The 57208-nt window shown below is 69.3% G+C and carries 47 protein-coding genes and 1 other RNA gene (2 of these 48 only partly in view); 20 read left to right on the plus strand and 28 right to left on the minus strand.

All coding sequences use genetic code 11. The features are described from left to right. Positions 1-1274 carry the 3' portion of an ATP-dependent helicase gene (locus H0B54_RS02680; RefSeq protein WP_188259114.1) on the plus strand. It extends 1078 nt beyond the left edge of the window, so 1274 of the gene's 2352 nt are visible here — the last part of the coding sequence; its start codon lies beyond the left edge, outside the window; the stop codon is at positions 1272-1274. Positions 1275-1410: 136 nt separating this feature from the next. Next, the gene (locus H0B54_RS02685; protein ID WP_188259115.1) at positions 1411-2607 is read left to right on the plus strand and encodes a hypothetical protein; all 1197 of its coding nucleotides are present in this window, start codon (positions 1411-1413) and stop codon (positions 2605-2607) included. 16 nt (positions 2608-2623) lie between these two features. On the opposite strand, the gene H0B54_RS02690 is transcribed toward H0B54_RS02685, so the two are convergent. Then, positions 2624-3700 carry a S1C family serine protease gene (locus H0B54_RS02690; protein WP_188259116.1) on the minus strand — a complete coding sequence of 359 codons (1077 nt, stop codon included), beginning with the start codon at positions 3698-3700 and terminating at the stop codon, positions 2624-2626. A gap of 319 nt (positions 3701-4019) precedes the next feature. Between H0B54_RS02690 and H0B54_RS02695 the strand changes: the two genes are divergently transcribed. The 10 genes from H0B54_RS02695 to H0B54_RS02740 all read left to right on the plus strand — a co-directional run bounded on the left by H0B54_RS02695 (position 4020) and on the right by H0B54_RS02740 (position 15853). Then, positions 4020-4934, plus strand: a complete 915-nt coding sequence (locus H0B54_RS02695; RefSeq protein ID WP_188259117.1) for a 50S ribosomal protein L11 methyltransferase — start codon at positions 4020-4022, stop codon at positions 4932-4934. Positions 4935-5001: 67 nt separating this feature from the next. After that, positions 5002-5463, plus strand: coding sequence for a tellurite resistance TerB family protein (locus tag H0B54_RS02700; RefSeq protein WP_188259118.1), 462 nt, complete (start codon positions 5002-5004; stop codon positions 5461-5463). Between the two features lie 104 nt (positions 5464-5567). Continuing rightward, on the plus strand, positions 5568-7598 hold the full coding sequence (locus tag H0B54_RS02705) for a M24 family metallopeptidase (protein ID WP_188259119.1): 2031 nt from the start codon (positions 5568-5570) through the stop codon (positions 7596-7598). 369 nt (positions 7599-7967) lie between these two features. Continuing rightward, positions 7968-8333, plus strand: a complete 366-nt coding sequence (locus tag H0B54_RS02710) for a chemotaxis response regulator CheY (RefSeq protein WP_014241240.1) — start codon at positions 7968-7970, stop codon at positions 8331-8333. Between the two features lie 3 nt (positions 8334-8336). Beyond that, the gene (locus H0B54_RS02715; RefSeq protein WP_188259120.1) at positions 8337-9446 is read left to right on the plus strand and encodes a protein phosphatase CheZ; all 1110 of its coding nucleotides are present in this window, start codon (positions 8337-8339) and stop codon (positions 9444-9446) included. Positions 9447-9646: 200 nt separating this feature from the next. After that, positions 9647-10384, plus strand: coding sequence for a protein phosphatase CheZ (locus H0B54_RS02720; protein ID WP_188259121.1), 738 nt, complete (start codon positions 9647-9649; stop codon positions 10382-10384). A 166-nt stretch (positions 10385-10550) separates the two neighbouring features. Then, positions 10551-11369 carry an outer membrane protein assembly factor BamD gene (locus tag H0B54_RS02725; protein WP_094301953.1) on the plus strand — a complete coding sequence of 273 codons (819 nt, stop codon included), beginning with the start codon at positions 10551-10553 and terminating at the stop codon, positions 11367-11369. A gap of 8 nt (positions 11370-11377) precedes the next feature. Then, positions 11378-13048 (plus strand): DNA repair protein RecN, encoded by a 1671-nt coding sequence (gene recN / locus H0B54_RS02730; protein ID WP_188259122.1) that lies wholly within the window; start codon positions 11378-11380, stop codon positions 13046-13048. A gap of 169 nt (positions 13049-13217) precedes the next feature. Further along, positions 13218-15056 carry a carbohydrate-binding domain-containing protein gene (locus tag H0B54_RS29620; RefSeq protein WP_246472237.1) on the plus strand — a complete coding sequence of 613 codons (1839 nt, stop codon included), beginning with the start codon at positions 13218-13220 and terminating at the stop codon, positions 15054-15056. A 122-nt stretch (positions 15057-15178) separates the two neighbouring features. Next, positions 15179-15853, plus strand: coding sequence for a hypothetical protein (locus H0B54_RS02740; RefSeq protein WP_188259123.1), 675 nt, complete (start codon positions 15179-15181; stop codon positions 15851-15853). 76 nt (positions 15854-15929) lie between these two features. On the opposite strand, the gene H0B54_RS02745 is transcribed toward H0B54_RS02740, so the two are convergent. Then, complete coding sequence (locus H0B54_RS02745; RefSeq protein WP_188259124.1) at positions 15930-17231, minus strand: protoglobin domain-containing protein; 1302 nt, start codon at positions 17229-17231, stop codon at positions 15930-15932. On the opposite strand from H0B54_RS02745, the gene H0B54_RS30380 reads away from it, so the two are divergent. Next, on the plus strand, positions 17136-17357 hold the full coding sequence (locus H0B54_RS30380; protein WP_188259203.1) for a hypothetical protein: 222 nt from the start codon (positions 17136-17138) through the stop codon (positions 17355-17357). The two genes, H0B54_RS02745 and H0B54_RS30380, sit on opposite strands and share 96 nt — an antisense overlap. Before the next feature lie 311 nt (positions 17358-17668). On the opposite strand, the gene H0B54_RS02755 is transcribed toward H0B54_RS30380, so the two are convergent. Beyond that, a complete protein-coding gene (locus H0B54_RS02755) occupies positions 17669-18196 on the minus strand; it encodes a hypothetical protein (RefSeq protein ID WP_188259125.1) in 528 nt (175 codons plus the stop codon). Between the two features lie 219 nt (positions 18197-18415). Between H0B54_RS02755 and ligA the strand changes: the two genes are divergently transcribed. Next, positions 18416-20803: an NAD-dependent DNA ligase LigA gene (gene ligA / locus H0B54_RS02760; protein WP_188259126.1), complete on the plus strand. Its 2388-nt coding sequence runs from the start codon at positions 18416-18418 to the stop codon at positions 20801-20803. Between the two features lie 110 nt (positions 20804-20913). Further along, positions 20914-21312: a bacteriohemerythrin gene (locus H0B54_RS02765; protein ID WP_188259127.1), complete on the plus strand. Its 399-nt coding sequence runs from the start codon at positions 20914-20916 to the stop codon at positions 21310-21312. Positions 21313-21702: 390 nt separating this feature from the next. On the opposite strand, the gene lpxC is transcribed toward H0B54_RS02765, so the two are convergent. The 23 genes from lpxC to H0B54_RS02880 form a co-directional block, all read right to left on the minus strand. Beyond that, positions 21703-22647 carry a UDP-3-O-acyl-N-acetylglucosamine deacetylase gene (gene lpxC / locus H0B54_RS02770; protein ID WP_188259128.1) on the minus strand — a complete coding sequence of 315 codons (945 nt, stop codon included), beginning with the start codon at positions 22645-22647 and terminating at the stop codon, positions 21703-21705. 359 nt (positions 22648-23006) lie between these two features. After that, positions 23007-24788, minus strand: coding sequence for a cell division protein FtsZ (gene ftsZ, locus H0B54_RS02775; RefSeq protein WP_188259129.1), 1782 nt, complete (start codon positions 24786-24788; stop codon positions 23007-23009). Positions 24789-24912: 124 nt separating this feature from the next. Next, positions 24913-26175, minus strand: a complete 1263-nt coding sequence (gene ftsA / locus H0B54_RS02780) for a cell division protein FtsA (protein WP_188259130.1) — start codon at positions 26173-26175, stop codon at positions 24913-24915. A gap of 82 nt (positions 26176-26257) precedes the next feature. Then, positions 26258-27220, minus strand: a complete 963-nt coding sequence (locus tag H0B54_RS02785; RefSeq protein ID WP_094301962.1) for a cell division protein FtsQ/DivIB — start codon at positions 27218-27220, stop codon at positions 26258-26260. Further along, positions 27205-28155, minus strand: coding sequence for a D-alanine--D-alanine ligase (locus H0B54_RS02790; RefSeq protein WP_188259131.1), 951 nt, complete (start codon positions 28153-28155; stop codon positions 27205-27207). Before H0B54_RS02790 ends, H0B54_RS02785 begins: the two co-directional genes overlap by 16 nt. Next, entirely contained in the window at positions 28152-29078 is a 927-nt protein-coding gene (gene murB / locus H0B54_RS02795) for a UDP-N-acetylmuramate dehydrogenase (RefSeq protein WP_188259132.1), read from the minus strand. The genes H0B54_RS02790 and murB overlap by 4 nt, the downstream gene beginning before the upstream one ends. An 11-nt stretch (positions 29079-29089) precedes the next feature. Continuing rightward, positions 29090-30505 carry a UDP-N-acetylmuramate--L-alanine ligase gene (gene murC / locus H0B54_RS02800; protein ID WP_188259133.1) on the minus strand — a complete coding sequence of 472 codons (1416 nt, stop codon included), beginning with the start codon at positions 30503-30505 and terminating at the stop codon, positions 29090-29092. Positions 30506-30512: 7 nt separating this feature from the next. Beyond that, on the minus strand, positions 30513-30779 hold the full coding sequence (locus tag H0B54_RS02805) for a hypothetical protein (protein ID WP_188259134.1): 267 nt from the start codon (positions 30777-30779) through the stop codon (positions 30513-30515). Next, the gene (murG, locus tag H0B54_RS02810) at positions 30776-31915 is read right to left on the minus strand and encodes an undecaprenyldiphospho-muramoylpentapeptide beta-N-acetylglucosaminyltransferase (RefSeq protein ID WP_188259135.1); all 1140 of its coding nucleotides are present in this window, start codon (positions 31913-31915) and stop codon (positions 30776-30778) included. The genes H0B54_RS02805 and murG overlap by 4 nt, the downstream gene beginning before the upstream one ends. A gap of 5 nt (positions 31916-31920) precedes the next feature. Beyond that, the gene (gene ftsW, locus H0B54_RS02815; RefSeq protein WP_172428329.1) at positions 31921-33042 is read right to left on the minus strand and encodes a putative lipid II flippase FtsW; all 1122 of its coding nucleotides are present in this window, start codon (positions 33040-33042) and stop codon (positions 31921-31923) included. Further along, on the minus strand, positions 33042-34445 hold the full coding sequence (gene murD, locus H0B54_RS02820) for a UDP-N-acetylmuramoyl-L-alanine--D-glutamate ligase (protein ID WP_188259136.1): 1404 nt from the start codon (positions 34443-34445) through the stop codon (positions 33042-33044). Before murD ends, ftsW begins: the two co-directional genes overlap by 1 nt. 13 nt (positions 34446-34458) lie before the next feature. Continuing rightward, entirely contained in the window at positions 34459-35544 is a 1086-nt protein-coding gene (gene mraY, locus H0B54_RS02825; RefSeq protein ID WP_014241218.1) for a phospho-N-acetylmuramoyl-pentapeptide-transferase, read from the minus strand. 10 nt (positions 35545-35554) lie between these two features. Next, entirely contained in the window at positions 35555-37039 is a 1485-nt protein-coding gene (locus H0B54_RS02830) for a UDP-N-acetylmuramoylalanyl-D-glutamyl-2,6-diaminopimelate--D-alanyl-D-alanine ligase (RefSeq protein WP_188259137.1), read from the minus strand. After that, positions 37036-38505 (minus strand): UDP-N-acetylmuramoyl-L-alanyl-D-glutamate--2,6-diaminopimelate ligase, encoded by a 1470-nt coding sequence (locus H0B54_RS02835; protein WP_188259200.1) that lies wholly within the window; start codon positions 38503-38505, stop codon positions 37036-37038. Before H0B54_RS02835 ends, H0B54_RS02830 begins: the two co-directional genes overlap by 4 nt. Then, positions 38486-40291 carry a peptidoglycan D,D-transpeptidase FtsI family protein gene (locus tag H0B54_RS02840; protein ID WP_188259138.1) on the minus strand — a complete coding sequence of 602 codons (1806 nt, stop codon included), beginning with the start codon at positions 40289-40291 and terminating at the stop codon, positions 38486-38488. Before H0B54_RS02840 ends, H0B54_RS02835 begins: the two co-directional genes overlap by 20 nt. Then, on the minus strand, positions 40288-41001 hold the full coding sequence (ftsL, locus tag H0B54_RS02845; RefSeq protein ID WP_188259139.1) for a cell division protein FtsL: 714 nt from the start codon (positions 40999-41001) through the stop codon (positions 40288-40290). The genes H0B54_RS02840 and ftsL overlap by 4 nt, the downstream gene beginning before the upstream one ends. After that, a complete protein-coding gene (gene rsmH, locus H0B54_RS02850) occupies positions 40998-42002 on the minus strand; it encodes a 16S rRNA (cytosine(1402)-N(4))-methyltransferase RsmH (RefSeq protein WP_188259140.1) in 1005 nt (334 codons plus the stop codon). Before rsmH ends, ftsL begins: the two co-directional genes overlap by 4 nt. Then, positions 41999-42496, minus strand: a complete 498-nt coding sequence (locus H0B54_RS02855; protein WP_038526524.1) for a division/cell wall cluster transcriptional repressor MraZ — start codon at positions 42494-42496, stop codon at positions 41999-42001. The genes rsmH and H0B54_RS02855 overlap by 4 nt, the downstream gene beginning before the upstream one ends. Before the next feature lie 554 nt (positions 42497-43050). Then, positions 43051-43453, minus strand: an RNA gene (rnpB, locus tag H0B54_RS02860) — RNase P RNA component class A. A gap of 62 nt (positions 43454-43515) precedes the next feature. Beyond that, positions 43516-44214, minus strand: coding sequence for an N-acetylmuramoyl-L-alanine amidase (locus H0B54_RS02865; RefSeq protein WP_188259141.1), 699 nt, complete (start codon positions 44212-44214; stop codon positions 43516-43518). A 22-nt stretch (positions 44215-44236) separates the two neighbouring features. Next, positions 44237-45115, minus strand: a complete 879-nt coding sequence (locus tag H0B54_RS02870; RefSeq protein WP_188259142.1) for a DMT family transporter — start codon at positions 45113-45115, stop codon at positions 44237-44239. Continuing rightward, positions 45112-46938 (minus strand): ATP-binding cassette domain-containing protein, encoded by a 1827-nt coding sequence (locus tag H0B54_RS02875; RefSeq protein WP_188259143.1) that lies wholly within the window; start codon positions 46936-46938, stop codon positions 45112-45114. The genes H0B54_RS02870 and H0B54_RS02875 overlap by 4 nt, the downstream gene beginning before the upstream one ends. 119 nt (positions 46939-47057) lie before the next feature. Continuing rightward, positions 47058-47795 carry a TerB family tellurite resistance protein gene (locus H0B54_RS02880; protein WP_188259144.1) on the minus strand — a complete coding sequence of 246 codons (738 nt, stop codon included), beginning with the start codon at positions 47793-47795 and terminating at the stop codon, positions 47058-47060. 323 nt (positions 47796-48118) lie between these two features. On the opposite strand from H0B54_RS02880, the gene H0B54_RS02885 reads away from it, so the two are divergent. From H0B54_RS02885 to H0B54_RS02895, 3 genes are all read left to right on the plus strand, one after another. Beyond that, positions 48119-48673 (plus strand): GNAT family N-acetyltransferase, encoded by a 555-nt coding sequence (locus tag H0B54_RS02885; RefSeq protein WP_188259145.1) that lies wholly within the window; start codon positions 48119-48121, stop codon positions 48671-48673. Positions 48674-48783: 110 nt separating this feature from the next. Further along, entirely contained in the window at positions 48784-52392 is a 3609-nt protein-coding gene (locus H0B54_RS02890; protein WP_188259146.1) for a hydantoinase B/oxoprolinase family protein, read from the plus strand. 264 nt (positions 52393-52656) lie between these two features. After that, positions 52657-54060: an FAD-linked oxidase C-terminal domain-containing protein gene (locus tag H0B54_RS02895; protein WP_188259147.1), complete on the plus strand. Its 1404-nt coding sequence runs from the start codon at positions 52657-52659 to the stop codon at positions 54058-54060. Between the two features lie 44 nt (positions 54061-54104). Here H0B54_RS02895 and H0B54_RS02900 read toward each other — a convergent pair whose 3' ends face one another. After that, positions 54105-54986, minus strand: coding sequence for an NAD(P)-dependent oxidoreductase (locus H0B54_RS02900; RefSeq protein ID WP_188259148.1), 882 nt, complete (start codon positions 54984-54986; stop codon positions 54105-54107). 366 nt (positions 54987-55352) lie between these two features. On the opposite strand from H0B54_RS02900, the gene H0B54_RS02905 reads away from it, so the two are divergent. Continuing rightward, on the plus strand, positions 55353-55583 hold the full coding sequence (locus tag H0B54_RS02905) for an SMc00767 family acetate metabolism repressor (RefSeq protein ID WP_094301980.1): 231 nt from the start codon (positions 55353-55355) through the stop codon (positions 55581-55583). 163 nt (positions 55584-55746) lie between these two features. After that, on the plus strand, positions 55747-55923 hold the full coding sequence (locus H0B54_RS02910) for a hypothetical protein (RefSeq protein WP_172428330.1): 177 nt from the start codon (positions 55747-55749) through the stop codon (positions 55921-55923). Between the two features lie 16 nt (positions 55924-55939). Here the strand turns inward: H0B54_RS02910 and H0B54_RS02915 are convergent, their stop codons facing one another. Continuing rightward, positions 55940-57208: the 3' portion of a hybrid sensor histidine kinase/response regulator gene (locus H0B54_RS02915; protein WP_188259149.1), read on the minus strand. The gene runs 822 nt beyond the window's last position; the window shows 1269 of its 2091 coding nt (coding positions 823-2091); its start codon lies beyond the right edge, outside the window; its stop codon occupies positions 55940-55942.

A 57208-nucleotide genomic window follows, 5' to 3' on the forward strand; every position in this document is an offset into this window, starting at 1 on the left:
GGGTCGGCGACGAGATCGAGGCGCTGCAGCGCCAGGGCGTCTCGCTCGCCCAGATCGCCGTCCTGGTCCGCGCCGGCTTCCAGACCCGCGAGTTCGAAGAGCGCTTCATCACGTTGGGCCTTCCTTACCGGGTGATCGGCGGCCCGCGCTTCTACGAGCGGCAGGAGATTCGCGACGCGATGGCCTATCTGCGCGTCGTCAACTCGCCCGACGACGATCTCGCCTTCGAGCGCATCGTCAACGTGCCCAAGCGCGGCGTCGGCCCGGCGGCCCTGCAATGCCTCTATCAGGCGGCGCGCTCGCGCGGGATGCCGCTGACCGAGGCCGGCTGGGCGCTGACCGAGACGGACGAGCTGAAGCCCAAGGTGCGCGGCGTGATGCGCAACCTGCTTCAGGACTTCTTCCGCTGGCGCACCCTGTCGGCGACCATGCCGCACACCGAACTGGCGCGCATGGTGCTGGACGAGTCCGGCTACACCCGCATGTGGCAGGAGGACAAGACGCCCGAGGCGCCGGGCCGGCTGGAGAACCTCAAGGAACTCATCACCGCCATGGCGGAGTTCGAGAACCTGTCGGGCTTCCTGGAGCATGTCGCGCTGGTCATGGAGAACGCCGAGGCCGCCGGAGTCGATCAAGTCACGGTGATGACCCTGCACGGCGCCAAGGGGCTGGAGTTCGACATGGTCTTCCTGCCCGGCTGGGAGGAGGGGGTGTTCCCCAACCAGCGCGCGCTGGACGAGACCGGCATCGCCGGGCTGGAGGAGGAGCGTCGCCTCGCCTATGTCGGGCTGACCCGGGCGCGCAAGCGGGCCTACATCAGCCACGCCGCCAACCGGCGGCTCTACGGCAATTGGGTCAGCGCCATCCCCTCCCGCTTCGTCGACGAGATCCCCGGCGGCGACGTCGAGGCGGAGGCGGCGAGCGGCCTCTACCCCGGCGGCAACGCCGGCAATGGTTTCGGCGGCGGCTTCGGCGGGGGAGGGAGCTTCCGCGACTCGTCGAGCTATGCCGCCTTCCGCGCCGGCCAGCAGGCGGCGGGCCGCCAGCAGCCCCCGTCGCCGCGCACCATCACGCTGGACAGTGGCTCCTATCAGGTCGCCCCGCGCGCCCGTCCAAACGCGCCCTTCCCGAAGGGGGCGCGGGTGTTCCACCAGAAGTTCGGCTACGGCACCGTCACGGCGGTCGACCAGGACAAGCTGGAGATCGACTTCGATCAGGCCGGCAGCAAGAAGGTGATGGACAGCTTCGTGGTGCCGGCCGAGAAGGCGGGCTGAGGATGGTGGATTGCTGAAGGCAGGGTGACCGATTGCCGCAGCGCCCCGTTGCGGTGACGATCGTCACAGGCCGGGCGGCGGCGTTCGGCTACTGGTGGGGTCCAGACAGCGCGCCCACAGCCAGGGAACCCGCCCAGTGTTCGGCAAGAGCAGCACCGAGTTCGAGGTCCAGATCCGCCGCGAGGGCCGCTGGACCATCGAGGGGACCTACGACGACGAGCGCCGGGCCCTGGCCTCCGCCCGCAGTTGGCTGGCGGTCAGCGGGGTGGAGGAGGTCAAGGCCATCAAGTTCCGCTCGCTGGCCGGGCTGTCGCTGGAGACGGTGATCTTCCAGAAGGCCGTTCCGGTGGTGAAGGACAAGCCCATGGCGCTGGGCGGCACCGCGGAGGGCGCGCCCTACTGCACGGCCCCCGGCGATCTCTACGGGTTCGAGTCGCGGGTGGTCACCGGCCGGCTGCTGCGCCCCTTCCTCGACAAGTTCCGCATCACCCCGACCGAGCTTCTCCATTCCTGGACCTACCTGCGCAAGCTGGACGAGCAGGGCCTGCTGCTCGGCGCCGCGCTCCAGGCGGTGGCCCGCCACCACGCGGACCGCCATGGCGTCGCCGTGCCGGCGCGGGCGCGCGAATTGCGGGCCTTCGCCGACGTCGTAATGGCGCGCGCCCGCGACTTCCAAACGGAGCGCAAGGCCCTGCCGGCCTTCGATCCCGCCGACCTGTCCTGGTCCAGCCGCGCCCTCGCCGCCGCGGTGGGGGAGGAGGGGCACGACTTCGCCTTCCTCAGTCAGCTCACCGTTCATCTGGCCGACCGCAACGCGCTGGCCGGCAAGCTGGAGATGCTGCTCGACCTGATCGGGCCGGACGTGGAGCCGCGGCACCTCGCCCTGCTGGACGGGGTGATGGCCGACGCGCTGGGCTCCGCCGAACTGGTGAAGGAGCTTCTCGGCGCGCAGCCGAACCTCGCCCTCGGGCTGTGCGCTCTGGCCGACCTGATCCTGGGCCGCGACCCGCAGCCGAAGAGCGAGCCGGTCAGCCCGCTGCTGGCCCATGTCGGCGCGCTGATCGTCCAAGGACGTGCGCCGTGCTGCCGGTCCGTCCTGCTGGAGCGCATCCAGCACTCGCTGAACGGCACCCAGCCGCTCGACCGCCGCGACCCGAGGAAGGAGGCGCTGCTGGCCGACCACCTCGCCACCCACCTGCGCGATCCGCAGGGGCGCCTGCTCGGCGGCGCCGAGGTGGAGAAGGCGCTGGCCCGCCGCCTCATCCGCCACCGTCAGGCGATCCTGCGTGAGCAGGGGATGCACGACATCGCGGACCGGCTGTCGGGGCGGTGACTCCGCCGGCCTTGCCTCACGACGCCGGCGGCGACCAAGCCAGTTCGGTCAACGGCTTGTCCCGCCGCAGCGATTCGTAGACCGCCGTACCCTTCTCGCGTTCCGTCTCGCACAGCATCATCAGCACGTCGGAATCGGCGCTGGCCGATGTGCAGACCTTCGAATCCCGGCTGCAGGTCGGTCGCGGGTGCGGCGCCCGCCAGTATCCGGGTTGAGCCTTCCGCGCCGCCTCCAAAAAGGCCGTCGCCAGCTTGGCGCTTTCCGCCTCGCTGCCGTCGTTGCGCACCGTGAACAGCGGCGAGTGCACCCCGCTCGCGAACAGGCCTGAACCGGTCACCTGGGCCACGCAGAAGCGCTCGCGCACCGGCGCCGCCGGCAGGACAGGCGCATCGGCATACACCGCGTCCGGCGGCAGCGCCGGGGTGGTGCTGGTGATCGGGCCGACGATCAGCTCGCGCAGCTCGCGGGCGCGCCACAGCTTCACCAGCACGCTCTGCCCGCTGGGCACCGCGCCCAGCGCGCGGCGCATCTGCACCGCGTCGTCCACCGCAACGCCGCGCACCTCCAGGATCACGTCGCCCGCCCGTATGCCCGACCGTTCGGCCGCCTTGCCCGGCATCAGTGCCGTCACCACCAGACCGCGCGGCGATTCCAGCCCCACCGCCTGCGCCACTTGGGCGGTCAACGGGACCACCGCCGCCCCCATCGCCCCCTGCGGTTCGCGCGTCGCTGCCGGTGCCGCAGCGGAACCGGCCGTGCCGGGCCCGGCGGTGTCCGCCGCCGGGCAGCGCTGTTCCGCCATGAGTTGCCGCACCGCGGTGATATGGATCAACTGCGCTTGGCGTTCCCTGCCACCCAACGTGGGCAGCGGGTCGTTGTAGGCTTTCAGCAGCGCCTCCAGCGTCGGGCAGTTCGTGCCCCGATAGGCGGCAGCGACATCGGCCGTCATCGACGCCTCCGATCCGGACGCCGAACTCGCCGCCCCGACCGCCAGCCCGACCGGATCAAGCGCGCAGCCCGACAGCATCGCCGCTCCCGAAACCGCCACCAGCGCCGCCATCCATGCCCTGGCCGCTTTGCAAACGCGCTGCATCAAGCCCGTCTCCCCATGTGCCCACAAAGCAGCTCTTGCGGACCCCTCGGTCCGCTTATCTCCAGGTGCAGTGTGCACGCTCAAAAGTGGTAAGAAAAGCGGCGGCAAGCCTGTGCCGCGCATTCGTCGGTCAAAACGTCGCACGCTGCGGTCGATCCAGCCCGGCCAGCCCGTTTCCGAATGCGGCATCCCTGTGCGGCGGCGGGGACATGTGTCCGGTTGCGGGAAATCCTGGCTGCAGGAAATCTTTGTGTCTCGGCGTCTCTGTGGTTAAGTCTCCCACCAGACAACGACCACCCCATCATCGGCGACCTTTCCCATGTCCTCCTCCAAGCTCTGGCGCATCGCGCTCGTCATTCCCGAAGCCCACGCCCCCGCGTTCGCCGAGGCGATTGGCGATCATGCCGACGCGGTGTCCACCTTCGAATTGGAGGAGCACGGCGACTGGCTGGTCGAGGCGACGGTCTACGGGCAGCCGGACGAGCCGCGGCTGAACGCCCGCGTCGCCGTTCTGGCCGAGGCCATGGGCATCCCCGAACCCAAGCTGATCGTCGAGGAACTGCCCCTCATCGACTGGGTGTCGCACAGCTACCAGGGCTTTCCGCCGATCCAGGCCGGGCGCTTCTTCGTCCACGGCTCCCACCATGAGGGCATCGTCCCGGCGGGCAGCATCCCGCTGCTGGTCGACGCCGCCACCGCCTTCGGCACGGGCGAGCATGGCTCCACCAAAGGTTGCCTGATGGCCCTGGACCGGCTGGCCCGCCGGATGAGCCTGCCGCGTGCCGGCCGGGGCGGGGCGCTCGACATGGGGTGTGGCTCGGGCATCCTGGCGCTGGCGGTGACCAAGCGCTGGCGGGTGCCCGTCACCGCCGTGGACATCGACCCGGAGGCGGTGCGCGTCACCCGCGTCAACGCCGCCCTCAACGGGGTGAAGGCCCGCATCCGCTCGCAGGGCGGCGACGGCTACCACACCGCCATCGTGGGCAAGCACAAGCCTTACCGCCTGATCACCGCCAACATCCTGGCCCGTCCGCTGGCCCGCATGGCCCCGCAGCTCAAGCGTCATCTGCAGCGCGGCGGCGTGGCCGTCCTGGCCGGCCTGCTGAACCGGCAGGAGCGCCACGTCATCCAGGCGCACCGCACGCAGGGCCTGCATCTGGTCTCGCGCATCCCGGTCGGCGAATGGACCACCCTTGTGGTGAAGCGCCCGAAGCGGAAGGCCGTAAAGGGCTGACGCCTCTGGATTTCGGTCCTCCCGTCGCCATCTCCTTTCGGACAGATGGACGACCCGTGGAGGACCGATGCTGAACCGGATCAGGGCGCTGTTCCAGGAGAACGACCCCGGCGACGACCGCCACAGGCTGGAGGCCGCCGCCGCCGCCCTTCTGGTCGAGGCCGCACGCACCGACAACACCATTTCCCCGGCGGAGCGCGAGCGCATCCTCGACGTCACCCGCCGCCACTTCCATCTGAGCGAGGAAGAGGCGCAGGACCTGCTGTCCGCCGCCGTGTTCGACACGGATGGCGCCTCGCCCTACTACCGCTACGTGACGGTGATCAACGACCACTGCCCGCCGGACAAGCGGCTGTGGATCATCGAGATGCTGTGGGAGGTCGCCTACGCCGACGGCGAGCTGAACGACCTGGAGGCCAACCTGCTGCGCCGCATCGGCGGCCTGCTGCATGTGCCCGACGTTGATCGCGGCCTCGCGCGCAAGCGTGTCCTGGAGCGGCTGGGCCTGCCCGACGATTCGGGGCTGTAGAGGGTTCGGTCTTTCACGCGGCTATGCCCTTTCCCGCGCTTGCGCGGTGCATCGTCCCTGCCTAGCCTGTCGCGGTCGGCTTCACCGGATGAGGATCAGCCCCCGTGTCCAGCGCTTACCGCGGCGACGAAACCCTGGCGCAGCTTCTGGCCCAAGCGGGCCTGCCCCAAACCCCCGCGGAAATCCGCAGCCTCGTCGCCGGGGTGCTCGCCGCGCCGGAGGGCGAGGACCCCGACGGCTGGATGGTCCTGGTCGGGGCGCGGCTCCCGGAGGACCTCGCCGGGCAGCTCCGCGCCCTGAAGGCCGAGTTGGCGGAACGCCTGCCCACCGCGGCACCGGATTACGCCGCCCGCATCGCCGCCCTGCGCGGCGTCCTGGCGCGCGCCGAGCTGGACGGCTTCATCGTGCCGCGCGGCGACGAGCACCAGGGCGAGTATGTGCCGCCGCGCGCCCAGCGCCTCGCCTGGCTGACCGGCTTCACCGGATCGGCGGGCCACGCCATCGTGGGGCGGCAGCGCGCCGCCATCTTCGTGGACGGGCGCTACACCCTGCAGGTCCAGGCGGAGGTGTCGGGCGACCTCTACGAATACCGGCATCTGGTGGACGACCCGCTGACCGAGTGGGCGGGGGACGCGCTGCCGCGCGGCGGACGGCTCGGCTACGATCCATGGCTGCACACCGCCGGCTGGGTGGAGCGCACCCGCCAGCAGTTGGAGCGCATCGGCCTGTCGCTGGTGCCCTGCCCGGACAACCCGGTGGACCGCGTGTGGACGGACCAGCCGCCGGCCCCGCTGGCTCCGGTGGTCGCTCAGGACCACGTCTTCGCCGGGGACAGCGCCGCCGACAAGCGCGCCCGCATCGCCGGCGACCTGACGCGCAACGGCATCGGCGCCGTGGTGCTGACCCAGCCCGATTCCATCGCGTGGCTGCTCAACCTGCGCGGCGCGGACGTGCCCTGCACACCGCTGCCGCTGTCCTTCGCGATCCTGAAGGACGACGCGCAGGTGGACCTGTTCATCGACCGCCGCAAGCTGGCGCCGGGCGTGGAAGCGCATCTCGGCAACCAAGTCGCCGTGCGCGCGCCGGAGGAGCTGGGCGCCGCGCTCGACGGGCTGGGACGCGAGGGGCGCAAGGTGATGGCCGACCCGGCGAGCACCTCGGCCTGGATCTTCGACCGGCTGCACATGGCCGGCGCCAAGCTGGAGCGCGACCCCGACCCCTGCGCCCTGCCCAAGGCCTGCAAGAACGAGGCGGAGCTGGCCGGCACCCGCGCCGCCCACATCCGCGACGGCGCGGCGCTCGTCCGCTTCCTGCATTGGCTGTCGCAGGAGGCGCCGTCGGGCACCGTGACGGAGATCGCCGCGGCGGACCGGCTGCTGGCCTTCCGCCGCGCCAACGACCGCTTCCGCGGCCTCAGCTTCGACACGATCTCCGGGGCGGGGCCGAACGGCGCCATCGTCCATTACCGGGTGTCGGAGGAGACCGACCGCCGGCTGGAGCCGGGCAGCCTGTTCCTGCTGGACAGCGGCGCCCAGTATCAGGACGGCACCACCGACGTGACGCGCACCATCGCCATCGGCGCGCCGACCCCGGAAATGCGCGAGCGCTTCACGCTGGTCCTCAAGGGCCACATCGCGGTCAGCACGGCGCGCTTCCCGCGCGGCACCACCGGGTCGCAGCTCGACACGCTGGCCCGCCTGCCGCTGTGGTCGGTGGGGCTCGACTACGACCACGGCACCGGCCACGGGGTGGGCAGCTACCTGTCGGTGCATGAGGGGCCGCAGCGGATCTCCAAGGTGCCGAACAGCGTGGCGCTGCAGCCCGGCATGATCCTCTCCAACGAGCCCGGCTACTACAAGACCGGCGCCTACGGCATCCGCATCGAGAACCTGATCGTCGTGCAGCCGCTCGACCTGCCCATGGCGGAGCGGCCCATGCTGGGGTTCGAGGTGCTGACCCTGGCGCCCATCGACCGCAATCTCGTCGAGCCGGCGCTGCTGACCCAGGCGGAGATCGCCTGGCTGAACGCCTACCACACCCAGGTGCGCGAGACGCTGGAGCCGCGGCTCGCGGGCGGGGCGGACGCCGCCGTGGCCCACTGGTTGAGGCAGGCGACCTCCCCGATCATCGATTGATGGGAAATGGGCCGGGATGTACCTTTGTCGGCGGCTGGACGGCGCATGAGGCGAGAATCAGCCCGTGCGTTCGCCTGTGAATTCTGGCAAGGTCCCCACCCGGCGCAGGGGTATGTCTGTTCGGACCGCCGCCGGACGCGCGTCCATGCCTTCGAGCGATGCCCCATCGCGTCGGGGCGCGGCGGAAATTCGGCGGTCTTGGTAACCCGATATTTACGGGCGTACGTCACTGTGGCCGTGAGGGATGACTTTTCGGCAGACTTAAGGCATCACAGTCGGACCAGACCGACCTCGGCGCACGCCACGCAGCGCCGGGCGGGCTGAACGCCGGGCCGGGGCCTAGCAACGGAAGAATGCGGAGACGCGTAGATGAAGATCCTTGTCGTCGATGACTACGCCACCATGCGGCGCATCGTGCGGAACCTCCTGACCCAGATCGGCTACACGGACATCGACGAGGCCGGCGACGGCGTCTCGGCCCTGCAGAAGCTGCGCGAGAGCAAGTTCGGCCTCATCATTTCCGACTGGAACATGGAGCCGATGACCGGCCTGCAGCTCCTCAAGGAGATCCGCGCCGATGCCAAGCTCGCCTCGACCCCGTTCATCATGGTCACCGCCGAAAGCAAGACCGAGAACGTGATCGCCGCCAAGCAGGCCGGTGTGAACAACTACATCGTCAAGCCTTTCAACGCCGACACCCTGAAGCAGAAGATCCAGGCCGTCATCGGCGGGTAAGGAGTGGTTGGGTTGGATCAGCTTCCGCAGCTTTCCGAGGAAGAGTTCGACCAGATCGAGGAAGCGATCGCCCGCACCACAAAGGGGCGAGCCTTCCTGCGCCGCTTCCACCGCCGGGCCCATGGGGCCGCGGCGGAGGAGGTGCGCAAGATGCTGCTGGAGTTCCGCAGCTCCTGGCATCAGCAGAGCGAGGTGGTGGAAGCCTCCAAGCACGTCGAGGTGCTGCGGCGCGAGCTGATGGAGATGGCTGCCTCCATCGAGCAGGCACGGCGCGAGGTCGCGGCCCTGCGTCCGCCCGACGCCGGCGGCGACAAGATCACGTCGGCGACCAACGAGCTGGACGCCATCGTCATCTCCACCGAACGTGCGTCCTTCGAGATCCTGAACGCCGCCGAGCGGCTGATGGACCTGTCGGGCAAGCTGAAGGCGGAGGGCGCCGACCCCGGCCTGTGCGCCGAGATCGAGGGGGAGGTGACGAACATCTTCACCGCCTGCTCGTTCCAGGACCTGACCGGCCAGCGCACCAGCAAGGTGGTCAACGCGCTCCGCTACATCGAGCAGCGCGTCAACGCGATGATCAACATCTGGGGCGTCGAGAAGCTCGCCGGCATCCAGATCTCCCATGAGAACACGGACACACGGCCGGACGCCCATCTGCTGAACGGCCCCCAGCTCGACGGCCTCGGCGTCAGCCAGGCCGACGTGGACAGCATGTTCGACAGCCCGGCGATGGCGGCACCGCCTCCGCCGCCGGCTTCCGAACCGCCGCCCGCTCCGCCTCCGGCCTCCGCCCCGGCGGCCCAAACGGGAGCCAAGGCGAGCCAAGCCGACATCGACAGTCTGTTCGACAGCCCGGCCCCGGCTCCGGCCGCTCCGGCGAAGGCGAGCCAGGCGGACATCGACAGCCTGTTCGACAGTCCGGCTCCCGCCGCGCCGGCTCCCACCCCGGCTCCCGCTGCGGCCCCCGCCGCCAAGAAGCCGGTGCCGAAGCCCGCCTCGGCGGCCAAGCCCGCCCCGAAGCCGGTTGCCAAGCCGGCGGCCGCCCCGCCGCCCGCGGCGGACGAGCCTCCGGCGCCGCTGGATCAGGCGGCCATCGACGCCCTGTTCGGCTGACCTCACGGTCAACGAGACGGTTCGGCGTCGGATTTGTGAAGAGTTGCCGCCGCTCCAATCGGCTGGCGAATTGGGACGTGAAGTTTGTTATGACGATCGTCGCCCGCCGGGCCGATGCCGGCCTTGGCGGGCAGTCCTGACCAGACGGGCCGGCGAGCGCGGATGCCCCGGCCGTCCACTCGGAAAGAGGCGCAGCCCGCATGAGGAATCTATCGAAACCCTTCATGGCGGAGCTTCAGAAGGCCCGTCGGACCGGCAACCCCTATCAGGCGGTGGTGGATGACGCCGCCGCCCTGGCGCCGGCGCTGGCGTCGCTGCCGTCCGGCCCGGTCACCGTGGACAACAGCGACGTCATCCGAGCCATCAGCGACCTCGGCGCGAAGCTCGATCGCTTCCTGACGATGGACGCCCAGCAGATCGACCAGATCCAGGTCGAGATCGCCGACATCTCGGGCCGGATCAAGGCCACCAAGGTCGAAATGGCGGCGATCCGCCACCCGCTGGCCGGCGACGACAAGTTCCAGCAGGCGTCGCAGGAGCTGAGCGCCGTCGTCTCGGCGACGGAGGCCGCAACCAACACCATCATGGCCTGCGCCGAGGAGCTGGAGGAGGTCGTTCACGAGCTGAAGTCGTCGCTGCCGGAGGGCTATCACGCCGATCGCGTCAACGACATGAACGACGTGATCGTCCGCATCTACGAGGCCTGCAACTTTCAGGACCTGACCGGTCAGCGCATCACCAAGGTCGTTCGCGCCCTGTCCTTCATCGAAGAGCGCGTCGACGCGATGATGAGCCACTGGAACAAGCGCGAGTTCGAGGCGATGCCCCTGCCGCCCACCGTCACCAAGATGGATGAGACGCTGGAACTGCACGGCCCCGCCGACCATCAGGAGATGGGCAACATCAGCCAGGCCGACATCGACGCGCTGTTCGGCTGAGCGGTTTCCTGCTCCGGCCCCCGTTCCGGCCCTCGTTCCGGCCCCTGTCCCGGAGCGTCCGGCCGCGTCACGGCGGCGAGGTTCGAAATTTGTTCGCCGAAGCGGCTTGCCGCCCCCGCGCCCCGCCGTGCTATATAGGGCCAACTTCGAAAGCATTGCGACGACCATGCCCCGCCGTTTCTCCCGTCTGCCGCTTGCGGCCCTCCTCCTGGCTTCCGCCCTGACCGCCTGCTCCTCGACCAAAACCGAGGACCAGTATGTCGAGCGTCCGGCCGAGCAGATCTACCAAGAGGCCGACGCCGCCATGCGGGAGGAGCGGTTCAAGGTGGCCGCCAAGCTCTATGACGAGGTGGAGCGCCAGCACCCCTATTCCGAATGGGCGGGCAAGGCGCAGATCATGGCGGCCTACGCCCATTACCAGGATCTGAAGTACGACGACGCGATCCTGGCGCTCGACCGCTACATCCAGCTTCATCCGGGCAGCCCCGACGTCTCCTACGCCTACTACATGCGGGCGCTGTCCTATTACGAGCAGATCACCGACGTCCGCCGCGACCAGCGCATGACCCGTCTGGCGCTGGACGCGCTGTCGGAGGTCGTGCGCCGCTTCCCGGACAGCCAGTACGCCCGCGATGCCAAGATCAAGATCGACCTGACCAACGACCATCTCGCCGGCAAGGAGATGGAGGTCGGGCGCTTCTATCTGAATCAGGGTCAGTACACCGCCGCCATCGGCCGGTTCCGCACGGTGATTGAAAACTACCAGACCACCTCCCACGTCCCTGAGGCGCTGCACCGGCTGGTGGAGTGCTATCTGGCGCTGGGAATCACGGACGAGGCGAAGACCGCCGCCGCCGTGCTCGGCCACAACTTCCCCGGCAGCGAATGGTACACGGACAGCTACGCACTGCTGGTGGACGCCAACGTGCGTCCGGAGCGAAACGAGAAGTCCTGGATCAGCAGAGCCTGGAGCTCCCTGTTCTAGGACGATCCATGCTGGCATCGCTGACGATCCGGGACGTCGTCCTGATCGAACGGTTGGGGCTGGGCTTCCGCAAGGGCCTGTGCGTCCTCACCGGCGAGACCGGTGCGGGCAAGTCGATCCTGCTCGACGCGCTGGGCCTGGCGCTCGGCGCGCGGGCCGATTCGGGCCTCGTCCGCCACGGGGCCGACCAAGCGTCGGTGACGGCGGAGTTCGATCTGTCCGGCGACCATCCGGCGCTCGCCATCCTCAGGGAGCAGGGGCTCGACCCCGAGGAACGGCTGGTCGTCCGCCGCACCGTCAGCGCCGACGGACGCAGCCGCGCCTGGGTCAACGACCAGGCGGTCGGCGTCGGCCTGCTGAAGCGCCTGGGGGAGGAGCTGGTCGAGGTCCATGGCCAGTTCGACACCCACGGCCTGCTGAACCCACAGACCCACCGCGGCGTTCTGGACGCCTACGCAGGACTGTCCGCCCAGGCCGTCCAGGTCGCCGCCGCCCATCGCGCCTGGAGGCAGGTGGAGGACGCGCGCGCCAACGCCGCCGCCGAGATCGCCCGCGCCCGTTCGGAGGAGGAGTATCTCCGCCACGCCGTGGCCGAACTGGATGCCCTCGCCCCCAAGGCCGGCGAGGAGGAGGAACTGGCCGAGACCCGTGCCGTGCTGATGCACCGGGAAAAGCTGGTTGATGCCCTGAACGCCGCCTATGGGGAGCTGTCGGGCGACCGCGGGGTGGAGCGTGCTCTGTCCTCGGCCATCCGCACGTTGAGCCGCATCGCCGACAAGGCCGCCGGCAAGCTCGACCCGGTCATTGCCGCCCTGGACCGCGCCGCGACCGAGGCGGGGGAGGCCATCGCCGGTCTCCAGGCCGTGTCCTCCGACGTGGACATGGACCCGCAGGCTCTGGAGAAGCTGGAGGAGCGGCTGTTCGCCCTGCGCGCCGCCGCCCGCAAGCACGGGGTGGACGTGGACGCGCTGGCTCCCCTGCGCAAGGACATGGCCGACCGGCTGCTGCTGATCGAGGACCAGGGCGATCTGCTGGCCCGCCTCGCCCGCGAGGCGGAGGTCGCCCGCGACGCCTACCGCAAGGCCGCCGAGTCGCTGAGCCGGGAGCGCCAGCAGGCCGCCGGGCGGCTGGACGCCGCCGTCGCCGCCGAACTCGCCCCGCTGAAGCTGGAAAAGGCGAAGTTCCGCACGCTGGTCGAGCCGATGGGCGACGAATCGGACTGGACCGCCGCCGGCATGGACCGCGTGGCCTTCCAGGTCGCCACCAACCCCGGCTCGCCGCCCGGCGCGCTGAACAAGATCGCCTCGGGCGGCGAGTTGGCGCGCTTCATGCTGGCGCTGAAGGTGGTGCTGGCCCAGACCTCGACCGTCGGCACGCTGGTGTTCGACGAGGTGGACACCGGCATCGGCGGCGCCGTCGCCGCCGCGGTGGGACAGCGTCTTTCGACGCTCGGCAACGGGCTTCAGGTGCTCGTCGTCACCCACAGCCCCCAGGTCGCGGCCCGCGGCTCGATTCACCTCAAGGTGCAGAAGTCGGTGAAGGGCGAGCAGGTGACGACCGGCGTGGTCGAGCTGGACGGCGACGACCGCCGCGAGGAGATCGCCCGCATGCTGTCCGGCGCCACCGTCACCGCCGAGGCCCGCGCCGCCGCCGACAGCCTGATCGCCGGGCGGGGGTAGCGGAACGCCTCTATCCCCTCTCCCCAGAGGGGAGAGGGGTAAATCCCCCGTCCAGGTCACAGCAATCGCCCGCAGCGGTCATACGGCGGCCACAGCAAAAGCCGCATAGTCCAGCCTTGCGCGTCCGGAAACGGGCGCCGTTCGCCCAAAAACGAACAAGGTTGGCAAGATGTCGAACAGCTCCGCTTCCACCGGCAACGTCGTTGTGATCGACAGCGGCCTGTCCTCCGCCTGGAACACGGGCCGGCTGGTCTACCAGCATGACTTCTACGGAAACGACAACGACGTCATGGTCGCCAACGCGAACACGCACGGCGCCCTGGTCACCGCGGAGATCCTGGAGAACGCGCCCGACGTCGGCATCATCGCGCTGAAGGTCATGCCCGACGACGGCAGCGGCGCCAGCGAGGCCAACATCGAGAAGGCCCTGCAATGGGTCGTCGCCAACGCCGACGCCTACAACATCACGGCGGTGAACCTGTCGCTGGGCGGCGGCGCGCAGACGACCGCGGCCACCACCACGATCTCCGACGAGCTGGCCGCTCTCGCCGCCAAGCGCGTGCTGACCGTGGCCGCCGCCGGCAACAGCGGCGACGGCGGGGCGACGCAGACCGTGTCCAGCTACGCGGCCGACGTGAACCAGATCTGCGTTTCGGCCTCCACCGGCGACGGCGCCTTCCCGTCCTGGGCGCAGCGCAGCCCGTCGCTGACCGACGTCTGCGCCGACGGCACCGACGTGCGGATCACCAATCTGTCGGGCGTCACCTACACGGCCAACGGCTCCTCCTTCGCCGCGCCAGCGGTCACCGCGGCGGTGGCGAAGGCCCAGCAGGCGTGGGTGGAGCAGACCGGCACCCGGCTGACCCAGTCGGAGTTCCTCGATCTCGCCCGCAGCACCGGCAAGGCCATGGGCACCGCCGGCTACTTCGAGTTGGACACCGACGCCCTGCTGGCCAAGATCGCCCAGTCCGCGCCGGTCCCCACGGCGCAGAGCGCCACGACGATCACCGTCAATGCCTCCGGCGCGCCGGCCGGCGGGGTGAACGCCCATTTCAAGCTGCTGGTGGACGGCAAGACGGTGGGGCAGGCCACGGTGGATTCGGCGGCCAAGGACTACAGCTTCACCACCAACCTGACCGCCGACCAGGCGCACAAGGTCCAGGTCCAATACGACAACGACGGCTTTGTGAACGGGCAGGACCGCAACCTGTTCGTCAACAAGGTCACCATCAACGGCGCCGCTCACAGCCCGACCGCCGCCAACGTCACGTACGACAAGGGCGCCCTGGACGGCAAGGACGTGGTCAAGGGCCAGTCCTCCATGTGGTGGGGCGGCACGCTGGTGGTCGATGCCCCGGCGAAGGATTTCCCGGCCCAGACGGCGCCCGCCAACACGGCGATCACGGTCAACGCCTCCGGTGCCGCGGCCGGCGGGGTGAACGCCCACTTCAACCTGCTGGTGGACGGCAAGGCCATCGGCGGCGCCACCGTCGGCACGGCGGCCAAGGACTTCACCTTCGCCACCAACCTGACCGCCGATCAGGCGCACAAGGTCCAGGTTCAATACGACAACGACGCTGTGGTGAATGGGCAGGACCGTTCGCTGTTCGTCAACAAGGTCACCATCAACGGCCATGCCGTCGCCCCCACGGCGTCGAACGTCACCTATGACAAGGGCGCGCTCGACGGCAAGGACGTGGTGAAGGGGCAGGCCGGCCTGTGGTGGAACGGCACGCTGGTCGTCGATGCCGACAAGTCCTGGTTCCCGTCCGCCGGGATAGGCGCCGTAGCGTCGGCCCTGTCGGCGGGTCATTCCGCAGCCCAATCCGCTGATGGCCAGGACACCGTGTGGCAGCATCTCGTCGCGCAGGGGCTGGAGGCGGCTCCATCGCACGGGGACCATGCGACATCGCTTTACGACGTCGTCCCGCCGGTGGATGCCTACGCCCACGCCGCAGCGCTGCTGGAGCATCACCCCGACCCGCTGCATCCGCTCGACGCCGTCTGACGGCCTCGTCCCGGCGGTCTCCCGTTCACGAAGGCCCGCTCCGCCTCGTCCTTTCCGGTGGTGTCCTCCCGGTGCCTGCCTTCGCGGGCGCCGGTGGCGCCCCCGCCGAACGAGGAGGAGCGATGCCCAGGGAGAAATTCATCGGGAATGACCGCCACCACGACATGGCGTGCCATGTCTTCGCCCTGTCCGGCGATCCCGATGCGGCCGCCGCGATCAACACACGTTACGCCAGGCTGGGCGATCTGCTCTTCGGGGTGGAGGACGTTCCGGTCGACGACGAGGTCGCCGATGGGCTGGCGGTGGTCACCAACAACGACATCTGGACAAGTCCGGGGGCCGGCCAGCCTCCGGCGCAGGTCGCGCCGCGCAGCCTGACCCTGCTGTGCCGGGAGTTCGGGTTCACACCGCAGGAGGGCAGTGGAATCCGCCTGTGGGGCCGCTTTCTTCCGGGACAGGTTCTGCCGCAGCACATGTATGTGACCACGCCCGGCGGCAGGATCTGGGACACCATGCCGGAGATGCCCGTCTATCGCCGCATCAACAAGGACGGGCGAAATCCCGGAGCCGAGGGTGACGCTCCGAATGGGCAGGACATCATGCTGGCCCCCGACGAGGTCTTCAGCATCGAGGTCGCGGCGCTGGCTCCGAAAACCCGGGAGATTATCGAGACCCCCGACGACCAGTGGGAAAAGGACATCGAGGACGCCGATGCAGGCCAAGCCGAACGGAACGGACAGGGAGCGGGCGGCGATTTCATCGGTGATGAGGACGAAAACGCCCTGAACGATTCCTGATCCTCGGTGGTCGGGGGCGGAACGGCGTGCCGGCCGTCCCCAAGGCCGCGCCTCCGATCCCGTGCCAATGGCCCGGTCACGCCGCAACGCGCAGGGACATCATGTGCGACAGGAACTTGTCCAGCGCGGCGCGCAACTCATCCGCCGTCCCGGTCAGCCGCGCGGTGGTGTGGAAGGCGTCCTCGACCGACGCCATGACCGATCGGGCTCCGTCGGCGAGGTGCCCGGCCTCGTCGGACATGCGTTCGGCGGACTGGCTGGCTTCTTGGATGTTCTGGGCGATCTCCCGGGTCGCGTCGTTCTGCTGGCCCATGATGGACAGCACGTCCTGCGAATGGGTACGCAGCGCTCCCACCACCGTGCCGATCCCGGCGATCTCGTCGCGGGTCCGGCCCGTCGCGCCGTCGATTTCCTGAAGCAGGCGGGTGATGTCCTCGGTCGCCCCGGCGGTCTGCTTGGCGAGCTGCTTGACCTCCGCCGCCACCACGGAGAAGCCGCGCCCGGCCTCGCCGGCTCGGGCCGCCTCGATGGTGGCGTTCAGCGCCAGCAGGTTGGTCTGGTTGGCGATGGCGTTGATCAGCTTCAGCGTCCCGCCGATCCGCCCGGCGATCCCGGCCAGGGCGGTGACCGCCTCGGTGGAGCGCTGGGTGGCGGCCTGCGCGTCGTTGACGATGGAGCAGGCGCCTTCCATCCGCGACACCACGCTGTGGTTGGTGGCGGTCAGTTCCTCAGCCGCCGCAGCGATGGCGCGGGCGTTGCTGGCGGTGCCGGAGACCGCGCTGGTCAGATGCTCCGTTCGCACGCCGGTGTCCTGGGCGATGTCGCGCACCGCGCCGGTGGCCGCGTTGACCGCCGCCGCCGAATGGCCGACGGTCTCGATGGCGCCCTGCACCGTACCCCGGAAATTCTCCGCCAGCTCGACCAGCATCCGGTTGGTCATGGTCATCACGGCGGTGCTGTAGGCGTCGAAGGACAGGTCGAGGTCGAGGAAGATCGCGGTCTCCACCGCCCCCATGATCTTCATGGCGCGCGGCGCGTCGCGGCGGTGCCGTTCGCCGATCAGCGCGCCCACCCGTCCCATGACCAGCCGGTAGGCCCCGAAATACCAGCGCGGGTGCAGGCCGATGCGGTAATGCGCCTGGCCCACCGCCTTCACGCGCGTCAGGTAGACGTCGTCGAAGCTCCCGGAAAACAGATGACGCCAGTGGTTGACCTGGGCATCCTTCAACCGCTCGACGGATTTCCCATCCAAGATCTTCCGGAGTTCCGGAATGGCGAGTAGGTGGTCGTAGAAGTCTTTGAGAATGACGGGCAGGTGAGGCTCGGCAATGCTCCAGGCCTCCTTCAGAAGCGTGGCCGTCTCACCTCCAATCCGCAAAAAGGAGAGGCGTTCCTGAACGCCGCCTTGAATGCCGCCTTGATTGCCACTGTCCATGGTGTTCGTCTCTTTGTTCTTCGTTGGCAAGCGTCGGAATACGGCTGGACCGGGGCTCCTCCCGGCTGATCGCCGCTCGGTTATCACCATGCGGGCATCATGGACATGACAATTTTAACGATTGGTTTCATACCCTATTGCAGCTTCGTAAAATATTGGTCTTATCGAATTCTGGAGAATAAAAAGTGCAAGTCGGGATAATAATATAATTTCCACGGCCTTCCCTTGGCGCAGGTCATAGGAAATAAGGCGACCGCACAAGTCTCTGGAAAATTACGCAAAGCTGCCGCGCGACGGCGCTGGCATGCCGTCTGGGGATTCATTGCCGAAACGTTTTATTACTCTCGTACGCGACAAGCGGGCGCAGGCTTATGCCAGTCTCAGGCGGCGCTCTTCCAAGGCTGCCAGCCGCCCAGACGAAGTCCGACCGCGATGCCCGTGAAGGGAATCCTCAACTCCAGATCGCGGGGCTGGAAGAAGGTCAGGCGCTCCGGCGCGCCGGTGGGGCCGTATTCCAGGCGGGCGCCCTTCGGCTCCTCCGCGAACTCGTCGCTCATCACCTGCCAGATCTCCAAGTCGTCGCCGTGGTTGGAGATCTTGTACTGGCCGCAGCGCCAGACCGGGGCCTCGCCCACGCCGCCCTCGACCACCTTCTTGTCGCCGTCCATCTTCACGTCGCCCACGCCGGCGGCCCGGCCCGACATGGACGGCCCCTGGCTTTCCGCGCGGAAGCCCAGCCGCAACCAGGGGGAGCGGGTGCGCGGGATCATGCGGCGCAGCAGGCGCGCGTCTTCCGTCGCGAAATGGGCGGGATCGTCGTACAGGATGCGGTCAAGCGCCGCGGCGATGACGAATCGATCGTCGATGGTCAGGCTGCCGGCGGTCGCACGGCTGGTCGGCTCGTTCATACAGCACATCCGTTCACGGGCGCCGGCTCATCATACACGCAACCCTCGCGCCCCCGCACCTCTCAAGGTCTGCGGTTTCAAGGTTGGTGCGATCGGGACCAAATGCCAGACCGGCACAGGCCGGACTCCACGGCACGCCCCTGCGGCGCTATGCTGCGCCCCCGGCGGCGCCCGCCGATCCAGCGCCGTCCTTATGAGAAGGCACCGAAGAGACCCGCCATGAACGACCTGTTCGATACCCCCGCCGCGCTCCGCAGCATCCCCGTGGAGGAGCTGACGGTGGAGCAGGCGCAGGCGGAACTGGCCGCGCTGGCCCAGGAGATCGCCCACCACGACCGGCTCTACCACCAGCAGGACAAGCCGGAGATCTCCGACGCCGCCTACGATGCTCTGGTCCGGCGCAACAACGAGGTCGAGGCGCGCTATCCGGAGCTGCGCCGGGCCGATTCGCCCTCGCTGCGCGTCGGCGCCGCCCCGGCGGCGGGCTTCCGCAAGGTGCGGCACGCCCTGCCCATGCTGTCGCTCGGCAACGCTTTCGAGCCGGAGGAGGCGCACGAGTTCGTCGCCCGCGTCCGCCGTTTCCTCGGCCTGTCCGACGACGCCCCGCTGGAGTTCGTGGCCGAGCCGAAGATCGACGGGCTGTCCTGCTCGTTGCGCTACGAGAACGGCCGGCTGGTCCTGGCCGCCACCCGCGGCGACGGGACGGAGGGCGAGGACGTGACCGCCAACGTCCGCACCATCAAGGACGTTCCGCAGACCCTGGAGGCGCCTTACCCCGCCGTTCTGGAGGTGCGCGGCGAGGTCTACATGAACCGCGACGACTTCCTGGCGATGAACCGCGCCTACGCGGAGCGGGGGGAGGACCTGTTCGCCAACCCGCGCAACGCCGCCGCCGGGTCGCTGCGCCAGAAGGACTCGAAGATCACCGCGTCGCGCCCGCTCTGCTTTTTCGGCTACGCGCTGGGCGAACTGTCGGAGCCGATCGCCGACACCCAATGGGGCATCCGCGAGCGGCTGCGCGGCTGGGGCTTCTCGCTGAACCGCCCGGCCAACCTGTGCGACGGCGCCGAGGCGCTGCTGACCCATTACCGCAAGATCGGGGAGGAGCGCTCGGCGCTGCCCTTCGACATCGACGGGGTGGTCTACAAGGTCAACAGCCTGGAGCTGCAGCAGCGGCTGGGCTTCGTCAGCCGGGCGCCGCGCTGGGCCATCGCCCACAAGTTTCCGGCGGAGCAGGCGCAGACCCGGCTGAAGGGAATCACCATCCAGGTCGGCCGCACCGGCGCCCTGACTCCGGTGGCGGAGCTGGAGGACATCACCGTCGGCGGCGTGGTGGTCAGCCGCGCCACCCTGCACAACGAGGACGAGATCGCCCGCAAGGACATCCGCATCGGCGATCTGGTGACGGTTCAGCGGGCCGGCGATGTGATCCCGCAGATCGTCGGGGTGGTCGAGGGGCAGCGCCCGGACGACGCTGTGCCCTACGTCTTCCCCGACCATTGCCCGGTCTGCGGCAGCCTCGCCGTGCGCGAGCCGGACGAGGCGGTGCGCCGCTGCACCGGCGGGCTGATCTGCGCCGCCCAGGCCAAGGAGCGGCTGCGCCATTTCGTGTCGCGCAACGCCTTCGACATCGAAGGGCTCGGCGAGAAGACCATCGAGGAGTTTTGGGAGGACGGGCTGATCCGCTCCCCTGTGGACATCTTCACGCTGGAACGCCGGGTGGAGGCGGGGGAGATCGCCATCCTCGGCCGTCCGGGTTGGAAGGAGAAATCGGTCGAGAACCTGTTCGCCGCGATCAACCAGCGGCGCGAGCGCATCGACCTGCACCGCTTCATTTTCGCGCTGGGCATCCGCCACATCGGCGAGGTGACGGCCAAGTCGCTGGCCCGCCAGTACGGCTCGATCGACGGCTGGCTGGAGGGGATGGAGCGCGCCGTCGCCAACATGCCGGGCGAGGCGTGGCGCGACCTGCACGCGCTGAGCGGGCTCGGCCCGGTGAAGGCCGATGCGCTGCTCGCCTGGTTCGCCGACCCGGAGAACCTGCCGAAGCTGGACTTCTACGCCGGTCAGGAGGCGCTGCGGCTGGACAGCGTCATCAAGCTGCTGGGCATCAAGAAGGTGGACAGCCGCGCCGCCCAGGCGCTGGCCGAACGCTACGGCACCCTGGCGGACTGGAAGGTGGCGATGGTCGCCGCGGTCGGCGCGCAGCCCGGTCCCGGCTGGGGCGAGTTGGTCGCCATCCCCGACGTCGGCGAGGTCGCCGCCGAGGAGCTGGCCGGTTTCTTCCAGGAGGAGCGCAACCGCGCCATCATCCACGACCTGCGCGCCGCGGGCGTGCGGGTCGCCGACGCCGAGCGCCCGAAGGCGGCCAGCGGCTCCCCCGTCGCCGGCAAGACGGTGGTCTTCACCGGGACGCTGGAAACCATGACCCGCACCGAGGCCAAGACCCGCGCGGAGTCGCTGGGGGCCAAGGTCGCCGGCTCGGTCTCGGCCAAGACCGACTACGTCGTCTGCGGGGCGGATGCAGGCAGCAAGGCCGCCAAGGCGCGCGACCTGGGCGTGACCATCCTCAGCGAGGAGGAGTGGGCGGAGCTGATCGCCGGTTGACGGGGGGCGGTAGGGGAGGGGCGGCGCGGCTGAGTGCCGCGTTGGCGCCCCTCGCCGCCGGTTCCATAAAGGGTCAAAGCGCCATAAGAAGAACGAGACGGGGGGTCGCTATGGGCTCCATTCAATGGTCGCGCTGGGTGGGCGTCGGCATCGGAGGACTCGATGATGATCATCGCGTTCTCGTGGACATCGTCAACAAGCTGGGCGCTGACGAAAACCGCGCCTCTCCTGACGTCATCGAAGCGATCCTCGACGAGCTGATCCATTACACCAAGGATCACTTCGCACGTGAAGAAGCGCACATGGCCCAGGCCAATTACCCGACCTTTACCGCGCACAAGGCCCTGCACGATGCGCTGACGCGGAACGTGGAATCCTACCGCGAGCGCTTCCACGCCCAGCGCGACACCATCACGGGTGACGAGGTGTTTGAATTCTGCGCCGACTGGCTGGGTCAGCACATTCTGAAGGAAGACACCCGCTTCGGCGCCTACGCCGCGGAGCGGTGAGTGAGTAACCCTCTCCCCTCCGGGGAGAGGGAAGGGGCCCGCGCCGTAGGCGTGGGAAGGGTGAGGGTGTTTCCAAGGATAAGCGCTTTGATCCTCGCGCGCCCCTTACCCGCCCGCTGCGCGGGCACCCTCTCCCAAGGCGAGAGAGGGGATTTCGATGGCGCTACCTCAGGCGAAGTCTCAAAAACACCACATACAATATTGATATAATTCAATATTTCTGCGCTTTTGGGAAAGCGGCGCAACAATCACATCCTTCCACTCCCGGAAGGGGAGGGGAGTGCGCGAGACTCGCCTCGCGCGAATCCGAGAGGGGAGGGGAGTGCGCAAAACGAAAATGCCCTCCCCGGAAGGGGAGGGCAGGGGTAACGCGACGCTGTGAGGCGCGTATCAGGCGACCGCGAGCCGCTCAGCCGCGTGCCAGACGGCGCCCGGCAGCGCCGTGCTCGGCGGGGTTTCGTAGCACCAGGCGCTGGTGTCGGCGAACAGCGCGCGCAGGAGCTGGTTGTTCAGGGCGTGACCGGAGCGGACGCCGTGGAAATGCCCGATGAACATCGCGCCGGCCAGATAGAGGTCGCCGACCGCGTCCAGGATCTTGTGGCGAACGAACTCGTCGTCGAAGCGCAGGCCGCCTTCGTTCATCACCTCGTCGCCGGAGATGACCACCGCGTTGTCCAGCGAACCACCGCGGGCGAGACCCATCTTGCGCAGCCCCTCGACCTCGTGCAGGAAGCCGAAGGTGCGGGCGGCGCTGATCTCGTCGCGGAAGGTCTCGGCGTCCAGTTCCACCTCGTGGCTCTGCTGGGCGATAGCCTTGCTGGCGAAGTCGATCTCGAAGCTGAAGCTCGTCGTGTGGTCGGGCGTGAAGGTGGCGGTCTTGTTGCCCTCGGTCACGGTGACCGGCTTCAGGATGCGGATGGCGCGGCGCGGCGCGTTCTGCGACACGGTGCCGACGCGCTCGATCGCCTCCACGAAGGGAGCGGCGCTGCCGTCCATGATCGGCACCTCGATGTTGTCCAGCGTGACCAGGGCGTTGTCCACGCCGCAGCCGGCCAGCGCCGACATCAGATGCTCGATGGTGCCGATGGTGGTGCCGTGGGCGTTGCCGATGACCGTGCACAGCTTGGTGTCGACGACATGGTCCCAGCGCGCCGGGATCACGGCGGCGGGGCCGCTGAGATCGCTGCGCCGGAAGACGATGCCGGAGTTCGGCTCGGCCGGGGAAATCGTCAGGGTAACCGTCGCGCCCGTATGCAGCCCGACGCCCGAGCAACGCACCGGCTTCGCCAGGGTACGCTGCAGCATGCCTTCGGTCTTGATGCGATTCTGAGCCACGGTGTCTGTCCCGTTTCAATCTTGGTCTTGTGCGGTCGGTCCGCGACTTGTCGGCGATCTCCATCGGGAGCGGGGCCGGTCATCGCTTATGACTGCATATGCTAGGTATCACTGGCCCCTATGGAGGACAAATCACTCTTTGTTACCGTTTGTTGCAGGGCGGTAGAGCACCGTCGCCGGACGCGAAACGGGCGTCCCCCAGACACGAAAAGACCGCCCCCGGAGCGTTCTTGCGAAGCTCTGGAGGCGGCTGAAGTCTAACAGGTTGTGGATGCCCGCCGATGCCGCTTCGAAAGAGGCGGCGGCGACCGGCGGGTTGCTGTTGCCCTCAGATCAATTGGGCCAGCCTCTGTGACGCGTCAGTTGGCCTGACGGCGCAGGAAGGCGGGGATGTCCAGCGCTTCCTCGTCGATCTTCTGGGTGGCGCCGTCGACGCCCATCGCCTGCGGGCGCGGGGCCTGGGCCATCGGTTGCTGCGGGGCGGCCATCGGCGGCTGCGGCATCACCGGCTGCTGGTGCTGCGGCTGATGATGCTGGGGCTGATGGTGATGCTGCGGCTGATGCTGGGGCTGATGCTGCGGCTGCGGGGCCGGCTGCGGCGCCGGTTCGGCCTTGCGGCCGGCCAGACCGGTGACCAGGCCGAACAGGAAGTTCGGCTTGCGGGCCGGCGGTTCCGCCTGGGCGGCGGCGGCGAGCTGGCTCGACATCGGCACGGAGGGCATCGGCTGGCGAGGGCCGGGATCGGCGGCCTTCGGTGCGATGAAGTGGCCATCGCGGCGCTCGCTGTGCAGCGGACCGGCGGCGACGTTGCGGGCCGGAGCGGTTTCCACCGGCTGCATGGCCTCGTGGCCCATCGGCATGTGCGGGTGGGGCGCATGCTGCGGGGCGTGCTGGGCCATCGGGTCGACCGGATGCTGGGCCGGCTGCTGAACCGGAATGTGCTGCTGGACCTCGGCCGGATGGACCTGCGGCTGCGCGACTCCGCCCATCGGGCGCGGGGCCAGACCGGCGCCGGGGATCGCCGGGGCGACCGGACCGGAGGAGGCGAGCGGCGCCGGGGCGGCCTGGGTCAGACCGGCCGGGCCGGCGGGCTTCTTGGCGCCGCCATTGCCGCCGTTGCGGTCGGAGACCAGCGAGAGGTTGACCGGGTGCAGGGTGCGCGGGTTGGACATGGCCGCGGCGTCGATGCCGGTGGCGACCACGGACACGCGCATCACGCCGTCCAGCGAGCTGTCGAAGGTCGAGCCGAAGATGATGTTGGCGTCCGGATCGACCTCGTCGCGGACGCGGTTCGCCGCCTCGTCGACCTCGAACAGGGTCATGTCGTAGCCGCCGGTGATGTTGATGAGGACGCCGCGGGCACCCTTCATCGACACGTCGTCGAGCAGCGGATTGGAGATGGCGGCCTCGGCGGCTTCGATGGCGCGGCGCTCGCCGCCGGCCTCGCCGGTGCCCATCATCGCCTTGCCCATCTCGGTCATCACCGAGCGGATGTCGGCGAAGTCCAGGTTGATGAGGCCGGGCATCACCATCAGGTCGGTCACGCCGCGCACGCCGGAATGCAGAACGTCGTCGGCCATCTTGAAGGCGTCCGCGAAGGTCGTCTTCTCGTTGGCGATGCGGAACAGGTTCTGGTTCGGGATGATGATCAGCGTGTCGACATACTGCTGCAGCTCGGCGATGCCCGATTCGGCCAGCCGCATGCGGTGCGCGCCCTCGAAATGGAAGGGCTTGGTCACCACGCCGACGGTCAGCAGGCCGCGCTCGCGGGCCGCGCGGGCGATGACCGGGGCCGCACCCGTGCCGGTGCCGCCGCCCATGCCGGCGGTGATGAACACCATGTTGGCGCCTTCGAGGTGACCGATGATCTCCTCAAGCTGCTCCTCGGCGGAGGCCCGGCCGACGTCCGGCTTGGAGCCGGCGCCCAGGCCGCGGGTCATGGTGGTGCCGAGCTGGACGCGCTTCTCGCAGAGCGAGCCCTTGAGGGCCTGCGCGTCGGTGTTGCCCACGACGAAGTCCACGCCTTCCAGGTTGGACTTGATCATGTTGTTCACGGCGTTGCCGCCGGCGCCGCCGACACCGAAGACGGTGATGCGGGGCTTCAGTTCGGGTTCGATGCTGGGGATGGTCACGTTGATCATTCTATGGCCTCCACAACCTTTTCATTGGTTCGATGTTTTGCGTCGCGGGTTCGCCCCGGTTGGATCCGGGTGGTGTTTTTAGGCAGGAATGCCGTGGTGCGGCGGGAGCCTTTTTGGGTTCGGTTTAAAGGTTCTCCCGCAGCCACAGGCCGACGCGCCCGAAGAACCCCGTGCCGGCGCCAGCCTCATGGCCCGCCACGGGAAGTTCCGCCGGATTGCGCACGGCGTGGAGAAGAAGGCCCGCGGCGGTCGAATAGGACGGACCGCCTTGCGCCTCGTTCAGACCGGTGATCCGCGTCGGTCGCCCGATGCGAACCTGTTTGTCCAGGATCAGCTGCGCCAGCTCGCGCATGCCCGGCAACTGGCTGGCGCCGCCCGTCAGGACGACGCGCCGGCCGACCAGCTTCGCGTAGCCGGAATGCTCCAGCCGCGAGCGGACATGCTCGAAGATCTCCTCCAGCCGCGGCTGGATGATGCGCACCAGATAGGATTTCGGCAGGTTGTTGGCGCCGAGGCGCTCCTCCTCGCCGACCTGGGGGACGTCGATCATCTCGCGCTCGTCGGCGGGGCTGGTGATGGCGCTGCCGTGCAGCGTCTTCATGCGCTCCGCATGGACGACCGGCGTGGTCAGCCCGCGCGCGATGTCGTTGGTGACGTGGTTGCCGCCCAGCCGGATGCAGTCCGACCAGACCAGCGTGCCTTCGGAGAAGACCGAGATCGTCGTGGTGCCGCCGCCCATGTCGATGCAGGCGGAGCCCATCTCCATCTCGTCGTCGACCAGACAGGCGAGACCGGACGCGTAGGGGCTGGCGACCAGACCCTCGATGTCGAGGTGGCAGCGGGCCACGCAGGTCTGCAGGTTGCGCACGGCCCCGGCGGGCGAGGTGATGACGTGGGCCTGGACGCCCAGCCGCTCGCCGTACATGCCCTTGGGGTCGCGGATGCCGCGGCTGCCGTCGAGCGCGAAGCCCACGGGAATCGCGTGGACCAGCGCCTGGTCCGGTCCGACCTGCAGGCTGCGGGCGTGGGCCAGCGCGCGGCGGACGTCGCTCTCCGTCACCTCCTGGCCGGAGACGGGGACCTCGGCGTTGAAGCCGTGGGAGATCGGGGAGGACACGTTGACGATCACGTCGCGGATCGTCTCGTTGGCCATCTGCTCGGCCGCGTGGACGGCGGCGCCGATGGAGGTCTCCGCCGCTTCCATGTCGATGATCGCGCCGGCGCGCACGCCCGTGGCGATCTGGTGGCCGATCCCCAGGATGCGCACGGCCCCCGCATCCTCGACGCGGGCGATGAGGCAGCACACCTTGGTCGAGCCGACGTCCAGCGCGGCGATGGTCCCGCCGCGGGTGGCTCGTTTTGGCTTTTTCGCCCCGTTGAAGCCCATGTTCAGCACAACCCTATGGCCTCGATGCGTCCGGTCGTTCGCGTTTCAGAAAGAGGGGTTCAGGAAGAGGGGTGGCGGAGGATCACGTCTTCTTGCCCGGCTTCTTCTTGTTCTCCTCCTCCGTCCAGGGCAGGACGGCGGTGGCGGAGGTCTGCAGCACGGCGCGGTCGTTCTGGCGCAGGTCGATGGCCACGATGTCGCGGTCCAGGACCTGTCCCGTCGCGTCCATCTCCGCCAACTGGCGCAGCGCGGACGGCATGCGGGCTTCCGGCAGTTTCACCACGACACCGTTCTTCAGCTTGAGATCCCAGCGGCGGTCGCCGACCCAGGAGGCGGCGCTCACCTTTTCGCGCAGCGCCGGCACATTGTCGAGGGCCGCGAGCAGCTTCGGCACCTGCATCGGCGCGTTGGCGCCGACGACCTGCGGCAGCGTCTCGATCCGGCGGTTGCCGCGCCGCGCCAGCTCGGTCGCGTCGGCCAGCGGGCGGCCTTCGCGGTCGATGACGGTAAACTTGCGGTCGTGCTGCCAGATCGCCATCGGCTCCCGCTCCGTCAGGCGGACGAACAGGATGCCGGGCAGGTGGCGCTCGATGGAGGCCGAGGCGACCCAGGGCAGGCTCTCCAGCTTCTCCTTGGCATCGGACAGCGTGACGGCGAGGATCGGGTCGCCGCGCTGCACGCCGAGCACGCGCAGGATGGACGCCGGGTCGGTCTCGGTCCGGCCCTCGACCAGCACGTCGGCGATGGCGAAGCCGGCGGACGCGCTGGTCTGGATCAGGCTTTCCTGCAACGCCGCGGTGGTCTCGGCGAAGGTGCCGCGCTGCCACGCCGACACGGCCATGCCGGCGACGACCAGGACCGGCGTCAGCAGGATGGCCGCCTTGACCGCGGGGCGGGTCCAGCGCGGCCAGGCGCGGCGGCGGTTGCCTTTCTGGGCCGACTTCGCCATGGCGCGCGGCGGCACGGGCATGTCGTCGCGGCCCCGGTTCGCAGAGCCCCCGAAGCCGGCGCGGAACTGCGGATCGATGCTCAGTCGAGTTGACATGCGGCGTTCTCCACCATCCAAGCGACGAGAGCCCCGTAGGTGAGCCCCACGGCAGCGGCCTGTTCGGGAACCAGCGACAGCGGCGTCATGCCCGGCTGGTTGTTGATTTCCAGGAAAAAGAGTCCGTCGGTCCCACTTTTACGATCGTCCCAGCGGAAGTCGCTGCGCGAAACGCCGCGGCACCCCAGGGTCCGGTGGGCCAGGACCGCCAGCCTCTTGGCTTCTTCCGCGACATGCTCGGGAATCTGCGCGGGCACAGTATGAACGGCATGACCGGCGCTGTATTTAGCCGTGTAGTCATAGACCTGCGCCTCGAAGCGGATTTCCGTCACGGTCAGGGCGCGGCATTCGCCGTCCAGCCCGCCCATGACGCCGACGGTCAGTTCGCGGCCCGGGATGAACTCCTCCACCAGAGCGCGCTCGCCGAAGGTCCAGGCGTCGCCGACCGGGCTGTTCTGCCCCTCGCGCACCAGCGTGACCCCGACGGTCGAGCCTTCGTCCACCGGCTTGACGATGTAGGGGGCGGGCATCGGGTGGACGCCGCCGGTCAGCTCGCCCTTGGTGAGGACGAGGCCCTTGGGCGAGCGCACGCCGACCGGGGCGAGCAGCGCCTTGGTCATCGCCTTGTCCATGGCGACCGCGGCGGCGCGCACACCGGAATGGGTGTAGGGGATGCCGAGGAACTCCAGCACGCCCTGGATGGTCCCGTCCTCGCCGCCGCGCCCGTGCAGGGCGTTGAACACCGCGTCGGGGCGCGGGTCGGTCAGCGCACGCAGCAGCCCCTCCAGGTCGCGCTGCACGTCCACCGCGGTGACGCGGTAGCCTTCCTCTTCCAGCGCCTTGGCAACGCCGGCGCCGCTGACCAGCGACACCTCGCGCTCCGCCGACCAGCCGCCCATCAGGACGGCGACATGCTTCTTGTGGAGGGTGGTCATGCGGACGCTCCTTCGCGGGCCACGCCGACCCGCTTGATTTCCCATTCCAGCGTGACGCCGGAGGTCTCGAACACGCGGCGCCGGACCTCTTCGCCCAGCGCCTCCAGCTCCGCCGCGGTGGCGGCGCCCTGGTTGATGAGGAAGTTGCAGTGCTTCTCCGACACCTGCGCGCCGCCGATGGTCAGCCCACGGCAGCCGGCCTTGTCGATCAGCTCCCACGCCTTGTGGCCGGGCGGGTTCTTGAAGGTCGAGCCGCCGGTGCGCGAGCGGACCGGCTGGGTGTCGGCGCGCTTGCCGGAGATCTCCGCCATGCGTTGCGCGATCTCCGCCGGGTCGCCGGCCGTGCCGCGCAGGGTGGCGCCGGTGAAGATCACGTCCTCCGGCACTCCGGCGTGGCGGTAGGTGAAGCCCATGCCGGCGTTGTCGTAGGACACGCGCCCGCCCCGGCGGGTCACCCCCTGGGCGGAGACCAGCACGTCCTTGATCTCGTGCCCATAGGCGCCGCCGTTCATGCGCAGCGCGCCGCCGATGGTGCCGGGGATGCCCGACAGGAACTCCAGCCCGGCGACGCCGGCGTCGCGCGCCACAGCGGCGACGTTCAGGTCGAGCGCGGCCGCGCCGGCCTCCAGCGTCAGCCCGTCCGCCGCGATGCCGGCGAAGCCGCGGCCCAGCCGGATCACCACGCCGGGAATGCCGCCGTCGCGGATCAGCAGGTTGGAGGCGACGCCCAGCACCGTCACCGGCACGTCGTCCGGCAATTCGGCCAGGAAGCTCGCCAGATCGTCGGCGTCCTCCGGCCGGAACATGACCTCCGCCGGACCGCCGACGCGGAACCACGTCACGTTGGCCAGCGGCGCGTCGGCGGTCAGCCGTCCGCGGCAGGCGGGCATCCGGTCGATGAGGGAGGCGGTGGTGGCTGTCATCGGAGAACCCGTCACGCCTTGCCCGACAGCTTGTCCAGCTCGCCCGGCAGGGCGTTGGCCCACTGGGTGATGTTGCCCGCGCCCAGGCAGACCACGAGGTCGCCGGGCCGCGCGATCTCGCGGACCAGTTGCGGCAGCTCGTCCGGGCCGTGCAGGGCGAGCACCTGACGGTGGCCGTGCATGCGCAGCCCCTCGACGAGGCTGTCGCGGTTGACGTTCTCGATCGGCTGCTCCCCGGCGGCGTAGACGTCCGCCACGATCACCGCGTCGGCGTCGTTGAAGCAGGTGCAGAACTCCTCGAACAGGTTGGCGAGGCGCGAGTAGCGGTGCGGCTGGACGACGGCGATGGTGCGGCCGGTGCCGGCGGTGCGCGCGGCCTTCAGGACGGCGGCGATCTCCACCGGGTGGTGGCCGTAGTCGTCGATGACGGTGATGCCGTTCGATTCGCCGGTCTTGGTGAAGCGGCGCTTGACGCCCTGGAACTTCGCCATGCTGTCGCGCATCACCACGTCGGGCAGGCCCATCTCGTTGCCCACCGCGAAGCAGGCCAGCGAGTTCTGGACGTTGTGCGGCCCGTACATCGGCAGGCGGACGCCGATGATGGTCCGGCTCTCCCCGGTGTGGCGGTCGTCGATCACCACGTCGTACTCGGCGCCCTCGGTGCCCAGCCGCATGTTCACGGCGCGCACGTCGGCCTGCGGGCTGAAGCCGTAGGTGATGATGCGGCGGTCCGACACGCGCGGGATCATCGCCTGCACCTCCGGATGGTCGATGCACAGCGCGGCGAAGCCGTAGAAGGGGATGTTCTGGACGAAGCTGTCGAAGGCGGCCCGCATGTGGTCGAAGGTGCCGTAATAGTCCAGATGCTCCGGGTCCATGTTGGTGACCACGGCGATGCAGGCCGGCAGCTTGATGAAGGTGCCGTCGCTCTCGTCCGCCTCGACGACCATCCAGTCGCCCGAGCCCAGCCGCGTGTTGGTGCCGTAGGCGTTGATGATGCCGCCGTTGATGACCGTGGGGTCGAGGTTGGCGTGCTCCAGCATGTTGCCGACCATCGAGGTCGTCGTGGTCTTGCCATGGGTGCCGCCGATGGCGATGGCCCATTTCAGGCGCATCAGCTCGCCCAGCATCTCGGCGCGGCGGACGACCGGGACCAGGGCGGCGCGGGCGGCGACGACCTCCGGGTTGTCGCGCTTGACGGCGGAGGAGACGACGACGACCGCGGCCCCGGCGATGTTTTCCGCGCGGTGGCCGATGCTGATCTGGATGCCCAGCCCGCGCAGGCGCTTGACGTTGGCGCTCTCCGCCAGGTCGGAGCCCTGGACGGTGTAGCCGAGGTTGCGCAGCACTTCGGCGATGCCGCTCATGCCGATGCCGCCGATGCCGACGAAATGGATGGTGCCGATCGAGAGGGGGAGGGCGCGCATGTCTGGATTACTTTCCGCGGCGGAGCATCAGGCTGAGGGTGGCGTCCACGGCCATGTCGGACAGGCCGTAGGGAAGGGGCTGGGAACCGATCGTGACGTGCAGGCGGTCGCGCAGGAAACCGGCGCCGGCGCGCGGCAGCAGCGGGCAGTCGGGCCGGTTGCTCCAGGCGCCTTCGGTCCGCGTCATGTCCGCCGGCCAGTCGCCCAGAGGCCGGGACGAGGGGGGCCGGGACGAGCGGGGGCGTGCGATGGTGCTGCGCGTTGCCTTGTTCATTCCGCGGCTTCCTTGGTTCGGGCGTGGTTGGGGTTGGCGATCATGTCGAGCACGGCGTCGGCCAGCCGGCGCGCGGCGTCGGCCATGCCCCAGCCGTGGGCGGCCTGCGCCGCAGCGGTCAAGGCATCCGGCGACTCCAGCAGTTCCGTCAGGCGGGCGGCGAGCGCGTCGGCGGTGAAGTCCGGCTGCGGCATCAGCCAGGCGGCTCCGGCGGCGGCGAGCTGCCGCGCATTGGCCGTCTGGTGATCGTCCATGGCATGCGGATATGGCACAAGGATGGCCGGACGCCCGATGCAGGTCAGTTCGGCGATGGTCGAGGCGCCGGCCCGCGTGATGGCGAGGTGGCAGCCGGCCAGCCGGTCCGGCACGTCGCGGAAGAAGCTCTCCAGCTCCAGCCCGCCGAGGCCCATGCCGGCGTAAGAGCGGCGCGCGGTCTCCAGATCCTCGGGCCGGCATTGCTGCGCCAGATGGATGCGGGCGCGCAGCTCGGCGGGCAGCCGGCCCAGCGCCTCGGGGATCACTTCGGAGAAGACGCGCGCACCCTGGCTGCCGCCCATCACCAGGATGCGGACGGGTCCGCCGGGGGCGGTAACGGCGTAGGCGGCGTCGCGCTGGGCGGCGATGGCGGGGCGGACCGGGTTGCCGGTGCGGACGAGGCGCTGACGATGCTCCTCTTTCACCGAGGCGACCTCGGGGAAGGCGACGGCGATGCGGCGCGCGGCGGCGGCGAGCATCCGGTTGGCGCGGCCCAGCACGGCGTTCTGCTCGTGCAGCATCACCGGCACGCGGCCTTGCGCGGCGGCGTAGACCGTGGGGACGGAAGGGTAGCCGCCGAAACCGACGACCGCCGCCGGTTTCAGGTGGCGCATCAGCGCGTTGGCGCCGAGCAGGCCGAGGCCCATCTGCCACGCCGCGTTCATCTTGGCCAGCAGGCTGCCGCCGGGGGCGGCGGAGCGGATGCGGTGGACCGTCACCTCCGGCAGGCTGTCGCCGAAGGCCTGGCCGCGCTTGTCGGTGACCAGCGCCACCGCCTCGCCGCGGGCCAGCAACTCGCGCGCCAGCGCCTCCGCCGGGAAGAAGTGCCCGCCGGTGCCGCCGGCGGCCAGGATGATGGGGCGCTGTGTGGTGTCGGCCATCGTCGTCACTCCGCCGGGCCGAAGCGTTTGCGGGTCAACGCCAGCACCATGCCCATGCCGAAGCCCAGCGCCAGCAGCGAGGAGCCGCCGTAGGAGATGAAGGGCAGCGTCATGCCCTTGGTCGGCATCAGATGCAGGGCGGAGCCCATGTTGATCGCCGCCTGCAGGCCGAACTGGATCAGCAGGCCGCTCGCCGCCAGCAGCACGAAGTAGTTGGTGTCGTTGAACACCCGCGCGAAGCCGCGCAGCACGATGAAGGCGAACAGGATGATGATGATCAGGCAGAAGATCAGCCCCATCTCCTCGCCGGCGACGGCGAAGATGAAGTCGGCGTGGCTGTCCGGCAGCGAGTATTTCACCGTTCCCTGGCCGGGGCCGGTGCCCATCAGCCCGCCGTTGGCGAAGGCCTCCAGCGAGCGGCTGACCTGATAGGTGTCGCCGCTCGACGGGTCGAGGAAGCGGTTGATGCGGCTGTGGACGTGCGGCAGCGTGAAGTAGGCGCCGACGAGGCCGGCGACGCCCAGCACGCCCAGGCCGCCGACCAGCATGATGTTCAGCCCGGCCAGGAAGAACTGGGAAAACCACACCGCCGAGACCACCACCGTCATGCCCAGGTCGGGCTGCAGCAGCAGGCCGCCGACGGTGAGGCCGTAGAGCAGGATCGACAGGATCGTGCCGGGGAAGCCGGGGTTGGTGCGCGACAGCGAGAACAGCCACGCCCCGACCACCGCGAAGGCCGGCTTCACGAACTCCGACGGCTGGATCGACAGGCCGGGGATGTGAATCCAGCGCCGCGCGCCCTTGATCTCGACGCCGACGACCAGCGTCGCGTAGACCAGCGCCACCGCGATCAGGAAGACCACCAGCGCCGCCCGCCGCACGCCGCGCGGGCTGAGCAGCGAGACGCCGCACATGATGGCGACGCTGGGGATCAGCATCATCAGGTGACGTTCGACGAAGTAGAAGGTGTCCTGGATGCCGATGCGCTCCGCCACCGGCGGGCTGGCCGCGGTGATCAGGACCGTGCCGAGCGCCATCAGCACCGCCAGCGCGGCGAGCTGCCAGCGGTCGACCGTCCACCACCAGCGGCCGAAGATGGATTGGTCGGTGCGGTCGAAGGTCATCATCAGGCGCGGTCCCCCGGAACGGCGTTGCCTTCGAGGCGGTTCACGGCGTCGGCGAAGGCCTCGCCGCGCTTCTCGAAATTCGCGAACTGGTCCCAGGAGGCGCAGGCCGGCGACAGCAGCACGCAGGCGCCGGGCAGCGCCTCGGCCAGCGCCAGCTCCGCCGCGGCGTTGACCGCCACGTCCAGAGTGCCGCAGCGGGTGTGCGGGACCTTGTTGGCCTCCAGCCACGCCGCGAAGCGGTCCGACGCCTCGCCGATCAGGAAGGCGTGGCGGACGCGCGGCGCGTAGGCCTCCAGCCCGTCCAGCCCGGTCTCCTTCGCCTGACCGCCGAGGATCCAGTAGATCGGGTCGAAGGTGGCCAGCGCCTTTTCCGTGGCGTCGGCGTTGGTCGCCTTGCTGTCGTTGACGAAGCGCACGCCGTCGATGGTCCGCACCAACTGCTGGCGGTGGGCCAGACCAGGGAAGGTGGTCATGGCGGCGACGATGGCCGGGGTCGGCACGCCCGCCGCCTTACAGGCGGCATAGGCCGCGGCGGCGTTCTGCCAGTTGTGCGTGCCGAGCAGCGCCGGGAAGGCGGCCAGCTCGGCCACCCGCTCCGCGGCGCCAAAGGTGTCGTCGATCAGCCAGCCGTCCGCGGCGTAGACGCCGCCGGGCACTGGACCCAGGGCGGAGACCGGCCAGATCACCTGGTCGCCCTTGGCCTTCAGCTCCTCCCAGATCGCCCGGCAGGTCGGGTCGTCCACGCCGATCACCGCGGTGCGCGGCTTGGTCTGGCGGTGGAAGATCAGTTTCTTCGCGGCGACGTAGCCGTCCATGCCGCCGTGCCGGGCCAGATGGTCCGGCGTGACGTTGAGCAGCACCGCCACGTCGAAGGTGATCGAGTAGGTCAGCTCGAGCTGGTAGCTCGACATCTCCAGCACGTAGCTGCCGCCGGCTCCCACGGAGGGGAAGGTCAGCGCCGGGGTGCCCAGGTTGCCGCCCACCGCGATGCGCCGCCCGGCGGCTTCCATCACATGGCCGATCAGGGTCGTCGTCGTGGACTTCCCGTTGGTGCCGGTGATGCCGATGTAGGCCGAATCGCGCTCCGACCGGGCCAGCAGCTCGATGTCGCAGACCAGCTCGATGTTCGCGGCGCGGGCGCGCAGGGCGACCGGATGCGGCTTCGGGTGGGTGTGCGGGATGCCCGGCGACCAGACGATGGTGGTCAGCTCGGTCAGATCCGCCGTGGTCAGGTCGACGACCTTGTAGCCCTTGTCGAGCGCGGCCGCGCGGCTGGACTCGTTGTCGTCCCACACCCACACGTCGGCGCCGCTCCGGGTCAGCGCCTCCGCCGTGGCGAGGCCCGACTTGCCCAGCCCCATGACCGCCACCGGCAGTCCTTCCATGTAGAACAGGTTGATCATCGGGCGGCGACCCTCAGCGGAGCTTCAGCGTGGACAGGCCGACCAGGGCCAGGATGGAGGCGATGATCCAGAAGCGGATGACCACGGTGGACTCCGCCCACCCCTTCTTCTCGAAGTGATGGTGCAGGGGCGCCATGCGGAACACCCGCTTGCCGGTCAGCTTGAACGAGGCGACCTGGACGATCACCGACACGGTCTCCAGCACGAACAGGCCGCCGATGATCGCCAGCACGATCTCGTGCTTGGTGACCACGCTGACGGCTCCCAGCGCGCCGCCGAGGGCCAGCGAGCCGGTGTCGCCCATGAAGACCATGGCGGGGGGCGCGTTGTACCAGAGGAAACCGATCCCCGCACCGACCAGAGCCCCGCAGAAAACGGCAAGCTCACCAGCACCGGGCACATGGTGGATCTGGAGATAGTTGGCGAAGATCGCGTTGCCGGTGAGGTAGGCGATCAGGCCGAAGCAGCCCGCCGCGATCATCGTCGGCACGATGGCGAGGCCGTCCAGGCCGTCCGTCAGGTTCACCGCGTTCGACGCCCCGACCATGACGAAGGCGCCCACGGGGATGAAGAACCAGGAGAGCTGGATCAGGAAATCCTTGACGAAGGGCACGGCCAGACCGCCGGACAGCGGCGGCGCCGACACATACATGATGGCGGCGGCGGCGGAGACGCCGATGATGATCTCCCAGGTCAGGCGGAAGCGGCCCGACAGCCCCTTGGTGTTGCGCTTGGTCAGCTTCAGATAGTCGTCGCCGAAGCCGATCAGCCCGTAGCCGATCGTCACCAGCAGCACGATCCAGGTGTAGGCGTTGGTCAGGTCCACCCACAGCAGCGTGCTGATCGACACGGCGATCAGGATCATCAGGCCGCCCATGGTGGGCGTGCCCTTCTTCTTCATATGGCTTTCCGGCCCGTCGGAACGGATCGGCTGGCCCTCGCCCTGCTTGCGTTTCAGCCACGCGATCAGGCGCGGAAAGAACACGAAGCTGATGACGAGCGCCGTCAGCACCGCGCCGCCCGTCCGGAAGGTCAGATACCGGAACAGGTTGAACGGCGTGAAGACGTCCGCCAGGGGGAAGAGCAGGTTGTAGAGCATCGTGGAGCGGTCAGCCTTTGTGCCCGTGCGCCGCGGTCTGATCCGTGTCAGCCGCGGGCGAGGAGCCGTTGTTGTTCTTTTCGGTTTGTTTGTCGAGAGCGGACAGGGCGTCCACCACCGTCGCCATGCGGCTGCCCAGCGAACCCTTGATCAGCACCACGTCGCCGCCGCGCACCGCGCCGGCCAGGATGGGGGCCAACTCGGCGCTGGTTTCCGTCCAGGCGCCGCGCAGGGCGGCGGGCAGACGGTCGAACAGGGCGCGCATGTGCGGGCCGCAGGCGTAGACCGCGTCCACATGCGCGGCGCGCAGCGGTTCGGCCAGCGCGGCGTGCAGGGCGTCGGCGCGGTCGCCCAGCTCCCGCATGTCGCCCAGCACGGCGAGGCGCCGGCCGCCGGCGCCGGGGTCGATCCTGCCGAGCACCGCGAAGGTCGCCGTCATGGCGGCGGGGCTGGCGTTGTAGCTCTCGTCGATCAGAGTGAAGGCGCCCTGGGCGGCCTGGACGCGCTTGCGCGTGCCGCGGCCCTTGACCGGCGCGATGGTGGACAGTGCGCGGGCCGCCGCAGCGACGTCGGCGCCCAGCGCCTTGACCGCCAGCAGGACGGCGAGGCTGTTCATCACCCAGTGCTGGCCGGGCAAGGCCAGACAGTACTGGATACGCTCGCCCCGGATGATCGCGGTCACGGCGCTGCAGGTGGCGTGCAGCGAGCACTCCACCAGACGCGCATCGGCGTCGGCGTGGGAGCCGAAGCTCCAGATGCGGCTCAGCCCCTGGGTGCGCGCGGCGGCCAGCAGCCGCCCGAAATGCGGGTTGTCGCGGTTGAGGACGGCGACCCCGTTGGGGTTCATGCCCTCGAAGATCTCGGCCTTGGCGTCGGCGATCGCCTCGACGGAGTCGAAGAACTCCAGATGCGCCGCCTCGACCGTGATGATGACCGCGACGTCGGGCATCACCTGCCGCGACAAGGGGCCGAGTTCGCCGGCGTGGTTCATGCCCAGCTCGAACACGCCGAACTCGCTGTCCTCCGGCATGCGGGCCAGCGACAGGGGCACGCCCCAATGGTTGTTCAGGCTGCCTTCGGTGGCGAAGGTGCGGCCCTGCGCCGACAGGACGTGGCGCAGCGCCTCCTTGGTGCTGGTCTTGCCGACCGAGCCGGTGACGCCCACCACCCTGGCCTGGGTGCGCAGCCGCGCGACGTGGCCGAGATCGCCCAGCGCCGCCAGCGTGTCCTGCTCCACCGCCAGAAGGGAGGCGTCGCCCGGCACGCCCGGCGGCACGGTGCTGACCAGCGCCGCGGCGGCGCCGGCCTCCAGCGCCTTCGCCACGAAGTCGTGCCCGTCGAAGTTCGGCCCCTTGATGGCGACGAACAGGTCGCCCGGCGCCACCTTGCGGCTGTCGATGCTGACCCCGGTCGCCGCCCAGGAGCGCGTCGCCTGGCCGCTGGTTGCGGCGGCGGCGTCCTCGGCGGTCCACAGGACGGTCTTGGCCTCGCTCATGCTGCTCCAACCTCTGCCACGGCGGCTCGTGCCTCGGTCGCGTCGTCGAAGGGAAGGACCTCCGTCCCGACGATCTGACCATGCTCATGTCCCTTGCCGGCGATGACCAGGACGTCACCGGGCCGAAGGCTGCGGACGGCGGCGCGGATGGCCTCGCGCCGGTCGCCGATCTCCTCCAGGGCCGGGTGGCCCGCCAGGACCTCCTTGCGGATGGCCGCCGGCACCTCGGTGCGCGGGTTGTCGTCGGTGACGATGGCGCGGTCGGCCAGACGGCCGGCCAGCTCCCCCATCACCGGCCGCTTCCCGCGGTCGCGGTCGCCGCCGCACCCGAACACCGCGATCAGGCGGTTCCGGGCGTGCTGCTTCAGCGCCAGCAGCACCGTTTCCAGCGCGTCGGGCGTGTGGGCGAAATCGACATAGACCGCCGCCCCGCAGGGGTGGGTGGCGACGTGCTGCAGGCGTCCCGGCACGCCTTCCAGGCGGGTCAGGGTGGCCAGAGCCTCGTCACGGTCCGCGCCGGAGCCGATCACCAAGCCGAGCGCGCACAGCACGTTCCACGCCTGGAAGCGGCCCGCCAGCGGCAGGTCCACGGTGATGTCGCGGCCCAGGACCGTCAGGTCTAGGCGCTGGCCGTGGGCCAGCGGCTCGACCCCGTTCACCCGGATCTCGCGACCGGCCAGACCGTATCCGAAGACGCGGTGACCGCGCTGTGAACAAATCCCGGCAAGTTCGGCGAAGGTGCCGCTGTCGGCGTTCAGGACGGCGGTTCCCCCATCGGGCAACACCCGTCCGAACAGCATCGCCTTGGCCTGGAGATAGGCCTCCATCGTGCCGTGATAGTCCAGATGGTCACGGGTCAGGTTGGTGAAGCCCGCGGCCTTGAGGACCACGCCGTCGAGACGGAACTGCTCCAGCCCGTGGCTGGACGCCTCCATCGCCAGATGCTCGATCCCCTTGTCCTTGACGGCGGCGAGGTCGCGATGGAGCGACACCGGGTCCGGCGTGGTCATCCCGCCGTAATCGTCCAGCCCCGGCCCGATCAGCCCCAGCGTGCCCAGGCTGGCCGCCTTCAGGCCCATCAGGTCCCACATCTGGCGGGCGAACTGCACGGTGGAGGTCTTGCCGTTGGTCCCCGTCACCGCCACCACGGTGTCCGGCTGCCGCCCGTGAAAGGCGGCGGCGAGGCGCGCGAAGAGGCGGCGCGGCTGCTCGTCGGCGATCAGAATCGCGGCGCTGCCGGCGGGCAGGGCGGTCCCGACGGGCGCCACCACCGCGACGGCGCCCTTGGCGAGCGCGTCGGCGATGAAGGCGCGCCCGTCCGCCTTCACGCCGGGCAGGGCGGCAAAGACGAAACCGGGCCTGACCGCGCGGCTGTCCGCGGTCAACCCGGTCACATCGATGGCTGGCACTTCGACGGCGGACCCCTCGGCGGAGGAGGACGTCGCGTCAGCGCGGCTTGTTGCCAGCAGGTGGGACAGAAGCAACGGTGCTGCCTTTCGGTTGCGCGGGCGGAGGCGGCGGTGCGGGCGGGGTCGTCTGACCGGCGGTGTTGATGTAGGTGGCGTTGATGACCTCGGGGGAAGCCTCGTCCACCGGCTGGACGCCCAGCAGCGGGCCGATCTGCTTCACGATCCGGCCGACCGCGGGTGCGGCGACCCAGCCGCCGGTGGCGAAGCCGTAGGTCTTCTTGGTGCCCTTCGGCTCGTCCACCAGGACATAGACGATGTAGCGCGGGTCGTGCATCGGGAAGGCGCCGAGGAACGACGACATGCGGGAGTTCCGGACGTAGCTCCGGCCCTTCTGCTTCTCCGCCGTGCCGGTCTTGCCGCCGACGACGTAGCCCTTGGCGTTGGCCGACTTCGCCGTGCCGTCGGTGACCACGAAGCGGAACAGCCGGCGCATCATCGCCGAGGTCTTCGGGCTGATGACCTGCTCGCCCGGCACCTCGACCGCGGGGTCGCGCTTCAGCAGGGTGGGCGGGTGCAGCACGCCGCCGTTGATGATCGAGGCGGCGGCGTTGACCGTGTGCATCGGGCTGACCGACATGCCGTGGCCGAAGGAGATGGTCATGGTGTTGACCTCCCGCCACGGATTCGGCACCAGCGGCCAGCCGTTCTCCGGCAGCTCCAGCGAGGTCGGCCGGGTCATGCCCAGCTTGGTCATGAAGGACTTCTGGTGCTGCACGCCCAGCGACATGGCCATGCGCACCGAGCCCAGGTTCGACGATTCCTGGAACACCTCGGCCACCGTCAGGTTGTGGCGGAAGGGATGGTATTCGCGGATCGTGAAGCGGCCGACCTGGATGTTGTTGATCGTGTCGAAGGTGTCGGAGACGCGGATCTTGCCCGAATCCAGCGACATCGCCGTGTTGAAGATCTTGAAGGTGGAGCCCATCTCGTACACGCCGAGCGTCGCGCGGTTGAACAGCGTGTCCGGATCAAGTCCCGTGGGGTTGTGCGGGTCGAAATCGGGCAGCGAAACCATCGACATGACTTCGCCGTTGCGGACATCGTAAATGATGCCGGTGGCGCCGATGGCGCTGAATTCTTCGATCGTCGTCTGCAATTCCTTCTTCATGATGTGCTGAAGGCGCAGGTCGATCGAAAGCTGCAACGGCTTCGGGTCGGTGGTCAGCCGCTTGTTGAATTGCTGCTCCAGCCCGGCGAGGCCGTTGTTGTCCACGCCGGTGAAGCCGACCAGATGCGAGGTCAGGTTGGACGCCGGGTAGAAGCGGCGCTCCTCCCGTTCGAAATAGACGCCGGGCAGGCCGAGCCGGAACACCGCCGCCTGCTGTTTGGGCGTCAGGTTGCGCTTGATCCAGACGAACCGCTTGTCGCCGCTGATCTTGCTCAGCAGGTCCTTGTAGTCCAGCTCCGGCAGGACGGTGGTCAGCTTGCGCGCCACCTCGTCCGGGCGGCTGATCAGCTTCGGGTCGGCGTAGAGCGACTGCGTGGCGAGCGAGGTCGCCAGCAGGTTGCCGTTGCGGTCCACGATGTCGGCGCGGTTGACCGGCGGGGCGTCGACCTCCGCGGCCATGCGCGGGCGCGGTTCCGCCGCGTGGTTGAACAGGGTCGCGTCCACCAGCTTCACGCCGATGGCGGTAAAGACCACGGCGACCATGGCCGCGGTGACCATCAACCGGTTCCGGCTCTGCTCCAGCGCGACCGACAGCGACGTCCGCGGCTTGGAAGCCGGGGGCGGAACGCTGTAGGCGCCGTGCGCGGGATCGATGCCGGGCGGCGGAACGCTCATCGGTTGGCTCCGAGACGGGCGACGAGAAGACCGATGCTGTCATGCTGGGTCGGGGCGGCCTGGAGGCCGGCCTGCTGCGGCTGCGGACGGGCCGCGGGCGGCGGCGCCAGCGTCCGCGCGGTGACCGGCGGCTTGGTGGCGACCTCCGTCGGCTTGGTCGTCACCACCGGGGCCGGGGCCGACTTGGCGGCGGAGGGGAGCGGCGGGACTTTGGCCGAGGCCGGCACGATGGCCGAGGGCTTGATCGGGGCCGGCTTCATCGGCGAGGCCGAGGCCGGAATCACCACGCCGCCCTGAACGCCGCCCTGAACGATGGCGCCGCCGCCCACGACGCTGTCTCCCGTGGAGGCCGTCGCCACGTTCGGTGCCTTGCCCGGCGTCTGGTTGCGCACCATCGGCGGCAGCGGAGCTTCCTCCGGCGCGACGGTGGGGGAGGGGCGCATCGGGACGATGTTCATCGCCACGAACTGGCGCGCCTCGGTCGGCTGCAGCGCCAGATGCTCGCGCGACAGGGTCTCGAGACGGGTCGGGTCGTTCAGGAAGCTCCACTCGGCCTTCAGGACCTGGATGGCCTCCTGCTCCACCATGATCTTGCGGTTGAGCGAGCCCAGCTTTTCTTCCAGCTCCTGAACCTCGTAGCTGGTCTCGAACAGGACGAAGCCGGCGGCGGCGATCAGACCACCCCAGAAAAGTGCGGATTTGTATTTCATGCCGCCTCCTTGCCGGGCGCCGGATAGGCCGGCGCCGCCGTGCGTTCAGCCGCGCGCAGCCGGGCAGAGCGCGCGCGTGGGTTGCTGTGGGCTTCCTGGTCCGTCGGCACGATGGGCTTGCGCGACAGGAGCCGGAAGGATGGGGAACGCGCGTCCGCCGCAAGGCTCGGCGCGTGTCGGGACGGGGAGGGCGGGGGCGAGGAGCGTTCCTTCAGGAACGTCTTCACTTCCCGGTCCTCCAGCGAATGGAAGGAGACGACGGCGAGGCGGCCGCCGGGCTTCAGCAGCGATTCGGCGGCGGCGAGGCCGCGGCGCAGCTCGCCCAGCTCGTCGTTCACATGGATGCGCAGCGCCTGGAAGGTGCGGGTCGCCGGGTCGATGGCGTCGCCCTTCCCCTTCGGCACCACCGACCGCACCACGTCGGCCAGCTGCTTGGTGCGGGCGAAGGGGGTCTCCAGCCGTGCGGCGACGATGGCGCGGGCCACGCGGCGGGCCATGCGCTCCTCGCCGTAATGGAAGACGATGTCGGCCAGCTCATCCTGGGTGGCGGTGTTCACCACGTCGGCGGCGGTCGGCCCGTCGCGTCCCATCCGCATGTCGAGCGGGCCGTCGAATCGGAAGGAGAAGCCGCGCTCCGGCTCGTCGATCTGCGGGGAGGAGACGCCGATGTCCAGCGCCACGCCGTCCACCGATTCGACGCCGTGCTCGGCGAGCAGCCGGTCCATGTCGCCGAATCGGCCTTCGACGATCTCCAGCCGGCCCGGATAGGCGAGGGCGAGCTGGCGGCCGCGCGCGATGGCTTCTGGATCGCGGTCGATTCCCCAGACCCGGCAGTCGGCCCGGTCGAGAATCGCGCGGGAATAGCCGCCGGCGCCGAAGGTGCCGTCCACATAGACGCCGCCGTCGCGCGGGGAAAGCGCGTCCACGACCTCGTTCAGCAGCACGGAGATGTGGGGGGAGGCCGGGGCGGCGGGGGCGGGGGCGGGGGGCTTCACGATCATGCGCCCTCCCCTCCCCGGCCGGCGGCGGCGCGGGATGCCTTGGCGACGATCTGGCTCAGCGAAATGTCCTTGCGCACGACCTGGTCGCGCAGCGTCTGTTCATGGGCCTTGAGAGCGCCGGGCTCCCAGATCTGGAAGGTCTTGCGGCGGCCGATGAAGGCGGCTTCCTCGTCGATTCCGGCGAATTCGGCGAGTTCCTTGGGCAGGACGATCCGGCCTTCGGTGTCCAGCGAGACGGGGATCAGCTTGCCGAAGATGAAGGTCTCGATCATGTCGCGCTCGTCCGAATCCAGATCGGGGGATTCCAGGCTTTCGGACAGCACGTCGAGATAGTCCTGATCGGCGCCTTCCAGCGCCTGATGATTCAGCGAAGGCCAGAGATAGACGGTGCCGGGGGCCGACGTCTTGGCAAGCGACTGCCGGAACTGCGCCGGGATGGAGCAGCGGCCTTTCCTGTCAACTTTGTTGACGTATGTGGACAGGAAAATGGCCATCGGCCTGACGAACGCCCCCCTTATCCCGTTGCTGGTCTTCGCCGTCGCGAAGCCCTATCCGCTCTTGCCGCTGAACGCGCCCGGTTTGGCTACCTTGGTTGGGTAGTTCCCCCTCCGAACTGGGCTTTCATGGGATAGCATGGGACAGTTTGGGCGTCAACGCCCCCTCCAGTATTCATATGGTGCTGTCAAGACTTTTGGGGCGATGTGTTGCCAGCGTGCAAATAGGTGAACGGAATCGGCGAGAATCGGCAATATACCAGCGCGCTAATGAGCGATTACGCGGCGCTGCCCCACAGAGTTCGCGGGATGTTCCGTGAGACCCGCGAATGGTTCCCGCCATGTGGCTTTCCATAAGGGCGAATCGCATCCTACGAATGGTATAGCCTGCCGGGGTAACCTGCCGAGGCACGGCATGGGACAGCATGGGAATTTGCCCCACAGTTATCCACCGGCTGTGGATGAAGCTGGGGACATCTGTGGACAAGGGGGCGCCATCCCAGTCCCGCGCCGCGGAAAAGGGGTGGTCCGTTGATCCGGAGGTGGTGGGGATAAACGCCAGATGGCCTGTAAGCCGGGTTTTGTCCTCAGGTTACCCTGATGGATGGCCATTCATCTGGGACGCCGGTTGCCCGGCGCCTCACGCAACCAACCCGGGCGGCGGCGCGGAAACGCGCTTGGCCCCAAACCATCCCATAAGAGATAGCGGGCCGTGCCGCCCCTATTCGGTCTTGCTCCCGGTGGGGTTTACCGTGCCGCCCCTGTTGCCAGGCGCGCGGTGCGCTCTTACCGCACCCTTTCACCCTTACCGCCGGCACGAGGCCGGTGGCGGTTTGCTCTCTGTGGCACTTTCCCTAGGGTCGCCCCCGCCGGCCGTTAGCCGGCACCGTGTTTCCGTGGAGCCCGGACTTTCCTCCCCCGATCCAAAAGGTCGAAGGCGGCCATCCGGCCATCTGGCGGGGCACTGTGTACAGAGTCGCCGTTCGATTCGCAACGGTGTTCGGGGGTGATTCGGATTCTCAGCGCCCGGTCATCCGCAGCAGCGCGCGCAGGCGGCGCAGCGTCTCCGGATCGGGCTCCCCGGTCAGGCGTTCGGGGTGGAAGTGGCGCTGGAAGGACAGCAGGACCCGCGATTCGGCGGTGTCGTACCCATAGCGTCCCAGAAGCGCCGCCACGTCCTCCGCGGAATCCGCCGAGTCGTCCACAGCGGTGGGCTCCGGCCACAGCCCGATTCCGCGCGCCGCCAGCCCCGGCCAGTCGAACAGCTCGCCGGGGTCCTCCTTGCGGGCCGGGGCGATGTCGCTGTGGCCGAGCACATCGGCGGGCGCGATCCCATGGCGGCCCATGATGTCCAGGCAGAGATCCGCCACCGCGGCCATCTGCACGGCGGGGAAGGGGCGGTAGCCGAACTCGTGCCCCGGATTGACGATCTCGATTCCGATGGAGCGGCTGTTGACGTCGGCCCGCCCGCGCCAGGACGACAGGCCGGCGTGCCAGGCGCGCCGGTCCTCCGGCACATGGGCGTAGACGGCGCCGTCCTCGTCCACCGTGTAGTGGGCGCTGACCTGGGCGGCGGGGTCGCACAGCCGGGTCAGGGCGGACTCGGCGGTGGGCATTCCCGTGTAATGGAGAATCAGCAGTTCCACCCCCACGCCCTCGGGCCGCGGCCCGTGGTTGGGAGAGGGGCGGTCGATGCATCCGGTGCCCGCGCGCGTCATGGTGTCCTCAGGTCGGGCTTCCTCAGGTCGGATTGGTCACCTTCTCCGCCAGCGCCGTCGGGCGCCGCTTCACGATGACGGCCATGCCGCCCACGGTCAACAGCCCGCCCAGGACCAGCCGGAGCGTGAAGGGATCGTCCATCAGCAGAACGCCCGCCAGCACGCCGAAGACCGGCACGGTCAGCAGGAAGGGCATGGTCTGGTTGACCGAGTATTTCCGGAGCAGCGGGTACCACATTCCATAGGCGCCGATGGTCACGCCCACGGCCATGTAGGCGACGGAGCCCCAGCCCCACAGGGTGGAGTTGGAGAGCGCGGCCATCTGCCCCTCCTCGAACAGGAAGGAGAGCAGGAGCAGTTGCGGGGCGGCGAACAGCGCCATCCAGCCGTTCAGCGCGAAGCCGTCCACCCCGACGATCATCTTCATCTGGATGCTGGCGACGGCGAAGGCGAAGCTGGCGCCGAGGATCATGAACAGCGGCACCAGCGATCCGGACAGCCGCGGCTCGCCCGCGATCACCGCGACGCCCGCGAAGGCCGCGGCCATGCCGGTGGCGCGGCGCCAGCCCAGCTTGTCCTTGAAGATCAGCGCGGCCAGCAGGGAGGAGAAGGGCACCTGCGCCTGCGCGGCCAGCGAGGCGGTGGCCGCGTCGATGCCGTTCAGCCCGGTGAACATCAGCGGGAAATGCACGGTCCCCAGCGTCACCGACAGAATCGCGATGGGCCGCACCGCGCTCCAGGGTATCCGCTTGAAGGGCAGGATGAGCGCCGCCACCGCGATGAAGCGGAGCGCCATGATGAACAGCGGCGGGAACTCGGCCAGTCCCCATTTCGCGACGACGAAGTTCAGGCCCCAGATCGCCATGACCAGGAGCGCCAGCAGCGAGTCGCGCAGACTCATCCGCGGCCGCCTTCCAGCTCCTCGCGCAGGGCCTCCAGCTCCAGCCAGCGCTCCTCGGCGGCGGCCAGCTCGTTTTGTTTCGCCTGCAACTGATCGGACGTCTTCTGGAACTTGGCGGCGTCGCGGGCGAACAGGTCGGGATCGGCCAGCGCCGATTCGAGCTTCGCCACCTCGGCGGTCAGCTTGTCCATGCGGGCGGGCAGGTCGTCCAGCTCCCGCTGGTCCTTGTAGCTGAGCTTGCCCTTCGGCTTGGCGGCCGCCGGGGCGGCAGCGGGCTTCGCCTTGGCCGGGGCGGCGGCCTTCTCCTTGGGCGGCGGGCGCTGCACCAGATAGTCGGAATAGCCGCCGGGGTACTCGGCGATCACGCCGTCCCCCTCCACCGCGATGGTGCTGGTGACCAGCCGGTCGAGGAAGTCGCGGTCGTGGCTGACCAGCAGCAGCGTGCCCTGATAGTCGCCGAGCACATCCTCCAGCAGGTCCAGCGTGTCCATGTCGAGGTCGTTGGTCGGCTCGTCGAGGATCATCATGTTGCTGGGCCGCGCGAAGAGGCGGGCGAGCAGCAGCCGGTTGCGCTCACCGCCGGACAGGGCCTTGACCGGGCTGTCGAGCTGGCGCGTGTCGAACAGGAAGTCGCGCATGTAGCCGGCGACGTGGCGCGGCTGGCCGTTGACCATCACGCTGTCGCCGCCGAAGGGGCACAGCACCTTGCGGATGGTGTCCTCGGGGTCCAGCCCGTCGCGCCGCTGGTCGAAATAGGCGGTTTCCAGGTTGGTGCCCAGCCGGATCGTGCCGCTGTCGGGCTCCATCTGGCCGGTCAGCATCTTCAGCAGGGTGGTCTTGCCGGCGCCGTTCGGCCCGATCAGCCCCACCCGGTCGCCGCGCAGGATGCGGGTGGAGAAGTCGTTGACGATGGTCTTGCGGCCGTCCGCCGTGTCGAAGCCCTTCGAGATGTGCTCGGCCTCGATGACCAAGCGCCCGCCGCGCTCGGCCTCGGCGACGGCGAGCTTAGCCTGCTGGCCGCCCTTGATGCGCTCGGCGCGGTCGGTGCGGAGCTGGAGCAGGGCGCGCACGCGGCCCATGTTGCGGGTGCGCCGGGCCGAGATGCCCTCGCGCAGCCACTTCATCTCGCCTTCGATCTTGCGGTCGAGCTTCTGGGCGGCGATCTCCTCCGATTCGAACACCTCGGCCTGCCAGGTCTCGAACTCGGCGAAGCCGCGGTCGGTGGCGCGCACCGTGCCGCGGTCCAGCCACAGCGTGCGCTTGGCCAGCCGGTTCAGGAAGCTGCGGTCGTGCGAGATCAGCAGCAGACCGCCACGGTAGGCCAGCAATTCCTCCTCCAGCCACTCGATGGTGGGGAGGTCGAGGTGGTTGGTTGGCTCGTCGAGCAGCATGACGTCGGGGGCGCCGACCAGCGTGCGGGCCAGCGCCGTGCGCCGCGCCTCGCCGCCCGACAGCGTGTTGGGGTCGAGATGGCCCGGCACCTGGAGCCGGTCCAGCACGGCGTCCACCCGGTGCGCCTCGTCCCGCTCGTCGGCGGGCAGGCCGGCGGCGACGTAGTCGTGCACGGTGGCGCAGCCGGTGAAGTCCGGCTCCTGCGGCAGATAGGCGATGCGGGCGCCCGGCTGGGTGAAGACGGTGCCGCCGTCCGGCTGGATCATGCCGGCCAGCACCTTCATCAGCGTCGATTTGCCGGACCCGTTGCGCCCGACCAGACAGGCCTTGTCGCCTCGCCCGATGGACAGGTCGATGGTTTCGAACAGCGGACGGCCACCGAAGGTGACGGACACGCCCTGGAGCGCGGTGATCGGAGCAGGAGGAGCCATGACCCAACGGTGCGGTGTGCGGAGGTGTGCTTATATAGCGTGCGGTCCGCAGGCTCGCGACACCCGATTGCGCCGGGGCGGGGATGCACGGGGAAGGAAGGAAGGCGCGACGCCTGGCTTTAGCCGCGCGCGCGCTCCTTCTCGATCCGGTCGAAGGCGGCGTTGATGGCGGCGACCTTCTGCGTCGCCAGATCCACGAACTCCTGCGGCATGCCCTGGGCGATCAGCACGTCCGGGTGATGCTCGCGCACCAGACGGCGATGCGCGGCCTTGATCGCCTCGTCGCTGGCCCGGCGGGAGACGCCCAGCACGCCGTAGGGATCGGTCTCGTTCGGCGTGCCGGCGATGTGGTGGCCGGCGACGATGCGTTCGAACTCCTCGTCGCTGAAGCCGAAGATGTGGGCGACCGTGCGCAGGTATTCGACTTCCGTCTCGTGCAGCTCGTCGTCGGCCTCGGCGATGGCCAGCAGGCTGTCGAGCAGCTCCTCCAGCACGGCGCGGCGGTCCTCGAACAGACCGGCGATCTGCTGGGCGTATTCCTCGAACCCGTGGGTGTCCTTGCGGGCGAGGTCGAAGACGTGGCCCACCGTGTCCAGCTCCTCCGGCGGAACGCGGAACAGGCGCTTGAAGGTGTCCACCTCCACCCGCTTCACCACGCCGTCGGCGCGGGCCATCTTCGCCGACAGGGCGATCACGCCGATGGTGAAGGCGATGGACTTGGTCGCATCCGCCGGGCCGCACAGGCCGCGGAAGCCGCGCCCCACCGCATAGCCGGCGGCCAGACCGATGAGGCCCCCGATCGGCCCGCCCATGGTGAAACCGGCCGCCCCGCCCAGGACGCTGCCCCAGATGCTCATTTTTATCCGCCTTTCGACCGCTGGCGCAGCATACCGGCAGTCCGGCACCGCGCCAACCGGCCCCATACTTTTTCGTTGTTTCCCAGCATTTTCGCGCTTCGCACCCTTTTCATCCGTTGGAGGTAGAGGATTTTCCGGCGGAGCGTCATGTTGCCGCGCTGCAACAAAGCCGGTCCGTCGTCGCGGGAGGGCTTGTCCTTTCGTCCGGTCTTCGCCATGTTGCGCCGCAACAAAAGAGGGTGGCCGATCCAGGCCGCTGACGGGGGAAGCGGACGACGCAAAGCGGTGCGATGTCCCGAATCACCAGTGCCACGAGTCTCCCCATGTCCGCCATTCGCAAGCTTCTCCCCGCCGAGCGCGGCCAATACCGCGCGCATCTGCTGCGGCTGGACAAGGCAGACCGCTACGCCCGCTTCACCGGCACCGTCTCCGACGACGTCATCGTCAAGCATTGCCAGTCGCTCGACTGGACGCGGACGACGCTGGTCGGCCTGTTCGACCGTGGCGAGTTGCGGGGCGCGGTGGAGCTGTGCTTCGACCGGCTGCTGTGGCCCGGCGCGGCGGAGCTGGCAATCAGCGTCGAGAAGGACTTTCAAGGGCGGGGCGTCGGCTCCACCCTGATCCGCCGCTCGCTGTCCATCGCGGCCAACCGGGGCATCGGGCAGGTCCATATGATGTGCCTATCCGACAACACCCGCATGCGCGCCCTGTCGCGCCGCTTCGGCGGGCAATTGGAACGCGACGGGGGGGAGTTCGCCATCACCATCGACCTGCCGCGTCCTTCGCAATTCTCGCTGGCGCTGGAGGCGTTCGAGGATGGGGCGGGGGCTGTGAACGCCGTGCTGGACGGTTTGCCGGCGTTGCTCAAGGCGGCCTGACCGGACGGGGAGGGAAAGGGGACGCATCCCACCCTTTCGTCCTCCCCGGCTTGACCTGCGGCGGCGTATCGTCACACTCCCCGGAAATCGGAAACATCAGGGAGTGGGGTATGGCGTCCCAAGAGCAGGGCCGGTGGCAGTTCTGGATTGACCGTGGCGGCACCTTCACCGACATCGTGGCCAAACGCCCGGACGGGTCGGTGGTCACGCACAAGCTGCTGTCGGAGAATCCGGAACGCTACCGCGACGCCGCCATCCAGGGCATCCGCGACCTGCTGGGCCTCGCCTCCGGCCAGCCGATCCCGGCGGAGGCGGTCGAGGCGGTGAAGATGGGCACCACCGTCGCCACCAACGCGCTTCTGGAGCGCAAGGGCGAGCGCACGCTGCTGCTCATCACCGAGGGGCTGGGCGACCAGCTCCGCATCGGCTATCAGGCCCGCCCGAAGATATTCGCCCGCCACATCGTGTTGCCCGAGCTGCTGTACGAGCGGGTGGCCGAGGTGCCGGAGCGGGTCAAGGCCGACGGCACGGTGCTGAAGGCCGTGGACCTGCGCGCCGTGCGGGTCCAGCTGGAGCAAGCCTACCAGGACGGCTTCCGCGCCGCCGCGGTGGTGCTGATGCACGGCTACCGCTTCCCGGACCATGAGAAGCAGGTGGCGGCGCTGGCCCGCTCCATCGGCTTCACCCAGGTGTCGGTCAGCCATCAGGTCAGCCCGCTGATGAAGATCGTCGGGCGCGGCGACACCACGGTGGTCGACGCCTACCTGTCGCCGATCCTGCGCCGCTATGTGGAGCAGGTGGCCGGGGACCTCTCCGGCGTGCGGCTGATGTTCATGCAGTCGAACGGCGGGCTGACCGACGCGCGCTGGTTCCAGGGCAAGGACGCCATCCTCTCCGGCCCGGCGGGCGGCATCGTCGGGGCGGTGCGCACCGCGCGCATGGCCGGCTTCGACCGGGTCATCGGCTTCGACATGGGCGGCACCTCCACCGACGTGTCGCACTACGCCGGGGAATATGAGCGCGCCTTCGACACGGTGGTGGCCGGGGTGCGGATGCGCGCCCCCATGATGCACATCCACACCGTGGCGGCGGGCGGCGGCTCGGTCTGCTTCTTCGACGGGGCGCGCTTCCGCGTCGGGCCGGAGAGCGCCGGCGCCAACCCCGGCCCGGCCTGTTACCGCCGCGGCGGGCCGCTGACCGTGACCGACTGCAACGTCATGGTCGGCAAGCTGCACCCCGACTTCTTCCCCCACGTCTTCGGGCCGGAGGCCGACCAGCCGCTCGACGCCGCCATCGTGCGCGAGAAGTTCGCCGAATTGGCCGAGGAGGTGAACGAGGCGCTGGGCACCGAGATGACCCCGCATCAGGTGGCCGAGGGCTTCCTGAAGATCGCCGTGGACAACATGGCGAACGCCATCAAGAAGATCTCGGTGCAGCGCGGCTACGACGTCACCCAATACACGCTGAACGGCTTCGGCGGGGCGGCGGGGCAGCATGTCTGTCTGGTCGCCGACGCGCTGGGCATGCGCAAGGTCTTCCTGCACCCGCACGCCGGCGTGCTGTCGGCCTACGGCATCGGCCTGGCCGACACGGTGGCGATCCGCGAGCGCGCGGTGGAGGCCCGCCTCGACGACGCCCTGGTGGACGAGCTGACCGCCACGCTCGCCGCGCTGGAGGCCGAGGGCCGCATGGAGCTGGCCCGCCAGGGCGTGCCGGAGGACCGGCTGGCCGTTCTGCGCAAGGCGCACATCAAGGTGGAGGGCTCCGACAGCCCGCTGGTCGTCGATTTCGGGCCGCTCGACGCCATGGCCGCGGCCTTCGAGGCGGCGCACCGCCAGCGCTACGGCTTCATGATGGAAGGCAAGGCCCTGGTGGTCGAGGCCGTGTCGGTGGAGGCGGTGGGCCGCACCGAGAGCGCCGACGACCAGGACCTGCCCGGCGTCACCGGCGCGCTGCCGCGCCGCCTCGCCACGGTCACGCTGCACACCGGCGGCGCCGACCGCGAGGCGCCGGTCTACGACCGCGACCAGCTCCAGCCCGGCAACCGCGTCACCGGCCCCGCCGTCATCAAGGAGAAGATCGCCACCACGGTGGTCGAGCCCGGCTGGATCGCCGAGGTGACCCGCAAGAACCACCTCGTGCTGACCCGCTTCGAGGAGCTGCCGCAGCGCCTCGCCATCGGCACCAAGGCCGACCCGGTGATGCTGGAGGTCTTCAACAACCTCTTCATGTCCATCGCCGAGCAGATGGGCTTCACGCTGGAGAAGACCGCCTATTCGGTGAACATCAAGGAGCGGCTGGACTTCTCCTGCGCCCTGTTCGACGCGGACGGCGGGCTGATCGCCAACGCTCCGCACATGCCGGTGCATCTCGGCTCCATGGGCGAGAGCGTGCGCGCCATCGTCGAGCGGCGCCAGGGGGAGATGAACCCCGGCGACGTCTACATGCTGAACGACCCCTATCACGGGGGCACGCATCTGCCGGACATCACCGTCATCACCCCGGTCTTCGACGAGGCCGGCGAACGGGTGCTGTTCTACGTCGCCTCGCGCGGGCACCACGCCGACGTCGGCGGGATCACCCCCGGCTCGATGCCGCCGGACAGCACGACCATCGACCAGGAGGGCGTCCTCCTCGACAACGTCCAGCTCGTCGAGCGGGGCCGCTTCCTGGAGGAGGAGGTCGTCGCCCTCTTCACCGCCGGGCCGCAGCCGGCGCGCAACGTGGCGCAGAACCTGGGCGACCTGAAGGCACAGATCGCCGCCAACGAGCAGGGCGCGCGGGAGCTGCGCCGCATCGTCGCCCAGTTCGGGCTGGAGACGGTCAACGCCTACATGAAGCTGGTCCAGGACAACGCCGAGGAGCAGGTCCGCCGCGTCATCGACGTGCTGACCGACGGCGAGTTCGTGCAGGAGCTGGACAACGGCGCGGTCATCAAGGTCCGCATCACCATCGACAAGGACGAGCGGTCGGCGCGGGTGGACTTCACCGGCACCAGCCCGCAGCTCACCAGCAACTTCAACGCCCCGACGGCGGTGTGCCGGGCGGCGGTGCTCTACGTCTTCCGCACGCTGGTGGACGACGAGATCCCGATGAACGAGGGCTGCCTGAAGCCCATCGAGATCGTCATCCCGCCGGGCACCATGCTGTCGCCCAGCTACCCCGCCGCGGTGGTGGCCGGCAACGTGGAGACCAGCCAGTGCGTCACCGACGCGCTGTACGGCGCGCTCGGCGTGCTGGCCTCGGCGCAGGGGACGATGAACAACACGACCTTCGGCAACGAGCGCTACCAGTATTACGAGACGGTCTGCGGCGGCTCCGGCGCCGGTCCCGGCTTCGACGGGACGGACGCGGTGCACACCCACATGACCAACTCGCGCCTGACCGACCCGGAGGTGCTGGAATGGCGCTTCCCGGTGCTGCTGGACAGCTTCCGCATCCGCCGCGAATCGGGCGGGGCGGGGCGCTGGCGCGGCGGTGACGGGGTGGTGCGGCGCCTGAAGTTCCTGGAGCCGATGACCGCCGCCATCCTGTCCAACCACCGCCGGGTTCCGCCCTTCGGCCTGAAGGGCGGCGCCCCCGGCCAGATCGGCCGCACCTGGGTCCAGCGCACCGACGGCTCGGTCGAGGAACTCGGCCCCCAGGACAAGACCGCCATGGGGGAGGGCGACGTGCTGGTCGTCGAGACCCCGGGCGGCGGCGGCTACGAGGAGGCGTGAGAATGCCTGTTCCTTCTCCCCCCTGGGGAGAAGGTTAGGATGAGGGGGCGCCGAAGGCGGCCAAGGGCACGAAGCGGGAGCCCTTCTCCGCCCTGCCGGGCGTAATGCCCCCTCACCCTCCCCTCTCCCCAGGGGGGAGAGGGCTTTTGCTGTGGCACCCACCCATGCGCGCGAGTCGCTTGTCTGCGCGGGCGGCGGGGCTTAGCTTCTCCGGTCCTACCACCGCACGGCACCGTGCCAAAAGGACCCCCGGGAGATTCGTCCATGACCGCCGTACCCGCCGCCCAGCCTCGCGTCGCCTTCACCGACGAGATGAAGGCCGAGTTCAAGGCCCTGCTTGGGGACCGCTTCACCACCGCCGCGGCGGTGCGCGAGCATCACGGCAAGGACGAGTCCTACCACCCCAACTTCCCGCCCGACGGCGTCGCCTTCGCCACCTCCACCGAGGAGGTCAGCGCCATCGTCAAGCTCTGCGCGAAGCACAAGCTGCCGATCATCCCCTTCGGCACCGGCACCTCGCTGGAGGGCGGCGTCGCGGCGCTGGCCGGCGGCGTCTGCATCGACGTGTCGAACATGAAGGAGGTCCTGCGCGTCAGCCCCGAGGACCTCGACGTCACCGTCCAGGCCGGCGTGACCCGCAAGCAGCTCAACGAGCATCTGCGCGACACCGGCCTGTTCTTCCCCATCGACCCCGGCGCCGACGCCTCGCTCGGCGGCATGGCCTCCACCCGCGCCAGCGGCACCAACGCTGTGCGCTACGGCACCATGCGCGAGAACGTGCTGGGGCTGACCGTGGTGCTGGCCGACGGCCGGATCATCAAGACCGGCGGGCGCGCCCGCAAGTCCGCCGCCGGCTATGACCTGACCCGCCTGTTCGTCGGGGCGGAGGGTACGCTCGGCATCATCACCGAGGTGACGCTGCGCCTCTACGGCATCCCGGAGGCGATCTCGTCGGCGGTCTGCCCGTTCAACGACATCCGAGGCGCGGTGGACACGGTGATCCAGACCATCCAGTCCGGCATCCCCGTCGCCCGCATCGAGTTGCTGGACGAGGTCCAGATGGACGCGGTGAACAAGTATTCCAAGCTGGACTACAAGGTCGCCCCGACCCTGTTCTTCGAGTTCCACGGCACCGCCGCCGGGGTGAAGGAGCAGGCGGAGATGGTCTCGGCCATCGCCGCGGAGTTTGGCGGCAGCGAATTCACCTGGGCGACCCGTCCGGAGGACCGCTCCAAGCTCTGGCAGGCCCGCCACGACGGCTACTACGCGGCGCTGGCGCTGCGTCCCGGCTCAAAGGGCTGGCCGACCGACGTCTGCGTGCCGATCTCGCGGCTGGCCGACTGCATCCTGGAGACCAAGAAGGACATCGCCGAATCCTCGATGCTGGCCCCTCTGGTCGGCCATGTCGGCGACGGCAACTTCCACCTCGTCTACGTCATCGACCCCGACAAGCCGGAGGAGATGGCCGAGGCCAAGCGCCTGAACGACCGCATGGTCGACCGGGCGCTCGCCATGGGCGGCACCTGCACGGGCGAGCACGGCATCGGCTACGGCAAGATGGAGTTCCTGGAGAAGGAGGCCGGCGACGCCTTCGCCGTGATGGGCGAGCTGAAGCGCGCCTTCGACCCGGACAACCGGATGAACCCCGGCAAGGTCGTCCGGGTGTAACGTCGGGGCGGGGAGCGCCGTGGCGCTCCCCTTTCCCCTTCTGGTCAGCGCGTCAGCCGCGTCATCAGGCTGGAGGTGTCCAGGCGGTTGCCGCCCATCGCCTGGACCTCGGCGTAGAACTGGTCGACGAGGGCGGTGACGGGCAGGCTGGCGCCGTTGTTGCGCGCCTCGCCCAGGACGATGCCCAGATCCTTGCGCATCCAGTCCACGGCAAAGCCGAAGTCGAACTTGCCGTCCAGCATGGTCTTGGCGCGGTTGTCCATCTGCCAGGACTGGGCGGCCCCCTTTCCGATCACGTCCACGACCTTGTGCCCGTCCAGCCCGGCCTTCTGCGCGAAGGCCATGCCCTCGGCCAGACCTTGGAGCAGGCCGGCGATGCAGATCTGGTTGACCATCTTGGTCAGCTGACCGGCCCCCGCCGGCCCCATATGGGTGACGGAGCGGCCGTAGCAGGCCATCAGCGGCTGGACACGGGCGAAGGCGTCGGCGTCGCCGCCCACCATCACCGTCAGCACCCCGTTCTCCGCCCCGGCCTGCCCTCCGGACACCGGCGCGTCAAGGAAGAACAGGCCGCGTTCGCGGGCCAATTCGGCCATCTCGCGCGAGACGGTGGCGGAGACGGTGGAATGGTCGGCGACGATGGTGCCGGGCTTCATGGCGCCCATGGCCTCGCCGGCCACCGCCCGCACGTCGTCGTCGCCGCCCACGCAGAGGAAGACCACCTCGGCCTCGCGGGCGGCGTCCGCGGGGGTCGGGGCGCTGGCCCCGCCGAAGCGGGCGGTCCAGGCCTCGGCCTTGGCGGCGGTGCGGTTGTAGACGGTCACCCGGTGGCCGCCCCGGACGGCCAGATGGCCGGCCATGGGAAAGCCCATCGTGCCAAGCCCCAGAAAGGCGACGGAGCGGGAATCGGTCGCGGTGTCGGCCATGGTCCAGTCTTTCTTCGTTGTGATCGGCTGCGGATTGTTCTTGTCGGCGTCTGCCCTTGGACCGCCAAGCTAGGCCGGGAGCGCGCCCCGATCAAACGCCGTCCGTCGAACGCAGCGCGATTGAAGTGCGCCGGGGTCCTTCCCCCGTCCGGCATCCCCGGGGGGCGGCACTCTGCCGCGGGAGGCATGACTCTTTCGAACGAGGTTGTCTTGCCGCGCCCTTGCTCCCGGCGCGTGATGTGTTAAGACGTTGAATGCCGGGTTTGCAGCGCAGCACCCGGCCATGCCGGCGCAACGGCGCCGGTGAACCAGGGCCAGAGCCGGGGCCGAAAGACCCGGGCCGGAGAACAAGGGAAGGATAGCCGCATGACGAATCAGCCGGGTTTCCAGGATGCGCCGCCGGACGAGCGTTCGAACCTCACGGACGAGCAGGAAAGCGCCATCCGCGTCCTCGCCAACAGCCTGCACCGCCTGAACGACGCCGTCGTCAAGGCCGTGGAAGCCGGCGTGACGGTCGAGCTGATGCGCACCGCCCGCTATCACAACGCGACGGGCAACTGGGGCGACCAGCTCACCCCGATGATCCGCACCAAGTAAGCGGCTCATCCCATCCGACCGGAAGGCCTCCCGCCCGAAAGGGCAGGGAGGCCTTTTCCTTTTCGGCGTTTCCCATCCTGCCCGATCGATGTTCCTGCCGCGCGGCGGAACCGCGGCGCCCTTCGCCGGTTCCTTCCTTTTGGCCCCCAACAAGGAAACGGTCATGAAGGACGTTCAGAACCATCCCCCGCAGCGTCGGGGCATGAACGACCGCGAAGCGTTCTGGCGCATGCATTGCCTGTCGGAACCGACCTTCACCGACCTCACCCACGGCATCTTTCTGGGGCTGATCTGGTCGGCGGTGCTGTGGGCGCCGATGTTCATCAGCGTTCTGCTTTGACCCTTCCGTCCGGTCGTCAGACGGCTTTCGCGGTGCGGAGCAGGGCGCGGACGCGGGCGGCGAGCTGGTCCGGGGTGAAGGGCTTGGGCAGGACGGCGGCGTCGGCCTTGAGCCCGGTCAGCGATTCGGGGCTGTAGCCGGAAATCAGCAGAACCCGGATGCCGGGCCAGCGCTCCTGCACCCGCCGCGCCAGATCGATTCCCGACACGCCGTAGGGCATCACCACGTCGGTCACGATCACGTCGAAGGCGGCGTCCTGCTCCAGGATCTCCAGAGCGGCGGCGCCGTGGTCGGCGGTCACCACTTCGAAGCCCTCCTGGGTCAGCCCCTCGACGGTGGCCATCAGGACCAGCGTGTTGTCCTCGACCACCAGCAGGCGCACCGGGCCGGCCGACGGCGCCTCCGCCGGGTCCGGCGCCGCTTCCGGTTCCGGCGTCCGGTCGGACACCGGCAGGGTGATGCGGACGACCGTGCCGCGGCGCGGCGCGCTGGAGATGGTCGCGTTGCCGCCCGACTGCCGGGCGAACCCGTAGACCATCGATAGGCCCAGACCCGTCCCCTTGCCGTGCGGCTTGGTGGTGAAGAAGGGCTCGAAGGCGCGGGCGGCGACCTCGGGCGGCATGCCGCCGCCGGTGTCGGTGATCTCCAGAACGGCGAGCGGGCCGTCGGGCGCTTCCTCCTGCCGGACGGCGATGCGGATGCGTCCGCCCGATGGCATCGCGTCACGGGCGTTGACGACGAGATTCAGCACCGCCAGCTCCAGTTGGACCGGGTCCACCTCCACCCGCAGCGGGGCGCTGGGAAGCGTCCAGTCCAGCGCGATGTCCGCCCGGATCGAGCGTTCCAGCAGATTGGCCATGGCGCGCAGGCCGTCCCCCAGATCGATCACCTTGGGGTCCACAGCCTCCTGGCGCGAGAAGGCGAGAAGCTGCCCGGTCAGCGTCCGGGCGCGCTCCAGCGCGGTGAGGGTGCCGTCCAGATAGCGCGTTCCTTCCGCCGGGAGATGCCGTTCCATCAGATGCAGGTTGGCCAGGGCGGCGGTCAGCAGATTGTTGAAGTCGTGGGCGACTCCCCCGGTCAACTGGCCCAGCGCCTCCAGCTTCTGAGACTGGCGCAGCGCGTTCTCCAGGGACTCGCGGGCACGGGCCTCTTCGGTCCAGCGGCGGACGGCCTGCATTTCGCTCTGCGCGCGGCGCAGCGCCAACAGGGTGATGCCGACCAGAGCCAGCATCGCCGGCACGGCGAAGGCGGCGTACAGAAGCATGTCGCGCGCCCAGCCGGCCCG

Source organism: Azospirillum tabaci (genome assembly GCF_014596085.1).
In the GTDB taxonomy this organism is placed as follows: domain Bacteria; phylum Pseudomonadota; class Alphaproteobacteria; order Azospirillales; family Azospirillaceae; genus Azospirillum; species Azospirillum tabaci.

What these genes read in the sequence shown, in the direction of transcription:
- H0B54_RS02865 (WP_188259141.1), bottom strand. Translation starts at nt 44,214, where the DNA reads ATGACGCGCGCGGGCACCGGATGCATCGACCGCCCCTCTCCCAACCAC.
- ftsL (WP_188259139.1), bottom strand. Translation starts at nt 41,001, where the DNA reads ATGAAATACAAATCCGCACTTTTCTGGGGTGGTCTGATCGCCGCCGCC.
- ftsW (WP_172428329.1), bottom strand. Translation starts at nt 33,042, where the DNA reads ATGATGACCTTCGACCGCACCGACCAATCCATCTTCGGCCGCTGGTGG.
- rsmH (WP_188259140.1), bottom strand. Translation starts at nt 42,002, where the DNA reads ATGATCGTGAAGCCCCCCGCCCCCGCCCCCGCCGCCCCGGCCTCCCCC.
- murC (WP_188259133.1), bottom strand. Translation starts at nt 30,505, where the DNA reads ATGCGCGCCCTCCCCCTCTCGATCGGCACCATCCATTTCGTCGGCATC.
- H0B54_RS02805 (WP_188259134.1), bottom strand. Translation starts at nt 30,779, where the DNA reads ATGAACAAGGCAACGCGCAGCACCATCGCACGCCCCCGCTCGTCCCGG.
- H0B54_RS02840 (WP_188259138.1), bottom strand. Translation starts at nt 40,291, where the DNA reads ATGAGCGTTCCGCCGCCCGGCATCGATCCCGCGCACGGCGCCTACAGC.
- H0B54_RS02885 (WP_188259145.1), top strand. Translation starts at nt 48,119, where the DNA reads ATGTCCGCCATTCGCAAGCTTCTCCCCGCCGAGCGCGGCCAATACCGC.
- H0B54_RS02910 (WP_172428330.1), top strand. Translation starts at nt 55,747, where the DNA reads ATGAAGGACGTTCAGAACCATCCCCCGCAGCGTCGGGGCATGAACGAC.
- H0B54_RS02890 (WP_188259146.1), top strand. Translation starts at nt 48,784, where the DNA reads ATGGCGTCCCAAGAGCAGGGCCGGTGGCAGTTCTGGATTGACCGTGGC.
- murG (WP_188259135.1), bottom strand. Translation starts at nt 31,915, where the DNA reads ATGGCCGACACCACACAGCGCCCCATCATCCTGGCCGCCGGCGGCACC.
- murD (WP_188259136.1), bottom strand. Translation starts at nt 34,445, where the DNA reads ATGATCAACCTGTTCTACATGGAAGGACTGCCGGTGGCGGTCATGGGG.
- ligA (WP_188259126.1), top strand. Translation starts at nt 18,416, where the DNA reads ATGAACGACCTGTTCGATACCCCCGCCGCGCTCCGCAGCATCCCCGTG.
- H0B54_RS02725 (WP_094301953.1), top strand. Translation starts at nt 10,551, where the DNA reads ATGCCCCGCCGTTTCTCCCGTCTGCCGCTTGCGGCCCTCCTCCTGGCT.
- H0B54_RS02755 (WP_188259125.1), bottom strand. Translation starts at nt 18,196, where the DNA reads ATGAACGAGCCGACCAGCCGTGCGACCGCCGGCAGCCTGACCATCGAC.
- H0B54_RS02785 (WP_094301962.1), bottom strand. Translation starts at nt 27,220, where the DNA reads ATGTCAACTCGACTGAGCATCGATCCGCAGTTCCGCGCCGGCTTCGGG.
- H0B54_RS02720 (WP_188259121.1), top strand. Translation starts at nt 9,647, where the DNA reads ATGAGGAATCTATCGAAACCCTTCATGGCGGAGCTTCAGAAGGCCCGT.
- H0B54_RS02790 (WP_188259131.1), bottom strand. Translation starts at nt 28,155, where the DNA reads ATGACCACCCTCCACAAGAAGCATGTCGCCGTCCTGATGGGCGGCTGG.
- H0B54_RS02895 (WP_188259147.1), top strand. Translation starts at nt 52,657, where the DNA reads ATGACCGCCGTACCCGCCGCCCAGCCTCGCGTCGCCTTCACCGACGAG.
- H0B54_RS02855 (WP_038526524.1), bottom strand. Translation starts at nt 42,496, where the DNA reads ATGGCCATTTTCCTGTCCACATACGTCAACAAAGTTGACAGGAAAGGC.
- recN (WP_188259122.1), top strand. Translation starts at nt 11,378, where the DNA reads ATGCTGGCATCGCTGACGATCCGGGACGTCGTCCTGATCGAACGGTTG.
- H0B54_RS02875 (WP_188259143.1), bottom strand. Translation starts at nt 46,938, where the DNA reads ATGGCTCCTCCTGCTCCGATCACCGCGCTCCAGGGCGTGTCCGTCACC.
- mraY (WP_014241218.1), bottom strand. Translation starts at nt 35,544, where the DNA reads ATGCTCTACAACCTGCTCTTCCCCCTGGCGGACGTCTTCACGCCGTTC.
- H0B54_RS02710 (WP_014241240.1), top strand. Translation starts at nt 7,968, where the DNA reads ATGAAGATCCTTGTCGTCGATGACTACGCCACCATGCGGCGCATCGTG.
- H0B54_RS02880 (WP_188259144.1), bottom strand. Translation starts at nt 47,795, where the DNA reads ATGAGCATCTGGGGCAGCGTCCTGGGCGGGGCGGCCGGTTTCACCATG.
- murB (WP_188259132.1), bottom strand. Translation starts at nt 29,078, where the DNA reads ATGACAGCCACCACCGCCTCCCTCATCGACCGGATGCCCGCCTGCCGC.
- H0B54_RS02900 (WP_188259148.1), bottom strand. Translation starts at nt 54,986, where the DNA reads ATGGCCGACACCGCGACCGATTCCCGCTCCGTCGCCTTTCTGGGGCTT.
- H0B54_RS02695 (WP_188259117.1), top strand. Translation starts at nt 4,020, where the DNA reads ATGTCCTCCTCCAAGCTCTGGCGCATCGCGCTCGTCATTCCCGAAGCC.
- H0B54_RS02740 (WP_188259123.1), top strand. Translation starts at nt 15,179, where the DNA reads ATGCCCAGGGAGAAATTCATCGGGAATGACCGCCACCACGACATGGCG.
- H0B54_RS02830 (WP_188259137.1), bottom strand. Translation starts at nt 37,039, where the DNA reads ATGAGCGAGGCCAAGACCGTCCTGTGGACCGCCGAGGACGCCGCCGCC.
- ftsZ (WP_188259129.1), bottom strand. Translation starts at nt 24,788, where the DNA reads ATGATCAACGTGACCATCCCCAGCATCGAACCCGAACTGAAGCCCCGC.
- H0B54_RS02870 (WP_188259142.1), bottom strand. Translation starts at nt 45,115, where the DNA reads ATGAGTCTGCGCGACTCGCTGCTGGCGCTCCTGGTCATGGCGATCTGG.
- H0B54_RS29620 (WP_246472237.1), top strand. Translation starts at nt 13,218, where the DNA reads ATGTCGAACAGCTCCGCTTCCACCGGCAACGTCGTTGTGATCGACAGC.
- H0B54_RS02905 (WP_094301980.1), top strand. Translation starts at nt 55,353, where the DNA reads ATGACGAATCAGCCGGGTTTCCAGGATGCGCCGCCGGACGAGCGTTCG.
- H0B54_RS02690 (WP_188259116.1), bottom strand. Translation starts at nt 3,700, where the DNA reads ATGCAGCGCGTTTGCAAAGCGGCCAGGGCATGGATGGCGGCGCTGGTG.
- ftsA (WP_188259130.1), bottom strand. Translation starts at nt 26,175, where the DNA reads ATGGGCTTCAACGGGGCGAAAAAGCCAAAACGAGCCACCCGCGGCGGG.
- H0B54_RS02765 (WP_188259127.1), top strand. Translation starts at nt 20,914, where the DNA reads ATGGGCTCCATTCAATGGTCGCGCTGGGTGGGCGTCGGCATCGGAGGA.
- H0B54_RS02700 (WP_188259118.1), top strand. Translation starts at nt 5,002, where the DNA reads ATGCTGAACCGGATCAGGGCGCTGTTCCAGGAGAACGACCCCGGCGAC.